57 protein-coding genes, 1 tRNA gene and 1 pseudogene (1 of these 59 only partly in view) are annotated in these 57,671 nt (G+C 40.4%); 31 read left to right on the plus strand and 28 right to left on the minus strand.

All coding sequences use genetic code 11. The features are described 5' to 3' along the window. The 4 genes from CWB72_RS08650 to CWB72_RS08665 form a co-directional block, all read left to right on the plus strand. On the plus strand, window positions 1–217 hold the 3' portion of the coding sequence (locus CWB72_RS08650; protein WP_436409851.1) for an alanine/glycine:cation symporter family protein. Its footprint begins 1,517 nt before the window's first position; 217 of the gene's 1,734 nt are visible here — the last part of the coding sequence; its start codon lies off the left edge, out of view; it ends in the stop codon at window positions 215–217. 94 nt (window positions 218–311) lie between these two features. Further along, complete coding sequence (locus CWB72_RS08655; protein ID WP_130256410.1) at window positions 312–638, plus strand: hypothetical protein; 327 nt, start codon at window positions 312–314, stop codon at window positions 636–638. A gap of 1 nt (window position 639) precedes the next feature. Next, a complete protein-coding gene (locus CWB72_RS08660) occupies window positions 640–921 on the plus strand; it encodes a YeaC family protein (RefSeq protein WP_058030038.1) in 282 nt (93 codons plus the stop codon). Then, window positions 911–3,580: a DUF349 domain-containing protein gene (locus CWB72_RS08665; protein WP_138630637.1), complete on the plus strand. Its 2,670-nt coding sequence runs from the start codon at window positions 911–913 to the stop codon at window positions 3,578–3,580. The genes CWB72_RS08660 and CWB72_RS08665 overlap by 11 nt, the downstream gene beginning before the upstream one ends. A gap of 102 nt (window positions 3,581–3,682) precedes the next feature. Here the strand turns inward: CWB72_RS08665 and CWB72_RS08670 are convergent, their stop codons facing one another. Beyond that, window positions 3,683–4,579: a TIGR01777 family oxidoreductase gene (locus CWB72_RS08670; protein WP_138630639.1), complete on the minus strand. Its 897-nt coding sequence runs from the start codon at window positions 4,577–4,579 to the stop codon at window positions 3,683–3,685. A 110-nt stretch (window positions 4,580–4,689) separates the two neighbouring features. Here CWB72_RS08670 and CWB72_RS08675 point away from each other — a divergent pair, with 110 nt between their 5' ends. Then, entirely contained in the window at window positions 4,690–5,730 is a 1,041-nt protein-coding gene (locus tag CWB72_RS08675) for an AI-2E family transporter (RefSeq protein ID WP_138630641.1), read from the plus strand. Here the strand turns inward: CWB72_RS08675 and CWB72_RS08680 are convergent. The 5 genes from CWB72_RS08680 to CWB72_RS08700 all read right to left on the minus strand — a co-directional run bounded on the left by CWB72_RS08680 (window position 5,727) and on the right by CWB72_RS08700 (window position 8,756). After that, window positions 5,727–6,134 (minus strand): hypothetical protein, encoded by a 408-nt coding sequence (locus tag CWB72_RS08680; protein WP_138630643.1) that lies wholly within the window; start codon window positions 6,132–6,134, stop codon window positions 5,727–5,729. The genes CWB72_RS08675 and CWB72_RS08680 overlap by 4 nt on opposite strands. Further along, window positions 6,127–7,458 carry an ATP-binding protein gene (locus CWB72_RS08685; RefSeq protein ID WP_138630645.1) on the minus strand — a complete coding sequence of 444 codons (1,332 nt, stop codon included), beginning with the start codon at window positions 7,456–7,458 and terminating at the stop codon, window positions 6,127–6,129. The genes CWB72_RS08680 and CWB72_RS08685 overlap by 8 nt, the downstream gene beginning before the upstream one ends. Further along, window positions 7,452–8,126, minus strand: a complete 675-nt coding sequence (locus CWB72_RS08690; RefSeq protein WP_138630647.1) for a response regulator transcription factor — start codon at window positions 8,124–8,126, stop codon at window positions 7,452–7,454. The genes CWB72_RS08685 and CWB72_RS08690 overlap by 7 nt, the downstream gene beginning before the upstream one ends. A gap of 2 nt (window positions 8,127–8,128) precedes the next feature. Next, window positions 8,129–8,377, minus strand: a complete 249-nt coding sequence (locus CWB72_RS08695) for a PepSY domain-containing protein (protein WP_130256403.1) — start codon at window positions 8,375–8,377, stop codon at window positions 8,129–8,131. 79 nt (window positions 8,378–8,456) lie between these two features. Beyond that, window positions 8,457–8,756 carry a YciI family protein gene (locus CWB72_RS08700; RefSeq protein WP_138568757.1) on the minus strand — a complete coding sequence of 100 codons (300 nt, stop codon included), beginning with the start codon at window positions 8,754–8,756 and terminating at the stop codon, window positions 8,457–8,459. A 177-nt stretch (window positions 8,757–8,933) separates the two neighbouring features. Between CWB72_RS08700 and CWB72_RS08705 the strand changes: the two genes are divergently transcribed. Beyond that, window positions 8,934–10,358, plus strand: coding sequence for a sodium-dependent transporter (locus CWB72_RS08705; protein WP_138630649.1), 1,425 nt, complete (start codon window positions 8,934–8,936; stop codon window positions 10,356–10,358). Between the two features lie 64 nt (window positions 10,359–10,422). Here CWB72_RS08705 and CWB72_RS08710 read toward each other — a convergent pair whose 3' ends face one another. Beyond that, on the minus strand, window positions 10,423–11,073 hold the full coding sequence (locus tag CWB72_RS08710; RefSeq protein WP_130256400.1) for a CPBP family intramembrane glutamic endopeptidase: 651 nt from the start codon (window positions 11,071–11,073) through the stop codon (window positions 10,423–10,425). Window positions 11,074–11,158: 85 nt separating this feature from the next. Continuing rightward, window positions 11,159–11,755: an inner membrane-spanning protein YciB gene (locus CWB72_RS08715; protein WP_138630651.1), complete on the minus strand. Its 597-nt coding sequence runs from the start codon at window positions 11,753–11,755 to the stop codon at window positions 11,159–11,161. 125 nt (window positions 11,756–11,880) lie between these two features. Here CWB72_RS08715 and CWB72_RS08720 point away from each other — a divergent pair, with 125 nt between their 5' ends. Continuing rightward, the gene (locus CWB72_RS08720; protein WP_138484568.1) at window positions 11,881–12,156 is read left to right on the plus strand and encodes an HU family DNA-binding protein; all 276 of its coding nucleotides are present in this window, start codon (window positions 11,881–11,883) and stop codon (window positions 12,154–12,156) included. Window positions 12,157–12,177: 21 nt separating this feature from the next. Here CWB72_RS08720 and trpA read toward each other — a convergent pair whose 3' ends face one another. From trpA to CWB72_RS08750, 6 genes are read right to left on the minus strand one after another with little or no spacing between them, the layout of a single operon-like run. After that, window positions 12,178–12,984 (minus strand): tryptophan synthase subunit alpha, encoded by an 807-nt coding sequence (trpA, locus tag CWB72_RS08725; RefSeq protein WP_138630653.1) that lies wholly within the window; start codon window positions 12,982–12,984, stop codon window positions 12,178–12,180. After that, window positions 12,984–14,168 (minus strand): tryptophan synthase subunit beta, encoded by a 1,185-nt coding sequence (trpB, locus tag CWB72_RS08730; RefSeq protein WP_138630655.1) that lies wholly within the window; start codon window positions 14,166–14,168, stop codon window positions 12,984–12,986. The genes trpA and trpB overlap by 1 nt, the downstream gene beginning before the upstream one ends. A gap of 7 nt (window positions 14,169–14,175) precedes the next feature. After that, window positions 14,176–15,543, minus strand: a complete 1,368-nt coding sequence (gene trpCF, locus CWB72_RS08735; RefSeq protein WP_138630657.1) for a bifunctional indole-3-glycerol-phosphate synthase TrpC/phosphoribosylanthranilate isomerase TrpF — start codon at window positions 15,541–15,543, stop codon at window positions 14,176–14,178. Next, window positions 15,536–16,540 carry an anthranilate phosphoribosyltransferase gene (trpD, locus tag CWB72_RS08740; protein WP_138630659.1) on the minus strand — a complete coding sequence of 335 codons (1,005 nt, stop codon included), beginning with the start codon at window positions 16,538–16,540 and terminating at the stop codon, window positions 15,536–15,538. The genes trpCF and trpD overlap by 8 nt, the downstream gene beginning before the upstream one ends. A gap of 8 nt (window positions 16,541–16,548) precedes the next feature. Continuing rightward, complete coding sequence (locus tag CWB72_RS08745; protein ID WP_130256393.1) at window positions 16,549–17,139, minus strand: aminodeoxychorismate/anthranilate synthase component II; 591 nt, start codon at window positions 17,137–17,139, stop codon at window positions 16,549–16,551. Further along, window positions 17,139–18,710, minus strand: coding sequence for an anthranilate synthase component 1 (locus CWB72_RS08750; RefSeq protein ID WP_138630726.1), 1,572 nt, complete (start codon window positions 18,708–18,710; stop codon window positions 17,139–17,141). Before CWB72_RS08750 ends, CWB72_RS08745 begins: the two co-directional genes overlap by 1 nt. A 441-nt stretch (window positions 18,711–19,151) precedes the next feature. Between CWB72_RS08750 and rnm the strand changes: the two genes are divergently transcribed. Genes rnm through rluB form a run of 5 tightly spaced genes read left to right on the plus strand, consistent with a single transcriptional unit; the run spans window position 19,152 to window position 22,933 of the window. Then, window positions 19,152–20,003, plus strand: coding sequence for an RNase RNM (gene rnm / locus CWB72_RS08755; protein WP_138630661.1), 852 nt, complete (start codon window positions 19,152–19,154; stop codon window positions 20,001–20,003). Next, complete coding sequence (locus CWB72_RS08760) at window positions 20,003–20,623, plus strand: L-threonylcarbamoyladenylate synthase (RefSeq protein ID WP_138630663.1); 621 nt, start codon at window positions 20,003–20,005, stop codon at window positions 20,621–20,623. Before rnm ends, CWB72_RS08760 begins: the two co-directional genes overlap by 1 nt. A gap of 19 nt (window positions 20,624–20,642) precedes the next feature. Then, window positions 20,643–21,431, plus strand: a complete 789-nt coding sequence (locus CWB72_RS08765) for a segregation and condensation protein A (RefSeq protein ID WP_138630665.1) — start codon at window positions 20,643–20,645, stop codon at window positions 21,429–21,431. A 48-nt stretch (window positions 21,432–21,479) separates the two neighbouring features. After that, on the plus strand, window positions 21,480–22,067 hold the full coding sequence (scpB, locus tag CWB72_RS08770) for an SMC-Scp complex subunit ScpB (protein ID WP_138630667.1): 588 nt from the start codon (window positions 21,480–21,482) through the stop codon (window positions 22,065–22,067). Continuing rightward, on the plus strand, window positions 22,067–22,933 hold the full coding sequence (rluB, locus tag CWB72_RS08775) for a 23S rRNA pseudouridine(2605) synthase RluB (RefSeq protein ID WP_058030017.1): 867 nt from the start codon (window positions 22,067–22,069) through the stop codon (window positions 22,931–22,933). The genes scpB and rluB overlap by 1 nt, the downstream gene beginning before the upstream one ends. Window positions 22,934–23,003: 70 nt before the next feature. Here the strand turns inward: rluB and CWB72_RS08780 are convergent, their stop codons facing one another. Next, window positions 23,004–23,741 carry a YciK family oxidoreductase gene (locus CWB72_RS08780; protein ID WP_138630669.1) on the minus strand — a complete coding sequence of 246 codons (738 nt, stop codon included), beginning with the start codon at window positions 23,739–23,741 and terminating at the stop codon, window positions 23,004–23,006. Window positions 23,742–23,937: 196 nt separating this feature from the next. Between CWB72_RS08780 and CWB72_RS08785 the strand changes: the two genes are divergently transcribed. After that, window positions 23,938–26,331, plus strand: a complete 2,394-nt coding sequence (locus CWB72_RS08785) for a VolA/Pla-1 family phospholipase (RefSeq protein WP_138630671.1) — start codon at window positions 23,938–23,940, stop codon at window positions 26,329–26,331. Window positions 26,332–26,421: 90 nt separating this feature from the next. Beyond that, window positions 26,422–27,426 carry a protease SohB gene (sohB, locus tag CWB72_RS08790; protein WP_138630673.1) on the plus strand — a complete coding sequence of 335 codons (1,005 nt, stop codon included), beginning with the start codon at window positions 26,422–26,424 and terminating at the stop codon, window positions 27,424–27,426. A 37-nt stretch (window positions 27,427–27,463) separates the two neighbouring features. Here sohB and CWB72_RS21120 read toward each other — a convergent pair whose 3' ends face one another. From CWB72_RS21120 to CWB72_RS21130, 3 genes are all read right to left on the minus strand, one after another. Beyond that, a complete protein-coding gene (locus tag CWB72_RS21120) occupies window positions 27,464–27,973 on the minus strand; it encodes an AraC family transcriptional regulator (RefSeq protein ID WP_354384660.1) in 510 nt (169 codons plus the stop codon). Between the two features lie 66 nt (window positions 27,974–28,039). Next, window positions 28,040–28,174 carry a hypothetical protein gene (locus CWB72_RS21125; protein WP_354384661.1) on the minus strand — a complete coding sequence of 45 codons (135 nt, stop codon included), beginning with the start codon at window positions 28,172–28,174 and terminating at the stop codon, window positions 28,040–28,042. Continuing rightward, a complete protein-coding gene (locus tag CWB72_RS21130) occupies window positions 28,174–28,350 on the minus strand; it encodes a hypothetical protein (protein ID WP_354384662.1) in 177 nt (58 codons plus the stop codon). Before CWB72_RS21130 ends, CWB72_RS21125 begins: the two co-directional genes overlap by 1 nt. A gap of 156 nt (window positions 28,351–28,506) precedes the next feature. Between CWB72_RS21130 and exaC the strand changes: the two are divergent. Then, window positions 28,507–30,027 (plus strand): annotated as a pseudogene (gene exaC, locus CWB72_RS08800) (acetaldehyde dehydrogenase ExaC). Between the two features lie 66 nt (window positions 30,028–30,093). Here exaC and CWB72_RS08805 read toward each other — a convergent pair. The 3 genes from CWB72_RS08805 to CWB72_RS08815 form a co-directional block, all read right to left on the minus strand. Beyond that, on the minus strand, window positions 30,094–31,008 hold the full coding sequence (locus CWB72_RS08805; RefSeq protein WP_138630675.1) for a M14 family metallopeptidase: 915 nt from the start codon (window positions 31,006–31,008) through the stop codon (window positions 30,094–30,096). Window positions 31,009–31,109: 101 nt separating this feature from the next. Next, complete coding sequence (locus CWB72_RS08810) at window positions 31,110–31,517, minus strand: hypothetical protein (RefSeq protein WP_138630677.1); 408 nt, start codon at window positions 31,515–31,517, stop codon at window positions 31,110–31,112. A gap of 86 nt (window positions 31,518–31,603) precedes the next feature. Continuing rightward, window positions 31,604–32,464, minus strand: a complete 861-nt coding sequence (locus CWB72_RS08815; protein WP_171037250.1) for a hypothetical protein — start codon at window positions 32,462–32,464, stop codon at window positions 31,604–31,606. Window positions 32,465–32,609: 145 nt separating this feature from the next. On the opposite strand from CWB72_RS08815, the gene CWB72_RS08820 reads away from it, so the two are divergent. Then, complete coding sequence (locus CWB72_RS08820; RefSeq protein WP_130256382.1) at window positions 32,610–33,002, plus strand: hypothetical protein; 393 nt, start codon at window positions 32,610–32,612, stop codon at window positions 33,000–33,002. Between the two features lie 4 nt (window positions 33,003–33,006). On the opposite strand, the gene CWB72_RS08825 is transcribed toward CWB72_RS08820, so the two are convergent. Further along, a complete protein-coding gene (locus CWB72_RS08825) occupies window positions 33,007–34,017 on the minus strand; it encodes a GlxA family transcriptional regulator (protein WP_130256381.1) in 1,011 nt (336 codons plus the stop codon). Between the two features lie 113 nt (window positions 34,018–34,130). Between CWB72_RS08825 and CWB72_RS08830 the strand changes: the two genes are divergently transcribed. Continuing rightward, complete coding sequence (locus CWB72_RS08830) at window positions 34,131–36,032, plus strand: beta-ketoacyl synthase (RefSeq protein ID WP_138630679.1); 1,902 nt, start codon at window positions 34,131–34,133, stop codon at window positions 36,030–36,032. A gap of 132 nt (window positions 36,033–36,164) precedes the next feature. Here the strand turns inward: CWB72_RS08830 and CWB72_RS08835 are convergent, their stop codons facing one another. After that, a complete protein-coding gene (locus CWB72_RS08835; RefSeq protein ID WP_138630681.1) occupies window positions 36,165–37,355 on the minus strand; it encodes a class I SAM-dependent methyltransferase in 1,191 nt (396 codons plus the stop codon). Between the two features lie 93 nt (window positions 37,356–37,448). Here CWB72_RS08835 and CWB72_RS08840 point away from each other — a divergent pair, with 93 nt between their 5' ends. The 10 genes from CWB72_RS08840 to CWB72_RS08885 all read left to right on the plus strand — a co-directional run bounded on the left by CWB72_RS08840 (window position 37,449) and on the right by CWB72_RS08885 (window position 46,912). After that, a complete protein-coding gene (locus CWB72_RS08840; RefSeq protein WP_252371517.1) occupies window positions 37,449–38,093 on the plus strand; it encodes an HD domain-containing protein in 645 nt (214 codons plus the stop codon). Between the two features lie 233 nt (window positions 38,094–38,326). Next, window positions 38,327–39,337, plus strand: coding sequence for a LacI family DNA-binding transcriptional regulator (locus CWB72_RS08845; RefSeq protein WP_130256378.1), 1,011 nt, complete (start codon window positions 38,327–38,329; stop codon window positions 39,335–39,337). 237 nt (window positions 39,338–39,574) lie between these two features. After that, window positions 39,575–39,817, plus strand: coding sequence for a YdcH family protein (locus tag CWB72_RS08850; RefSeq protein ID WP_138630683.1), 243 nt, complete (start codon window positions 39,575–39,577; stop codon window positions 39,815–39,817). 315 nt (window positions 39,818–40,132) lie between these two features. Next, a complete protein-coding gene (gene nagK, locus CWB72_RS08855; RefSeq protein WP_138630685.1) occupies window positions 40,133–41,044 on the plus strand; it encodes an N-acetylglucosamine kinase in 912 nt (303 codons plus the stop codon). Next, entirely contained in the window at window positions 41,044–42,168 is a 1,125-nt protein-coding gene (gene nagA / locus CWB72_RS08860; protein ID WP_138630687.1) for an N-acetylglucosamine-6-phosphate deacetylase, read from the plus strand. Before nagK ends, nagA begins: the two co-directional genes overlap by 1 nt. A 65-nt stretch (window positions 42,169–42,233) precedes the next feature. After that, on the plus strand, window positions 42,234–43,361 hold the full coding sequence (nagX, locus tag CWB72_RS08865) for a transmembrane glucosamine N-acetyltransferase NagX (RefSeq protein ID WP_138630689.1): 1,128 nt from the start codon (window positions 42,234–42,236) through the stop codon (window positions 43,359–43,361). 248 nt (window positions 43,362–43,609) lie between these two features. Beyond that, window positions 43,610–44,407, plus strand: a complete 798-nt coding sequence (nagB, locus tag CWB72_RS08870; protein WP_138630691.1) for a glucosamine-6-phosphate deaminase — start codon at window positions 43,610–43,612, stop codon at window positions 44,405–44,407. A gap of 73 nt (window positions 44,408–44,480) precedes the next feature. Then, window positions 44,481–44,693: a hypothetical protein gene (locus tag CWB72_RS08875; protein WP_138630693.1), complete on the plus strand. Its 213-nt coding sequence runs from the start codon at window positions 44,481–44,483 to the stop codon at window positions 44,691–44,693. Window positions 44,694–44,793: 100 nt separating this feature from the next. Beyond that, window positions 44,794–45,714 (plus strand): NAD(+) diphosphatase, encoded by a 921-nt coding sequence (nudC, locus tag CWB72_RS08880; protein WP_171037252.1) that lies wholly within the window; start codon window positions 44,794–44,796, stop codon window positions 45,712–45,714. 28 nt (window positions 45,715–45,742) lie between these two features. Then, window positions 45,743–46,912 carry a cystathionine beta-lyase gene (locus CWB72_RS08885; protein WP_138630695.1) on the plus strand — a complete coding sequence of 390 codons (1,170 nt, stop codon included), beginning with the start codon at window positions 45,743–45,745 and terminating at the stop codon, window positions 46,910–46,912. A gap of 103 nt (window positions 46,913–47,015) precedes the next feature. Here the strand turns inward: CWB72_RS08885 and CWB72_RS08890 are convergent, their stop codons facing one another. Further along, a complete protein-coding gene (locus tag CWB72_RS08890; protein ID WP_138630697.1) occupies window positions 47,016–48,164 on the minus strand; it encodes an RNA polymerase sigma factor in 1,149 nt (382 codons plus the stop codon). Then, complete coding sequence (locus tag CWB72_RS08895; RefSeq protein WP_138630699.1) at window positions 48,161–49,111, minus strand: alpha/beta fold hydrolase; 951 nt, start codon at window positions 49,109–49,111, stop codon at window positions 48,161–48,163. The genes CWB72_RS08890 and CWB72_RS08895 overlap by 4 nt, the downstream gene beginning before the upstream one ends. A gap of 128 nt (window positions 49,112–49,239) precedes the next feature. Here CWB72_RS08895 and ybaK point away from each other — a divergent pair, with 128 nt between their 5' ends. After that, window positions 49,240–49,710: a Cys-tRNA(Pro) deacylase gene (gene ybaK / locus CWB72_RS08900; RefSeq protein ID WP_138630701.1), complete on the plus strand. Its 471-nt coding sequence runs from the start codon at window positions 49,240–49,242 to the stop codon at window positions 49,708–49,710. A 61-nt stretch (window positions 49,711–49,771) separates the two neighbouring features. Here the strand turns inward: ybaK and CWB72_RS08905 are convergent, their stop codons facing one another. Together CWB72_RS08905 and CWB72_RS08910 are read right to left on the minus strand one after the other, a co-directional pair. Next, a complete protein-coding gene (locus CWB72_RS08905; RefSeq protein ID WP_138630703.1) occupies window positions 49,772–50,923 on the minus strand; it encodes a Card1-like endonuclease domain-containing protein in 1,152 nt (383 codons plus the stop codon). Between the two features lie 175 nt (window positions 50,924–51,098). Continuing rightward, window positions 51,099–52,985 (minus strand): phytase, encoded by a 1,887-nt coding sequence (locus CWB72_RS08910; RefSeq protein WP_138630705.1) that lies wholly within the window; start codon window positions 52,983–52,985, stop codon window positions 51,099–51,101. A 370-nt stretch (window positions 52,986–53,355) separates the two neighbouring features. On the opposite strand from CWB72_RS08910, the gene CWB72_RS08915 reads away from it, so the two are divergent. Next, on the plus strand, window positions 53,356–54,087 hold the full coding sequence (locus tag CWB72_RS08915; protein ID WP_138630707.1) for a hypothetical protein: 732 nt from the start codon (window positions 53,356–53,358) through the stop codon (window positions 54,085–54,087). Window positions 54,088–54,155: 68 nt separating this feature from the next. On the opposite strand, the gene CWB72_RS08920 is transcribed toward CWB72_RS08915, so the two are convergent. Then, window positions 54,156–55,130, minus strand: a complete 975-nt coding sequence (locus CWB72_RS08920) for an alpha/beta fold hydrolase (RefSeq protein ID WP_138630709.1) — start codon at window positions 55,128–55,130, stop codon at window positions 54,156–54,158. Between the two features lie 198 nt (window positions 55,131–55,328). Here CWB72_RS08920 and CWB72_RS08925 point away from each other — a divergent pair, with 198 nt between their 5' ends. Both CWB72_RS08925 and CWB72_RS08930 read left to right on the plus strand, forming a co-directional pair. Further along, entirely contained in the window at window positions 55,329–57,359 is a 2,031-nt protein-coding gene (locus CWB72_RS08925) for a winged helix-turn-helix domain-containing protein (RefSeq protein WP_138630711.1), read from the plus strand. Between the two features lie 147 nt (window positions 57,360–57,506). Then, window positions 57,507–57,583, plus strand: a tRNA-Pro gene (locus tag CWB72_RS08930). The last annotated feature ends 88 nt before the right edge of the window (window positions 57,584–57,671 follow it).

Consider the following 57,671-nt stretch of genomic DNA (forward strand, 5'->3'; position numbering starts at 1 on the left):
ATTTGCAGACACGACTTTAGTTTGGAAACTAGCGGCAGTTGCAATCGTTGTGATGACATTGCCTAACTTATTCGGTATTTTCTTACTTCGCAAAGAAATGAAAGAATCTGTTGTTGATTATTGGGATAAATTCAATAAAGAGCACCCTGAAGAAACTAATAAGAATTCTGAGAATGATCAAAATCAAAACTTTAAGCAACAAGTAGAAGAAAAATAATCATCATGTAGTTTCTAATTATAAGACTTTTTGTATAAAAACGAGTAAAATGGCGTCTTCTGAGACGCCTTTTTTGTATCAACAGGAGTCATATATGGCAATAGTTTCTTGTCCAAGTTGTAACGAGTCTATTTCAAGTAAAAACAAGGTTTGTCCACACTGTGACCTTCAGCTCGGAGAAGTCAGCGATGAGCAATTAGCTCGCATTGCTGCACGTAAAAGAGTTAAAAAACAACAGATGTTTATGAACCACTCTTTTCTAGCATTGATCCTTTTCCTCGGTGGTTTCTTATATCTTTATTCACGCCAACCAGCACCTGATTCAATTGAAATGTGGTTAACCAGAGGCGCCATCGCTATAGGTTGTTTTTGGTATTTAGTAAACAGAATTATTTTAGTGTATTTAAAAAAGAAAAAGTGACATGAACATAGACAGCTTAGTAAATAATTTAACACCCGAATTATTTGAGCGTTTGCAGTATGGGGCCTCAACAGGTAAGTGGCCTGATGGCACTCCTCTGACAGAAGCTCAAAAAGAGCAAACAGTACAACTCGTTATGCTTTATCAGGCGAAAGTAGCCAAGACTAATGAACAATTCACCATCAACGCAGAAGGGGAAATGGTTCAGAAGTCCAAAAGAGAACTACAACAAGAATTTAAAAAAGAAAATGAGATAGCTAGGTTCAGTGAAAATGATCTTTAAACACCTATTTACACCAAAATGGAAACACCCAAAAACTGAAGTAAGACTTCAGGCACTTAAAAAGCTAGAGCAAGACAAGGATGCCGATGTTTTAAAGACGATGGCATTAGAAGATAACTCGACTGAAATCAGACAAAAAGCCTTAAATAAATTAAATAGTTTGAGTCTTTGGTGGCAAGCTTATAAACAAGACCAAGCGCTTAAAGACCTAGCAGAACAACATATCAGCAGCGCAGTATTAAACGGTAAAAGTGAACTTGATAGTACTATTCGCCAAGAATATGTAGATCGATACGCATCGAAAAGAGTGCTAGAAAAATTAGCTTTCTCTGAATCAAGCCTAGAAGTTCGCGTAAAATTATTAAAACGCCTTGCTCAGCCTAAACTGATAGAGCAGAGCTTTAAGCAAGACGATGAACAACTGCAGTTGCTGCTTTTACCTTTGGTCGAGCAATACGGGTTACAAAAGCAGTTATTAAAATCAGCGAAAGGTGATGCAAAAGCGGCACTTGAGCAAGCCCTTGAGCAACAAAAACTGGCAAAAGAAAAACCAGCTGAAATACTTGCGCAAGTCAAAATGATCTTGGCAAAGCTCAACGCATTGAGAGATAAGCACGATTACAAAGCAGTAAACAGCCAATTCGGAATTTTAACTGAGCAGTGGGAAGGTCTAGAGCTGTCTTGGTTAGATGAGGAAGCGGTTAAAGAAAATCAACAAAAATACAGGGCAATAGAAACGCGTATTTCTTCACATTTGACTGCTTTGAAAACGGAGTTTGAAGCAGCAGAAAAAGCTGAGCAAGTGAAGCGAGAGAAAGAGGCGTTCCTGACAGAAGTTGAGTCACAATTGAATCTAGCTGAACAAACGTTAGCTAATGCACTAGAACGATTAGATGTCTCAAAACAGACGGAGTTAGAGACTCAGCTTACTCAGGTACGAAGTAAAATAACATCTAGTGCGTACGGTTCTGAGCTTGTTAAGCATTTAGACTCACTTGCAGACTTTGAAAGTCAATTAAAGCAATTACCTGAACTGGTTGTTGCAAACCAAGCTGCCCAAATTGCACTTGACGCACTTGCGAATGTCACGCCATCAACAGAGTTGAGTGAGCTTGATGACACTTTAAATTTGCAAAAATCGGCTTACAACAATGTGAAAAGCATTATTGAACAGTTACCAAACACATTAAAAAAACCAGCAAAAGCAAAGCTCAGTGCGCTAAGCAAGCAATTTAAATCAGCCATGGCTGAACAACTTGATGCGCAACAAAATGAACTTAAACAAGCTAGACGTAAAGCCAAAGATGTCCAACGACTGCTTGAGCAAGGCCGAAGTAAAGTAGCATTTGGCGTGTTTAAAGGATTCAACGAGCACTTCGAGCGTTTAACTGCAGCAAACCAAGCACAGCTTGAACCGCTTCGAGAGCAAATTGCTGCGCAGTTAGATGATATTCGTGATTGGCAAAAGTATGCGTCAGCACCAAAACGTGTAGAGCTTTTAGCTGCGTTAGATGAGCATATTGAAAGCTGTGATTTAGCGCCTAAGCAACGTGCTGAGTTAGTTAAAAAGTTGCGTTCACAATGGCATGAATTAGGCCGAGTTGATACTGACGAAGAGAAGCAACAAGCGAAGCAATTCGATGAAAAACTTGAGCTGCTATTTGCACCTTGTCGTGCATTCTTTGCTGAGCAAGAGCAACAACGTGAAAAAGCAAAACAAGCACGTGAAGCTTTGATTAAACAAATGTCAGAACTCGCCGCAACAGACACATCAGTAGAAGGGTTTAACAGGCGTGAATATGAAAGCCAGTTTAATAAGCTAAATAAACAGTGGCGTGCAGCAGGCAGTGTTGACAGTGACGTATATAAATCACTGAATAATGCATTCAAAACCCAAGCCAAACTGATTGGTGATGCGATCCGTTCACAACATGAACACAATGCTCAGTTAAAGCAAGGTCTAGTTGATAAAGCGGCTGAGCAAATTGTTGCTGAGGATTTAGCACAAGCGTGCGACGTATTGAAATCGTTACAAAAGCAGTGGCAAACAATCGGTTTTGCAGGTAACAAGAAAGAAAACCAGTTATGGCAAGCTTTCAGAGAGCATAACGATGCCGTATTTGCCAAGCGCAGTGCGGAATTTGAATCTCAAAAAGCAGAAAAAGATGCATTAAACTCTGAGCAGCAGCAAAAATTTGATGAGATTAAGTCACAGTTGCCTGAAAACGGCAGCGAGGCTGAAATCAAAAAGTTGATTTCTCTATTATCCGAAATTGACTTTCTGCCAACAGTCAAAAAGCAAGCTCAAAAGTTCATTTCTGAATTACAACAGAGGTTAGTTGAGCTTGAGCAGCTTGCCAATACTGCTAGATTCGATGCATTAAAAGTGGCACTTGAAAATGGTGCTTCGGTCCCTGCTGAGTTTATTAGTAAGATCGATGTGAATTTGTCTAGTGAGCAGTTGATTTTACGACTTGAAATCTTATCTGAAAAAATGAACGATGAGAGCTCAAGCCCAGAGCGTATGACAGAACAAGTTGCTATGTTAGATGATAAATTGCAAGGTCAAAACGTAGATTTTGATTATTATTTATCTGCATACTTATCAAACACGCCTAATACTGAATTACAGTCAGAAAGATTGCTTAAACTTCTTTAGCACTAAGTAATTTCTATAAAAAAAAACCACGCAACAGCGTGGTTTTTCGTTTTTATATACTTTCAAAATCATCTCTAGAAAAAACGAGGTCACAGATTGAGGTCAATTCAAAACCTCATTCAGAGCAGTATCAAGTGTTTTAAACTTGAATTTAAAACCTTGCTGTTCGAGCTTTTCAGGGATGACATTTTGGCCATAAATTAATAAGTCGGACATTTCACCAAAGAGCAGTTTCAAAACAAATTCTGGCATAGGAAACAAAGCTGGGCGTTTTAAGTTTTTTGCGAGTATTTGAGTAAAATTAGTATTACTAACAGGCTCAGGGGCTGTCAGGTTAAACGCACCATGGGCATTCGGCTCATTAAGTAAGAATACGATGGCGTTGGTCATGTCATCGATATGGATCCAAGACATCATTTGTTTGCCTGATGCCATTTTGCCACCCAATCCTAACTTAAAAGGGGGGAGCATTTTATCCAAAGCACCACCTTGTTTACTCAACACAATACCTGTTCTCAGTAGGCAGACTCTCACAACAGGTGATTGTGCCTGTAGTGCGAGTTCTTCCCATTGTTTACAGAGTTGATGGCTAAATTCAGGGTAGGTTGAAGAGTATGACTCTGCGACAACATTCTCTGCAGGTTGACGACCATAAAATCCAATAGCACTTCCAGAAATAAACACTTTAGGCGGATCGTCACTGGCATTTATTTTAGTGACGATCTGCTCGGTGATACCTAAACGGCTTTGAAAAATTCTTTGCTTTTGTTGAGCGCTCCATCGTTTGTCTGCAATGGGCTCTCCAGCAAGATTAATAACTGCATCTAAATCATCAAAGTTTGAATCTTCAAGGTCATCTATAAAATTGATTGAATTTGGTAATGTGCATTTAGCTTTGTTTATGTTTCTAGTTAAAGCTATTAGTTCGTGCTTGTCAGCGAGCATTTTACAAAGTGCGGAGCCAATTAACCCCGTTGCACCTGTTATCAGTATTTTCATCCTACAACCTTAGCGCTTATATATAGTTTTGATACGTTAAAAATCATTGATGGATCAATTAAGTATTGTTGAAGTAGAATAAATGTAAACTTGTTTTCGAAGGAATTTATGTGTCGTCTCTTCAAGGTTTAAGTAAAAGCTTGGTGATTATCGCATCACTGTTTATCATTTTGGCCGGCCTTAAACTGGCCACGGATATCATTGTACCATTTATATTGGCTGCATTTATCGCAATCATATGTAATCCGTTATTACGATTCTTTGCCCGTTACAAAGTGCCTAAAGGCATTGCGATCTTACTCATCATGTTAATGATAGTTGCTGTTGGCTCTAGTTTAGCTGGCCTCGTAGGTCAATCTCTGAATGATTTCTCGCAACAATTGCCACAATACAGAGAAGAACTTCAAGGTCGATTTGTTTGGTTGGTTGATACTGCCGCACAATATAATATTTTAATCGACAAACAACAGCTGATTGCTTTGTTTGATCCCGGTAAAATGATCGATATGGCCACCAATATGCTGACTGGCTTTGGTGCGGCTATGGCCAATATCTTTTTAATTATCTTAACTGTGGTGTTTATGTTATTCGAAGCGCCGATGATCAATAAGAAAGTACATTTGGCGTTAGACGATCCTGAAATGCGACAAAAACAAATTGACAAGTTTCTTGAATCTATTAATTCTTATTTGGCTATTAAAACACTAGTTTCTTTAGCAACAGGCTTTTGTGCAGCCTTGTTACTTTGGGTATTAGATGTCGATTACTTCGTATTATGGGGCGTAGTGGCGTTTTTATTAAACTATATCCCTAATATCGGCTCTATTATTGCTGCAGTGCCTGCAGTTTTAATTGCACTTATTACCCAAGGCCCTCTAGTGAGTGGTTTTGTAGCACTCGGTTATGTCGCAATAAACACCATTATGGGCAATGTTATAGAGCCAAAATATATGGGGAAGGGATTAGGATTATCTACTTTAGTCGTATTCCTGTCTTTAATCTTCTGGGGCTGGTTGTTTGGTACAGTTGGTATGTTGCTATCAGTACCATTAACTATGGTGGTGAAAATTGCCTTAGAAAATAGTGAAGAAGGGCAGTGGTTGGCTACTATGCTCGGCAGTGGTGAAGAAACAGAATCAAAGCTCAGTTAATATCTGAGCTTTAAGTCTTCAATGTGACGTTGGTATAAACGAATTTTACATTCTTTGTATGCGATAGCTGCTTTAGTTGAGTTAGGCATTTTGTGTAAGTAGCGCCAGCGGCAGGAATCTTCTATATAGTTATCTTTATGCTTCAAGCTTCTGCGAATAATGGGTAGAAGCTGAGTGTTACCTGTATCCTCTTCTAACTCTTCCATATCCATGACAATTTTATTGATCCAAATAGTACGCTCTCGTTCTAATGTTTCAATATTTGTATCGAGGCACTTAATAAAATACCGAGCTTCTGCAGGTGAGTTACTTGTTATTGGCGCACACTCTCGTAATTCATAAGCGCTAGCACTCAGTGAAGCAATAGGAAAAAGTATGCAAAGCGGTTTTATCAAATTAATCATATTTAAACTCTATGATAAATTGTGCTCCACCTATCAGAGCAGAATCTATATTAATAGTTCCTTGGTAATCATTAATGAGGTCGGCGACAATTGCGAGTCCAACACCATGTCCACTTTCATAAGTATCAAGGCGAGCTCCACGCTGTAATAATTTTTTGCGATCACTAGGCTCAATTCCTGGACCGTCATCATTAATTTCAAAAATAAGCCTTTTATTGATATAAGTAACTTTTACTTGAACTGAAGCTTGGCAAGCTTTGCAGGCGTTATCAATTAAGTTACCTAAAATTTCCATTAAATCGGTTTTATCTCCCAGAAAGTTAAGCGACTCATCACAATCTGACTCAAATTCAATCGCCTTTTGATGATATACCTTTTTCATTGCATTTAAAATTGATTCGAGTACTGGCGCCACAGCTGTTTTCTTTTTCCAAGTATCAGTGCCACCAGTCGCAGCTCGTTTAAGCTGGTGTTCAATCATGCTATTAATTCTGTCTAATTGTTCTTGGGCATCATTATCATCAGCCATGGGGCTTGATTTTAAAATGGCAAGAGGCGTTTTGAGAGCATGCGCAAGATCGCTCAATGAAGCCCTATAGCGTTCTTTTTGCCGGCGTTGAGACTCTAGTAATAAGTTTAAGTCTTGGGTAATTGCTTGTAACTCAACAGGGTAACCAAAACTTAACCGTTCTTTCTTGCCAGACTCAATTGCTTTTATTTCTTTATCTAGGCGTTGTAATGGCCTCATATTCCAGATAAAGCCTAAACTCATTAAAAGCGTCATGATAGCTCCTAGAATGAGCATCCAAGTTATTAGTGTATCGGTAAACTCTGAAAGTACATTGGTAAGCGCTTTGTCATCACGTAGTAAAATAAATACAGCCTGTTGAGATTGCTCTGCATTGCCTAGTATGACAGTCAAGCTTAGTTGCCAGTAAGCATCGCCTTGATAAAAAACTTGTTTAAATTCTGAAGCGCCAGTCTCAGAGTCAATTGTATTTGGATTAAACTCGAGTGAAACAGCTGACTCTGAATACCAAACAAGGTCGTTATTTTGATAAATGAGTGCAAATGTATCAGAATCAATGCGGTTAAGTTCGGGTGCTAAAATAGTATTGGGCATTTGTACTGTTTCATCAATAAACTCTACCTCAGAGATTAATGAATAGAGATGCGCTTCTAAGTTATTTTCAGTGGCATCAACAAGCGAAGAATAATAAGCACTACTTACTGAAAAGAATAGCACTGGAAGGGCAATAATAAGCACAAAGACAAGGACGAAGCCTTGTCTTATTTTAAGCGGAACTTGGGTTGCGTTTACCACTGATTTCTGAACCTATAACCTCTACCCCTAAGGGTTTCAACAGGGTTTAAATTACCTTCAGGGTCAAGTTTCTTACGTAATCTTAAAACAAAGACCTCAATAACGTTTGAATCTAGGTCAAAGTCTTGATCATAAATATGCTCGGTTAGTTCAGACTTTGAAATGACTTTTTGTGGGTTTACCATTAAGTATTCAAGCACTTTGTATTCATAAGCAGTTAGGCTAAGCTCTTTATCATTAACCCATACTTGCTGAGAGCGAGTGTGAATTTTGACAGGGCCAATATTTATTTCTGGGTTGGCTTGTCCTGCACTTCTGCGAATTAGCGCGTTACAGCGGGCGACGAGTTCTTCTTGATGAAATGGCTTAGTGAGGTAGTCATCAGCACCAGCATCTAAACCTTCTACTTTATCTTGCCAACGTTCTCTAGCGGTTAGTATCAAGATAGGTATGGTCACGCCAGCTTTACGCGCACGTTTTATCAGCTCAATACCATCTAATTTAGGTAAACCTAAATCGACCACTGCAAGGTCTAATGGGTATTCTTGTAAATGGAATAAACCTGATTCGCCATCATGACATAGGTCGATGCTATATTTTTCTTTTTCTAGAGCAAAACGTAAGTTTTCGGCTAATTGAATGTCATCTTCAATCACTAAAATTCGCATAATTAATCCTTCTTCACTTTGCCTGTTTGTTTATCTACTTTGAGGTCAACAATGCGTCCGTCCTTTTGCAAGATCCTTACGACAAAATAGGTGTTTTCTTCTGATACTTTTAACGTTTTTCCTGCATATTCTGCAAGGGCCAGCGTAATAGCTTGTTTTTTGTCGATATTGGTTTTGTTACTGGCAATGACTGTCGCTGATACCAGTGACAAACTTAAACCAACAATTAAACCAATTAATGTTAGACGCATTTTGAGCTCCAGTTACAGGGCTGCTTAACAATTGTGTTCAGAATATTAGTTAACGAATTAACCAAAGCTGAACTTGCTGTTAAGGCAAAACCTTTTTATACGGTTTAACAACACTGTGAGCATATACGCCAGCAGCAATATATGGATCTGCATCAGCCCACTGCTGAGCAGCTTCAAGAGAATCAAACTCAGCAATGACAAGAGAGCCGGTAAAGCCAGCTGAACCTGGATCTTCACTATCAATCGCAGGAAGTGGGCCTGCTGCAAATAAACGGTTTTGTTCTTTTAAAGCCACGAGTCTTTCTAAATGCGCAGGGCGAGTCGCTAAACGTTTTTCTAAAGAGTTCTCTACATCAGTAGAGTAGATCATATACAACATAAAATTCACTTTTATCAGGTCTGTATGAAATTGCATGCAATGGTAAGCTTTCTATACGCCCTTTGTAAATGGCAATACTATGAGACACAGTGTTTAACGTTAAAAACTTGATAACAGTATCCTATGACGGTAGAGTCGGGCGGAAGTAAAAAACAATAACAACAGGATGACGTTTTAATGAGTGCGAACAGAGAGCATTTTAGTTCAAAACTAGGCTTTATTTTAGCTGCTGCAGGCTCTGCTGTAGGTATAGGTAACTTAGTTGGTTTCCCCGTCTCTGCAACAAAAAATGGTGGTGGAGCCTTTCTTTTAGTTTATGCATTATTTGTGGCTTTTATCTGTTTGCCTGTGATGATGGCTGAAATGGCTATGGGCCGAAAAGCTCAGAAAGACCCATACGGTGCATATAAGTCTCTATCTGGTAATGACAAAAAGTGGTCTTTTGCGGGTGGCCTTGCAGTACTAACCCCTTTTATGATTGCCGTTTTTTATATGGTGATTACAGTTTGGATATTTGGTTATCTTGCGCAAACTGCATTAGGTAACTTGGATATGCTGGCTAACCCAGACCATTTTGGTCAGTTCATTAATCAAAACACGGTTTTTGCTTACATGGTTGTAGTTGCAATCATTGTGAACTTAATTCTAGTGGGTGGTGTTAAAGAAGGCATTGAAAAAGCAGCAAAGTTTCTAATGCCCGCACTGTTTGTACTACTAATTGGTCTTGTGGCGTATGTACTTACGCTAGATAACGCCATGGCTGGTGTTGAGTATTACATTGTTCCAGACTTTTCAAAGATGGATGCCAGTGTTCTAAATGGCGCCTTGTCTCAAGCATTTTTCTCATTATCTTTAGGTATGGGTATCTTAATGACTTATGCGTCTTATATCTCTAAAAAAGACGACATTGTAGGTGGCGCAAAAATGGTCGCCATTACTGACTCGCTAGTGGCATTTATTGCTGGCCTTATGGTTCTGCCTGCTATCTTCAGTTTTAATCCAGCGACGAATCCAGAAGAGCTATCAGATTCATCGGTTTCAATGATTTTCGTGTATCTGCCTAAAATTCTTTTAGCACTGCAAACTGATATTGGTTATACCGGTGCCTCAATTGTGGCATTTGTCTTCTTTTTATTGGTATTTTTTGCAGCAATTACCTCTCTAGTATCTATTGTTGAAGTACCAACAGCAGCATTGATTGAAGAAAAAGGCGTAAGTCGTAAGGTCGCATTATTAATTTTAGCAGGTGCCACAGGTCTACTGACAGTGCTGTGTACGATGTCATTTGGTATGGTTGATTGGCTGACTAAATTTGTTAGCTATGGTGGTGCTGATAAAAGTATGTTCGATATCGTATACGATGTTTTTTACGACACAATTTTACCGCTGAATGGTTTAATGGTTTGTTTATTTGTTACTTATCGCTGGAAGAAAGCCAAACTATCTGAAGAATTGTCCCAAGGTTGTGACAGTTATTCAGGTAGTTTTATGGAAAAATATGTGAATTTCTCACTGTCGACTTTTATACCTGTGATCTTGCTACTTATCTTTGTAAATACTGTCGCCACTAAGTTTTTTGCAGTAAGCCTATTTGGCTTTTAACTCGTATAAAATTAAAATTAAAATTAAAACTAAAAATGGCCGATTATTCGGCCTTTTTTAGTTTCTAGCTGGTGGTTATTCGTATCCCAGAATCTAAATAGCTGCCAACCCCTATGGTAAACATCCATAAACCCCACAAACTATGCTCTAGTACACACACCATCAATGAGCGACTGTGCGCATAGGTGTAAGAAAATAACAACCCGCCGGCGAATGAAAGCGCAATTGCAACCCAGTTATCGTAAACACAATGGGCGAGGGCAAAACTGAGTGCACTTAAAAAGATGCGCACGTTTTTACTTGGCAGAATATGCTTGTAACGATGGAAGAAATAGCTTCTAAAAATGAGTTCCTGAGGCAACACGGATAGCAGTGGATAAGCAATTAATAAGATTAACCATTGGGTAGTTTCATTCTTTGGCATAGCAAACCAAAGCGTTTGATTGGCCAAGCCGAATAACATGGCACTGAACAATGCGCCAATGAAGAAGCCAGTAAAAAGTCGATGTTTGACTTGTGAAAATTGGCCCAAAGAAGTTAAGCGAAAGCGCTTAAAATGTGGATCAGTAAGCAGCAGAAAGGTGCATACAATCATTAAAATCAGTAAAGCAGGGAATAACCAACTGGACAAATAATCTTTAAATAAATAAGTAAACAGCGGTAAGCAGAAAAATACGCCACAGAGCTCAAACCAACGATATTGCGAAGCAGTCAAAGGCAAACCCGATTCTTAAATATAATTAAAAAAGTATAGTTTGCCCCTAGACTAAAAAAGCGACAGTTTTATTAAATTTGCGGGGTTATTTTTTGTTTTCTTGTTCTTGAAACCCATCGGGTAAGTATTCAAAAATCCGAAAAACAGTGAGCAATACGGCAATAAATGTGACGATTGCGAGACCGAAGACTTTGAAATTAACCCAAAAGTCGAGCGAGAAGTTATAGGCGACATAAAGGTTTAAGATTGCAATACTGATTAAGAATACAAACCAAAGCGTATTGAGCTTTTCATATACTGATTTTGGTACATCCACCTTTAACTCTTTTTCACCTTGTTTCTCGGCTGCGGTCTTTAACATGCTGAGTAGTGCCGTTTTCACGAGGTTTTTATTAAATATAAATCGAGAAATGACCAAGGCAGCCGCTAATAGGCCATATATAGCCGTCGTTTTCCACATAATGTACTGTTCATCTTGGAATATGATTGTCATACCGCCAAGGAATAAAGCAATCACACAGAAGACCCAAGTTTTGGTAGAGATTTTACCCTTAGTGAAATATTGATATGCAATTTGCAGTAATGATATACCGACCAATACAGCAGTCGCCCAGAATATATCGACCATTTTGTAGACTAAGAAAAATAGGATAAGGGGTAAGTATTCAAATAATGCGGTCATAGGTACCTCTCTTAAATTACTTCCTACAACAAAGTATTAACAATATTCTGGTAAGACTGCAAGTTGACATTCACAAAAAATATTTTTAGGCTCTGCCACCCTCTAGCAGTAATAAACCAGTATATATGAACAAGTCAGAATTAGTATCGGCCATGGCGGCACACAGCGAGTTAACGAAAAAGGATTCTCAGGCAGCTTTGAATAGTATTTTGGCGGTCATAAAGAAACGCTTATCTGAGGGCGATCAGGTGCCTATCTCTGGTTTTGGTACGTTTGCATTGAGTTATCATCCAGCAAAAATGGGCAGAAATCCGCAAACGGGTGAAGAGATCATGATTGAAGGGGCAAACAAGGTACAATTTAAAGTTGCTAAGGCGCTGAAAGACGCCTTAGCAAACTAAGCTTCAAGTAGGACTGAGTAACTATTTTTGAGTTGCAGCTTTCATCGTCGCAACAAAGCTTTGTAACGAGTCTAGCATTGCGCTTGGCTCGTTCAGGTTTTGCTCGATAATTTTAACTACAGCAGAGCCTGAGATTGCACCTGCAGCACCCGAGTTCAGTGCCGCTTTTACATCGTCAGGCGTTGAAATACCAAAGCCTAACAGTGCAGGCGCTGCATGATATTCTTTTAATTTAGAAATCATAGAGTCAGCTGGCATTTGCGCTTTTGTTTCTGTGCCGGTTACTCCAGCACGTGAAAGCAAGTAGGTGTAACCGCGGCCGTAGCTTGCACAAGTTCGAACTGTATCATCATCAGCGTTTGGTGTTGCTATGAAGATAGGCTCAATGTCTGCAGCTTTTGCAGCGTTTCTAAACATTTTAGATTCATGAAGCGGTACATCAGCCACTAAAATTGAATCTACGCCAACTTCTTTTGCTTCACGATAAAAAGTATCGATACCACGCGCAAAAATAAGGTTTGAATACAGCAATAGACCAATCGGAATATCTTGATTGTATTCGCGAACTTGTTTAATGATATCAAAGCAGTCTTGGGTATTAATATTTTGCTCTAGGGCGCGAATGTTCGCAGCTTGAATCACTGGGCCGTCTGCAATTGGATCTGAAAATGGAATACCTAGCTCTAACGCGTCGGCACCACCGTCAATCAAGCTTTTAATGATCTCGAAGCTCAGCTCTTTGTTTGGATCGCCAATAGTTACGAACGGGACAAACGCCCCCTGATTGTTTTCTGCAAGGGCAGCAAAAGATTGTGCATAACGGCTCATTATAGCGCTCCTTGTTCTGCTAGTACTTGGTGAACGTGTGCTAAGTCTTTATCACCGCGACCACTTAAGTTCACAACTAAAATTGTCTCTTCAGTTTGCTCTTCAGCATATTTTAATGCGTATGCAAGGGCATGACTTGATTCAAGCGCAGGAATAATGCCTTCATGCTTAGCCAGTGCTTGGAAACCATCAAGTGCTTCTTTATCAGAAATACCTACATATTGTGCGCGTCCCGTTTCATGTAAAAATGCATGCTGAGGGCCAACGGCTGGGTAATCAAGGCCAGCAGAAACAGAGTAAGACTCTTCAATTTGACCATCATGGTTTTGCATAATATACGTATAGGCACCATGCAAAATACCTTTAGTCCCCTTACAAAGTGCAGCACCATGCTCTTCAGTATCAAGTCCTTTACCCGCAGGCTCAACACCAATTAGCTTCACACTCTCATCACCAATAAAATCACTGAACATACCAATAGCATTTGAACCACCACCGACACAGGCAATGACAGCATCAGGTAAACGGCCTTCAGTGTCTAACACTTGCTGTTTAGCTTCTTCACCAATCATTTTCTGGAATTCACGTACGATAGTCGGAAATGGATGCGGGCCAGCAGCCGTACCTAAAAGGTAGTGGGCTGTTTTATAGTTTGCAGACCAGTCACGCATGGCTTCATTTACAGCATCCTTTAAAGTACCAGAGCCTGCAGTTACAGGGATCACTTCGGCACCCATTAAACGCATTCTGAATACATTTGGCTGTTGACGCTCAACGTCTTTTGCACCCATGTAAACACGGCATTTCAAGCCAAGTAGGGCACAGGCAAGCGCTGTTGCCACACCATGCTGACCTGCACCAGTTTCGGCTATTACTTCTTTTTTACCCATGCGCTTAGTAAGCAATGCTTGGCCAAGTACTTGGTTTGTTTTATGTGCACCACCGTGGAGTAAATCTTCACGTTTTAAATACAGTTTTACTTTTGGATTTGTAACTAAATTACGTGTAAGCGTTAGTGGCGTTGGACGGCCCGCGTATTCGTTTAATAGTTTTGTAAACTCAGCCTGAAATTCAGGATCTTTTTGTGATTTATTAAATTCACCTTCAAGCTGCTTTAGTGCAGGGACGAGTAGTTCGGGTACAAACATGCCACCGAAATCGCCAAAATATGCTGCGTTATTCATTTCCACCTCAATAACCTCTTATGTTTTTAAAAGCATCAGCAATTTTTTGCGAACACTTTTTACCAGGGCTAAGTTCAACCCCTGAATTCAAATCTAGTCCTTGTGCGCCTGTATAAGCTGCATCAAGTACATTTTCTGCGTTTAAACCGCCAGCTAACATAAAGCTGTTTGCGCTCTTTTCAGCAAGTAATGACCAATCAAAAACCTCGCCTGTGCCACCAAATCCTGCAGAGGTTTTAGTATCGTACAAATGCTTATCTACTCCTGAGATTGGTTCAGGTAGTACATCAGTCACACCTTGTGCTTTCCATATTTGGCAAGTTACAGGTAACTTTGCACGCAGCGCTTCAATATAAGTTTTATCTTCATTGCCGTGTAACTGCACGGCTGCAAGTTTTAATGTTTGCGCAATTTCACTGACTTGTTCTAGGTCTTCGTTTACGAATACACCAACATACTTTAAAGGTGCACTATCAATGACGGCTTTAGCACAGTCAATGTCAACGTAGCGGGGCGATTTAGGGGCGAAGATCAAGCCGCCGTAAATAGCCCCTGCGTTAAAAGCCGCTTGGGCGTCCTGAGAGCGTGTTAAACCACAAACTTTATTTTCACCCAGAATAAGACGACGGCAAGCAACTTCTAAGTCTTGCTCAGCCATAATAGAGCTGCCCACTAAGAAACCATTGCAAAGAGGTGCTATACGCTTTACATCTTGATGGGTGTAAATACCTGATTCAGAAATCACAACTTTGCCATCAGGAATTAGCTCTCTGAGCTTCTCGGTTGTCGCTAAATCCGTGCTCAAGTCACGTAAGTTGCGGTTATTAATACCGATAATTTCAGCATTCAGATCAAGTGCGCGGTGTACTTCTTCTTCATTACTAACCTCGGTTAAAATTGACATATTCAGTGACTTTGCCACATTGGCAAGGTGTACATATTGCGCATCATCAAGTACTGATAGCATAAGCAAAATGGCGTTACCACCATGTAAGCGCGCCAGATAAACCTGATACTCGTCGATGAAGAAATCTTTACATATGAGCGGTTGGTCAACTTTTTTGCTGACATACGTCAGGTAATCAAAACTACCCTGAAAATATTTCTCATCGGTTAACACACTGATGCATGTGGCATATTTGCCATACACGCCTGTGATTTCATCAAGATTAAAGTTCTCTCTAATCAGGCCCTTTGATGGCGATGCTTTTTTACACTCTAAAATAAACTGTGTACCGGATGCTGCCAGTGCCGCCTGAAAATCTCTGTCACTTGGCACAACGTCATTAATAAAAGAGTCCAGTGGCTTTTGTTGCTTTCTTAGAGCGATCTCTTGTTGCTTATCTGAAACGATTTTTTCTAATACGTTAGCCATTGCTTACCTCGACGATCTCTTTTAGTTTGTCTGCTGCTTTGCCAGATTTTAAAATTGTTAATACTTGCTGTGTGGCGGCTTTAAAATCAGCAGCCAAATTATGCATGACCAGTAATGCAGCGACGTTTACCGCAATGGCGGCATTGTGTGCATCTGGTGCTGTGCCATTTAAAATCTCAATACTGGCTTTGGCATTGTATTCTGGCGTATCCCCAGCGATTTGGTCTAATGAATAATGTTCAACGCCAAAGTCGTCAACGTTTAAGGTGTATTCTTTAATGTCACCATCAACCAGTTCAGCCACATGGGTTGTGCCATGTAGGGCAATTTCATCTGTACCTTCACCGTGTACTATCATTGCACGCTCAGTACCGAGAGTCTTTAAAGTCTCAGCCATCGGACGGCATAAACTTTTATCATACACACCCAGTAGCTGTACTTGTGGGGCAGCAGGGTTAGTCAGTGGGCCTAAAATATTAAAAATTGTACGAGTTTTTAACGTGGTACGCACTGGCATGGCATGTTTCACACCTAAATGATAAAGCGGTGCGAATAAGAAGGTGAAGCCGGTTTCTTTTAAGCATACACTTGCTTGCTCAGGCGTCATTTCAATATTAATGCCCAGAGTTCTGAGTAAATCCGCAGAGCCTGATTTACTCGATACACTGCGATTGCCGTGTTTCACCAAATTGATACCACATGCCGCAGCCACAATTGCTGCTGTGGTGCTGACATTGATGGTATTTGAACCATCGCCACCTGTGCCACAGCTATCTGCACAAACAAGGTTATGTGCGTTGAACTTTGTGGCATGATCACGCATGGCTTTTGCTGCGCCAGCAATCTCTTGTGCCGTTTCTTTTTTAATTTTTAATGCTATCAGTGCGGCGGTGAGTTCAATTTCAGACACTTCACCCTGCATAACTAAATCGAAGAAGCTATTTGCTTGCTCAAATGTTAAGTCTTGTTGTTCAAGTAATAGATTTAAACTGTCCATGTTGGATCCTATTGTGTTAAGTGGTCGATACTTTGTTTTAATAACTGAGCACCGTCTGGGGTAAGAATAGACTCAGGGTGAAATTGATAGCCGATCACCTTATCTTCAGGATGATAAATAGCCATCGGAATAGTGTCGTATTTGGCAATCACTTTTAAGCTCTCAGGAACATGAGTCGCCATTAAAGAGTGGTAACGCGCAACCGGGAAGCGTTTGCCAATACCTGCAAATACAGGGTGGTCTTCTGCTTCAATAATAGAAGACTTACCATGAACTGTTTCTCCTGCGTGGCCGACAGTACCGCCATAGCTCTGTGTTAAGGCTTGTTGGCCTAAACAAATTCCCAGCATAGGGAATTGGCCTTTTGCGAGTTCAATAAGCCCTAGTAAGCAGCCAGCTTGAGCTGGGTTACCTGGTCCTGGCGATAACACTAAGATGACTGGTGAAGTTTCTTGCTGCATCTTGGTGAAGATCTTTTCAGCAGAAATATTGTTACGGTAAACCACTAAATCTAAGCCTAGTAGTGTTAGTTCATCAACAAGGTTGTAGCTGAATGAATCAAAGTTATCTAAAAAGTATACTTTTGTATTATTAGACATTAGCAGGCTCCTTGATACGTAGATTGCACGGCTTTTATGACGGCTTGTGCTTTAGCACGTGTTTCATCTGCTTCTGATTGTGGATCTGAGTCATATACAACACCGGCACCTGCTTGTACGAATGCAGTACCATTTTTTACAAATGCAGAGCGGATAACGATACAAGAGTCCATCGCGCCATCGCCTGTTAAGTAGCCAACTGCGCCACCATAGCTACCACGACGTTGTTTTTCAGTATGTCTGACTAACTCTGCAGCTTTTACTTTAGGTGCACCTACTAGTGTGCCCATATTCATACAAGCTTGATAGGCATGCAGTGCGTCTAGATCTGGTTTTAATTGACCTACAACGCGTGATACTAGGTGCATGACCTGAGAGTAGCGGTCTACTTTTAAAAGCTCTTTTGCGTGGCGTGTGCCTGCAACACTAATTCGCGCTACGTCATTACGTGCTAAATCAACCAGCATTAGGTGCTCTGCACGCTCTTTTTGATCGTTGCGAAGCTCAAGTTCAATGCGGCTGTCTAGATCTGGATTTATACTGCCATCTGCAAACTTACCGCGAGGGCGTGTGCCTGCAATAGGATAAACTTCGACTTGATTACTGTTCACACAATATTTCAAGGCTGATTCAGGCGAGGCACCAAACAAAACAAAAGACTCATCTCGCATATAAAACATATACGGACTTGGATTTTGCTTTTTAAGTTGTTGATAAGCTGCTAGCGGCTCAGCACAAGGTAAAGAGAACGTACGAGAAGGCACAACTTGGAAAATATCACCATCGATGATGTGTTGCCTTAAAGCTTTGACTTGCTGACAGTAAGTTTCATCGTCAATATTTACTGTTACTTCAGACTGGCCTTCATTTGGCACTGCTAAATAGGGCGTTAAATTATCACAACGCGTATTAAGCTCTTCTAGCTGTTTACCTACTTCAAAACAGTTGGCATGAACTTCTGGGCCGTTAAAAACATTACCAATTAACTCGGTTGTTTGTGCTTGGTGATCGATTAATACCAGGGTTTCTGCTAAATAAAACACGTAGTCGGGGCAGTCATTATCACCGTATGGGACGTCAGGCAGTGTTTCAAAGTTGGCCACCATGTCATAAGCAAATACACCACCTAAGAATAATGCAAAAGGGGTATCTGAGTTACGTTTTATTTTATTTATGCAAGTACGTAGGGCACTGAATGCATTATCTGCTTTAAGTTTACTGTATTCATCGAGCTCAGCTTCGAACGGTGCGTATTCAAGTGTTAATACATCGCCTTTAACAACCGATGTACAGTTTTCAACTTGTTCGGCTAAGTAACTTAACACTTGCTGACCGTTGTTAGACAGTGCTTTGGCAATCACGGTTTTGCCTCTGCACTCAATGCGAAGTGCTGCATCGACTAAAATAATGCTTTTAACATTATCTTTAGAGTCAATTTCTGCTGACTCTAGTAATAGTGAGTTTGTCTTATCAAGTGCTGCATATAAAGACAGTGGGCTGCTGATGTAATCGCGCCGTTGTCTTATACTCGTCACTTCCCCTGGTGTTGTCGTAATATGACTAAAAATCAAAACCTCATTCCCCATAATAAAAAACCCCCGCCAGTGTTAACCTGCGGGGGTTGTGTAACAGATACAACAATGCCGTCCCGCTAGTTCAGGCGCCACCACCAAGAATGTGTGTTGATATTGTTGTTAATCATGTTTGTATTCCAAAAAATTTAGATATAAAAAAACCCGCATTTGTGTGCGGGTTTTGAAATCGTATAGATACGACGAAGCGCCCGCAATGTTACGAGTGCCACCACCAGATTTTGTTTTTAGTTAATGTTTTCATATCAGGTATACGTCGAATCAATTTATGCACATAGTAAACCTTATCGGAACGGGTGAGTCAAGCTAAAAAGTTGCAAAAACATTAAAAATATAAAGTATACAAAATTTAATGGGGCGTATTAGTGATATAATCCGACCCGTTGACACGAACACGAATAATAATGAAGAGAAATAAACTTGATAAAATATGATTTACACAGTCATAGCACCTTTTCTGATGGTCGTTTAAGCGTAGACGCATTACTTGAGCGAGCAACAGAAAAGGGCGTTGATGTTTTAGCACTCACCGATCACGATACCATTGCGGGTGTTGAACCTGCAAAGCAATTTATAGCTGACCGAGATTTAAATTTAGAGCTAGTGGCAGGGGTTGAGATTTCGACAAAATGGGAGAGTTTTGAAATCCATATTGTCGGTCTATCTATAGATATTGAAAATACTCATCTTCTTAATTTATTGACTGAGCAGCAAAACAAACGTGAAGCTCGTGCTCAAGAGATTGGTCGACGCTTAGCGAAAAAAGGCTATGAAGATATTTATGAACAGGCCAAAGCATTGGCAAAAGATGCTGAAATCACCCGAGCGCACTTTGCGCAAGCTTTGGTCAAACGTGGTGTGGCTAAGAATATCCAAGGTGTGTTTAAAAAGTTTTTAGCCAGAGGCAAAACGGGCTATGTACCAAGTAATTGGTGTGATATGGCAACTGCTATTACAGCAATTCAGGCTGCAGGTGGCGTTTCCGTGCTAGCACATCCTGGTCGATATCAAATGTCTAATAAGTGGCTTCGTAAATTACTTAATGAATTTAAACTTGCTGGTGGACAGGCGATGGAAGTCGCTTTACCGCAACAAGCACCAAGCGAAAGACAGTTTTTAGGGCAATTAAGCCAAGAGTTTGATCTACTCGCGAGTCAAGGTTCAGATTTTCATTATCCTATGCCTTGGTCAGATCTCGGAAAAAACCTATACTTACCAAAAGATTGCCAAGCTGTTTGGCAGTTTTGGCAAGACGCACAGGAGTGTAACTAATGAGCCAATTTTTTCATATTCACCCAGATAACCCGCAGGCACGCTTAATTAAACAAGCGGTCGAAATTATTCAAAAGGGTGGGGTGATAGTCTACCCGACCGACTCAGGCTATGCACTCGGCTGTAGTATTGGTAACAAACAAGCGAAAGAGCGAATTGAGCGTATTCGCGGTATTGAAAAACACCACAACTTTACACTTGTCTGTCGAGATTTATCAGAACTGGCTACCTATGCCCGTGTAGATAATCAAATTTTTCGCTTAATAAAAAACAATACGCCAGGGCCTTATACCTTTATTTTTAAAGGCACAAAAGAAGTACCTAAGCGTTTATTAAACGAGAAGAAAAAGACCATTGGTATGCGTGTAACCGATAACCCAATTGCCGCCGCGTTACTGGAAGAGCTCAATGAGCCACTTATGTCATGTTCCTTGATTTTACCTGGTGAGCAATTTACCGAGTCAGATCCCGATGACATTCGCATGAGCCTAGAAAAGCAGGTAGATCTAATTATTCATGGTGGTTATTTGATCGAACAAGCGACTACAGTAATTGACTTCTCTGACGATGATATTGTGATCCTTCGCGAAGGATGCGGTGATGTTACGCCGTTTCAGTAGCCTTCGAAGTAGTCATTAAATGAGTAATTCCCCGCCACTGGCCTTTCTTCATGGCGAAGCCGTTTTAGAAAAGCCAGAAGACTTATACATACCGCCCGATGCCCTTAAAGTGATATTAGAAAGCTTTGAGGGTCCGCTCGATCTGCTTTTATATCTCATTAAACGCCATAAACTCGATATTCTGCAACTGCCTATCCATAGTATTACCAAACAATATGTGAGCTATGTTGAGCTGATGAAAGACTTACAGCTTGAATTGGCAGGGGAATACTTAGTGATGGCAGCGTTATTGGCACAAATTAAATCGCGCATGCTCTTGCCGACCCATGAAGAGCTTGAAGAAGAAGCCGATCCGCGTGCTGAATTAGTCAAGCGTTTGCAAGAATATGAACAGTTTAAAGCTGCGGCAGAAACATTAAAAGAGCAGCCTCATGTCGGAAAAGACTTCTTCATAGCAAATGCAGAGTATATCGATACTGCACTTGATGAAGAGAAATTACCCGATTTAAGTTTAAAAGACTTAGTGCTTGCATTTGGTAATGTGATGGCTCGGGTAAAAACGCTTGCTCACCATCAAATATCAAGTGAAGTTTTGTCTACTCGTGAGCGTATGTCGAGAATTCTAAGGCACCTTTCAGAAAATAACGGTCCGTGTGCTTTCGTCACTTTGTTTGATTTTACTGAAGGGCGCCAAGGCGTGGTGGTGACATTTATAGCAATGCTTGAACTGATCAAAGAGCAATTAGTCACTTTTACCCAAATTACCCCGCAGTCAGAGATTTATTTATCTTTAAAACTACAAGAGTAACCGAACCTCTGTCATAATATTGCCTTGTGTTTGCAATTGTAGATTAATATGGCTTTTAAGCGTCTTAGTGATGAACAACTCGTTGAGTTAGTCGAAGCAGCGATTTTTGTTTCTGAGAAGCCATTAAGTAAGCGTCGTCTACAAGAAACCGTTCTGCAAGATTTCAATATTTCTGCTAAAAGATTAACCCAAGCCATAGACTCACTGGTTGAGCATTATTCAACAAGAGGTGTTCAGTTGGTTGAAGTGGCGTCTGGTTATCGCTTTCAAGCAGGGCCTTCTTTGGCAGAGCCATTAAGCAAATTATGGCCTGAAAAAGCGGTGAAATACTCTCGTGCGACCATAGAAACCCTTGCCTTGATAGCCTATCGTCAACCTATTACCCGAGGTGAGATAGAGCAGGTAAGAGGGGTTGCTGTAAGCAGCAATATCATGAAAAGTTTATTAGAGCGTGAATGGATAACGGTTGTTGGGCAAAAAGACGTGCCTGGTAAACCTGCGTTGTATGCAACCACCAAACAATTTTTAGATTATTTTTCTTTATCTGGTTTAGAACACCTGCCTAATTTACCTGAGCAACAAGATGTAAAACTAGAGCAGATATTGAGTGATCCTTCTGTGAGAGAACCATCCTAATGAGTGAAAAGTTACAAAAAGTATTGGCCCGTGCTGGTGTGGGTTCACGCCGTGAAATGGAAAAATACATTGACTCTAATCGTGTCAGCGTTAACGGTAAAGTGGCACGTTTAGGTGATCGTGTTGAAGAAAATGCGGTTATTCGTGTTGACGGTCATGTTGTTAAAATTGAGCAACAAGAAGAACGTGTTTGTCGTGTTTTAATGTATCACAAGCCTGAAGGCGAGTTGTGTACACGTAAAGATCCGGAAGGTCGCCGAACGGTTTTCGATAGACTACCTCGTTTAGAAGGCGATCGTTGGATTGCGATTGGTCGTTTAGATATCAATACTTCAGGTTTATTGCTATTTACCAATGATGGCGAGTTAGCGAATCGTTTAATGCACCCTAAATATGAAGTAGAGCGTGAGTATTCTGCACGTGTATTCGGTGAGGTAACAAACCAAACATTGAGTACCTTAACGAAAGGGGTTGAATTAGAGGATGGCCCAGCTAAATTCTTAAAAATTAAGCCTATGGGCGGTGAGGGCATTAACAAGTGGTTCAACGTTACGCTAACTGAAGGTCGCAACCGTGAAGTACGTCGTTTATGGCAATCTCAAGAAGTAGAAGTATCTCGCCTAATTCGTATCCGTTACGGTAAATTAGAGCTTAACAAACGTCTACCTCAAGGTGGCTGGGAAGAGCTTAAGTTAGAAGACGTAAATTATTTACGTAAATCTGTAAAAATGCGCCCTGAAACGCAAACTAAGCTGTCTGTGATGCCAGAAAAGCGCAAAGACAAGCGTGCTAAGATCAATCAGATCAGAAAGGCTGTGAAAAAGCACAACCAACGTGCACAAAAGCCAAAACCAAAGAGAAAGTAACTCTCTAATTGGACTCATACTAAAAAGGCACTCGATTGAGTGCCATTTTTAATGGTGTCAGAACGATAAGTTACTGTGCGTTAATTGATTCACCGTTAAGGTCTTTAGAATCATCTGCCATTAGGTATAGATATGTCGCCATTAACTCTTCTGCAGTCTTAAGCTTTTCTTTATCTTCACCAGGGAAAGCTGAAGCTCGCATACTTGTACGTGTCGCACCAGGGTTAATACAGTTGATACGAATGTTAGTCTTACCCACTTCTTTAGACCAAGTTTGCATCATGCCTTCAGTTGCAAATTTTGAGATTGCATAAGGACCCCAGAATTCACGACCCTCACGGCCTACACCTGATGAAGTGAAAATCACAGAAGCGCACGGTGATTTACGAAGTAATGGGAACATATATTTTGTGATCATAGCTTGTGCAGTCACGTTTACTTTCATGATGTTTTCAAACGTAGATACACAGAAATGCTCTAGTGGACCGAGTGAGCCTAAGATTGACGCATTGTTTAGAAGGCCATCTAATTTACCAAATTGTTGTTCAATGGTTGCTGCAAGGTCGCGGTAGTTTTGTTTTGTCGCACCGCGCATATCCATAGGAACGATAGCCGGTTGTGGATAGCCTGCATTCACGATTTCATCGTATACGCATTCAAGCTTTTTAGTTGTTTTACCAAGTAGGATTACAGTTGCACCGTGTTTTGCATATGTTAATGCCGCAACACGGCCAATTCCATCGCCAGCACCTGTGATTAAAATGGTTTTATTTTCTAGTGCATTGTCTGCTGCTTGATAATTATGCATTGTAGATCTCTATTTGAACGTTTTGCACATTTTATCACAGCATTAGGGTAAGTTATCTAAATTATTGTAAATTTGGGTGGCGAAACTTTACATATTGAGTTAAGTTTAACTGGTCTAATGTCTCATTAAAAACAGAATTACATTATATTAACGCGTTTATTGCATAAGAATAATAAAATTTGTCGGAGCCCATTCAATGAAAAAAATGCTTCTCTCACTCGCAATTTCTACGGCTTTAGTCGGCTGTGGCGGCGGTGAAACTCTACAAGATGTAAAACAAGATTCTACTCCAGTACTCCCTTCAGCGTCAGTAAAATTTGATCCTGCTGGCGGTGTAATTTCAATACCGAACGACATTCTTTTAAGCGGAACACAAGACGGTACTATTAATCTTCCTGGTGAACTTGACGCAGCAGGTCAACCTGCTTTATCTGCGCCAGAATACGCAAACCCAAGTAATACACTTGGTGCTTTAGACGGTTGGTCAACTAACATGCCATATGTGATTGATCTTGATGTACCCAGTGATGTAAGTATAAATGGTGATTCTGTAGCCACGCCTGATGCTGTTCGTATTTTTGAAGTGGTGATGGGTGCGAGTATCACAGATCCTGATTGTGCAAGTGATAAAGTACCTGCAGGTATAGCTTGCAAGTATGTGGGCGAGCTTACTTTTGGGGTTGATTATGTGGCTAAGCTGACTGATTCTGGTCAAGGCATTATGGTTGTGCCACTTAAACCGCTCAAGCCAGGGGCTTCTTACATTACTGCGTTAACTAATAATATAGTTATGGCTGATGGACGTCCTCTGCAACCATCATCGTCATATAGCTTATTAAGATCAGAGTCAGCGCTTGTCACAGATTCGCAATTAAGTCTTCAGGCTGTAATACGCCAATACGAAAATGTGATTTCTGGTCAGGTTGCAAAAGAAAATGTTATCTATACTGCCGCAATGACGATTCAGTCTGTGGGTGCAGTAATGAATAACATTAAGTTAGGTTTAGCGCAAAGCTTACAAACTCAGACCAACCCTAAGGTTGTAGTACCAGAGCAACCAATGATAACTGTATCTGATGCGCTTGCAACAGTTATCCCAGATGCTGAAACTCGTGCACCTTTCCAGGCTGTTCAATACATGCAAGGTAGCATTATGTTACCTATGTACTCAAAGAAACCTGAAGGCACAGCAATTGAAGATTTAGCGGGCAACTATTGGAAAGCTCGCTGTGATAGTGCCGCAACACTTGCTGGTGCAGTTGCAGCTGGTGTTGATTTATCTGGTTTAACACCTGGTGCAAACGACGCGTATTGTAATGCAGCGTCTGGTGGTGTACTTCGTGACTTTGGTTTAGATCAAAGCCGCTTCTTAACTAAATTTAATAGCATTCCTTCAACTGAGTGGATTGCAAACGTACCTGTACAAATCACTAAGCCGCGTGCAGAACTATTAGGTATTGAAATGCCAGCTACAGGTTGGCCTGTAGTTATTTTACAGCACGGCATTACCGCTAATAAAGAAAGCCTTTTAGGTCTAACATTAGCATTGAGTAACGCCGGATTTGCTACGGTAGCAATTGATCATCCAATGCACGGTGCTCGTGGCCTTGATATCGATTTAGACGGTAAAGATGATTTCAATGCTACAAGCGGTCAGGGCTCAGTACTTTCTTACATGAATTTGACCTCTCTACTGGTTGCTCGCGATAACCTAAGGCAGTCTTCAGCTGACCTTTTAGCACTTAGACTTGGCCTGAACTTCATTGACCCAACACTTGGCATTAACCCTACAGATGTAAGCTTCTTTGGTCACTCTTTAGGTTCTATTGTAGCGCCTAACTTTATCGCACATACAAATAAGCCTATCGGTGATGAAACAGTTGATAACTTATTTAAAGTAAATACAGTTGGTCTAGCAAGCGGTGGTGCTGGTATTGCTAACTTCTTAACTGAATCAGGCTCATTTGGTTCGTTTGTGAAAGGCTCAGTGTTAGCTGCAGCGGGTAATTTATCGTCTAAGGCTTTCTTGGAGTTCGTAGCAAGTGAAGCAACAGCAGCTTGTCCTGCTGAGGCTAAGATCCCATGTTCTTATGCACTTTATGAAAAGCAACTTGTTGACACAAGCAACACAGCTGCACTCGCCAGTATTCAGTCTATTATTAGCCAGTTTGTAACGGTTGCTCAAACAGCGTTAGACAGTGCAGACCCTGTAAACTACGCCGCTGCCGTTCAGGCACTTGGTACACCAACTTACCTAAGCGTAGTAACAGGTGGTGAAGATGGAAACCAACCTGATGCAGTTATTCCGCCAACAACGGCACTGCCTTTATCTGGTACCATGCCTATGGCTCAGTTATTCGGTATGACGCCAGTGACTGAAACACAAATGGGTGAGCCTAAGAATTATGTTGTTAAGTTCTCTCAAGGTCATCACTCATCGATTGCAACCACTTCATTTAATGAAGCTGTAGGTGGCACAGCACAAGGTCATGCAATGACAACTGTTGAAATGCAAACTCAGTTAGCAACTTTCTTAGCGACAAAAGGTATGATGTTACCAATAAGCAATGACGCAGTTATTGCTAATTAATCTCAAGTACGAGAAGATGAAAAAGCCGCTTTAAGCGGCTTTTTTTATTTATAAAAACTTTTGAATCGTAAAAACAGTGAGGAGACTATATTGACGTTTTTATTTGAATACGGCTTATTTTTAGCCAAAGCAATCACAATCGTGCTTGCAATTGGAGGCGTCATAATTTTGATTGTTGGCGCAAGCCAAAAGCCAAAATCCGCTACTGGTGAAGTTGAATTAAAAGATTTATCTAAAAAGTTAAAACGTAATAAAAAAGACTTCATCGAACAAACCTTAGACAAAAAAGCACTTAAGGCTTACTTCAAAGCGCAGAAGAAAAATAAAGAAGAGCAGCTTGAAGCAAAAGCATTTGTAATTAACTTTGACGGCAGTTCAGATGCCCATGAGGTGAATAGTTTACGTGAAGAAATTACAGCTGTTCTTCAAATCGCTGACAAAAGTAAGGATTCAGTGATTGTAAATATCGACAGTGGTGGCGGAGTTGTTCATGGTTATGGGTTAGGAGCCTCTCAATTAAAACGTATTACTAATGCAGAACTTCCCCTGACAGTTTGTGTAGATAAAATAGCTGCCAGTGGTGGATATATGATGGCCTGTGTTGCTGATAAAATTGTTGCTGCACCATTTTCTATCATAGGCTCAATTGGGGTCATTGCACAGATACCGAACTTCAATAAGTTACTAAAAAAGAATGATATCGACTTTGAAATGATCACATCAGGTGAATTTAAACGTACTTTGACGCTATTTGGGGAAAATACCGATAAAGGTCGTGAGAAATTTCAACAAGATGTTGAGTCGACGCATGGCTTGTTTAAAGAGTTTGTGCAAACTCATAGAGCAGATATTGAGCTTGAAAAAGTGGCTACCGGTGAGTATTGGTTTGCAATGGATGCGCAGAAACTAGGCTTAGTCGATGAGCTGAACACCAGTGATGACTATGTTTTATCTTTATTAGAAAGCCATCAAATCTACACGGTTAAATATACTAGTAAAAAAACGCTACCTGAAAAATTTGGCCTTGGTGTAAGTCAAGCTGTAGCAAGTGCGACTAATAACCTTTGGACTAAGCTACAAGACATTAAGTGGTAAATATACCTGTCAATAGCTCAAACAAACGTTAATACGTTTAATTTTTTTGATATGCCTTTGGAGAAATGCCAAAGGCATTTTTGAATGTGCGACTAAATTGACTGGTATGATTAAAGCCTAAATCAAAACCTATTTGGGTATTGCTTTTTCCTTTTTTTAGCAGCGCTTTTGCCTTTGCTAAGCGCTTTGTGAGCAACCATTGTTGAGGCGTCATGTTTAAACATGACTTAAAATAGTTAAAAAACTTGCTACGACTCATACAAGCAATTTTGCACAAAATATCGATATCTAAAGGCTCACTCAAATTATGTTCTATATATTGAACCACTTCTGTAATTGGCTCTTGATGATTATAAGAGTGTGCACATTGTAAAATAAGTTCTCGGGTTTGCTGAGTGAGTAACCGTGTTACAAGTTCGTTCAGCGCCAAATCGATTAGAAACCCGCGTTGATCTCCATTTTCAGTGAATAAATGTACCATGAGGTCTAGTAACGCCTGAGTTTGCCAATTGTGTTCTACATGTACGAGTTCATTTTGATAACTCACTTCATGCTTACTTTGGTTTTCTATGTTCAACCTATGTGCAATATCAGCAAGCTTTTCGTTACTAATTTAGATAGCTAAACAAGTTGTTGGTGTGGTTTTAGATGCATCAGGAAAATCAATATGGACGGTTTGCTCAGGTACCAGCACAAAACTCTCATTAGGTAAAAAGTCATGATGATAATCGCAAGTGTCTACATGCATTATTTTTTACCTTGCAGCATACCGCAAAATAGTACATTGCTTGATGAAAGGGGCACGTTATAAGCACTTTCATAAGTGTCATAAATACTCAATTGCGCGTCATCTGAATCAAAGCTGAGCTTATTCTCTAACAATTTATCAACCTGTTGGTGCCTAGCTTGCAAATCAAAGCGCATATCTGTTTCTTATGAATATCAAGACGGAGAGTTATGCAAAAAATACCTAGAGTTAATTTTTTAAGCCTCCTTTCACTTAATGTCAATTAAATGGGCTCAAGAATAAACATATAACTGAAGTATGAACCGGACAACAAGTTGATAGAAGAGGACACTATGATTTATTCAAAACCGAATACCCAGGGCGCAGTCGTTAATTTTAAAGACAAGTATGACAATTACATCGGTGGTGAATGGGTTGCACCATTAGATGGTGAATATTTTGAAAACAGAAGCCCAGTGAACGGTAAAGTGTTTTGCCAAGTGGCACGCTCTAAAGCAGCAGATATTGAGTTGGCACTCGACAAAGCACATGAAGCAAAAGAGGCGTGGGGCACAACCAGTGTCACTGAGCGCAGTAATGTTTTACTGAAAATTGCTCAGATCATTGAAGATAACAAAGAGTATTTGGCCGTTGCTGAAACTTGGGATAACGGTAAAGCATTACGTGAAACCCTTGCCGCTGATATTCCGCTAGCAGCAGATCATTTTAGATATTTTGCTGGCTGTATTCGTGCGCAAGAGGGCAGTATTGGCGAGATTGACGAGCACACGGTGACCTACCATTTCCATGAGCCGCTAGGTGTAGTTGGGCTAATTATACCTTGGAACTTCCCGCTATTAATGGCCGCTTGGAAATTAGCCCCAGCTCTGGCTGCGGGTAACTGTGTGGTACTAAAACCTGCAGAGCAAACCCCAACCTCGATCATGTTATTAGTTGAACTGAACGGTGATTTACTACCTGCGGGTGCTTTAAACGTGGTGAACGCTTTTGGTAAAGAAGCAGGTGAAGCTTTAGCAACCAGCGCACGAATTGCTAAGATTGCTTTTACGGGTTCTACTCCGGTTGGTTCGCACATTTTGAAATGTGCCGCAGATAATATTATTCCATCGACTGTAGAGCTTGGCGGTAAATCACCGAATATCTTTTTCAGTGATGTATTAGAAAAAAGACGATGATTATCTCAGCAAGTGTATTGAAGGCGCGGTATTGGCTTATTTTAACCAAGGTGAAGGGTGTACATGTCCTTCTCGCTTATTTGTTCAAGAAGACATATATGACGAGTTTATTGAGCGTGTGAAAGCGCGTACTGCACAGATTAAACGTGGTAACCCGCTCGACACAGAAACCATGGTGGGCGCGCAAGCCTCTCAGCAACAGTTCGACAAAATCTTAAGTTATATCGAAATAGGCAAACAAGAAGGGGCAGAAGTACTGCTTGGTGGTGAAGTCGAGCAGTTATCTGAAGAGTTCAATTCAGGCTATTACATTCAACCTACCTTGCTAAAAGGTAATAATTCTTTGCGTGTGTTCCAAGAAGAGATTTTTGGTCCAGTTATTTCACTGTGTACGTTCAAAGACGAAGCCGAAGCCTTAGAATTGGCAAATAGCTCTGAATTTGGCTTAGGTGCAGGGGGGGGACTCGAAACATAAATCGTGCCTATCACTTTGGCCGCAAGATTGAAGCTGGTCGTGTATGGACAAACTGCTATCACATGTATCCGGCGCATGCCGCATTTGGTGGCTATAAAAAGTCGGGTGTAGGAAGAGAGACGCACAAAAAAGCGTTAGATCATTATCAGAAGACTAAAAACCTATTAGTCAGCTATAGTGAGAGCCCACTCGGATTTTTCTAAAGATATCACAATGCAAAGGAACAAGTAGCGCAGTAATAAATAGCGCTACTTTTTTGTTCTGGTTTATTAGTCTTCGATTGATTTAATGTAGTTTAAAGCTCCAACGACAGAAGCGACTTGGCCTTTTACACAAATCTCATCGTTAGCAGATGGGCTATCAGGGTAAACTTCGGTTGTTGTCACGTATTCAGCGTTTGTCATGCCCATACAAAGGCCTAGTTTAGTGCCGTCATAGTTAATAACACCAAACTGTTCAATCGCAACGCCAATCAGCCTACCACCTTCATCAGCAGGGGCGATGTGAGTGACTTTTTCTACTTCTTTGATAATTGCAGATTGGAAAGAGTATTGCGGCTTTTGAGTATGTCCTACTAAGTAAAAGCCATCTGGAATATTCCAATTATCATGGCTCACGCCGTCTCGTGCTGCGAGTGCAGGACGAAATTCAGAGTTATCAGTGTCAGTAGTTTCATGTAAATCAACATGACACAGTAAATCATCAAACTGAGCGATATAAGCCATAGCTTGTTTTGATTCAGCCGCTGGGCTGTCAGCGTAAAATGAACGGTTTGGATCAATTGCGTCTGGGTTCCAACGGTTGATTGTTTCATAACCCCAAGGGCTAATACATGGAAGCACCACTATATTGAAGTCAGCTTGGTAATGGTTGCCTTGTGATTTAATAAAGTCAATCGCACCATGTACACCACTGGTTTCATAACCATGTACACCGCCGGTCACTAAAACAGTAGGCTTATTGTTAGAAAAGTCACGGGACTTCACCGCATACAATTTATATTCATTTTCACCATAGTTAAGCTCGCCATACTGCTCAACATCATACTCATCAGCGAGTGAAAGTATTTTAGTTTCTACTTCTTGTTGGTAACTACGCTTAATTACTTGTGCTGCAAGCCACTGTTTTTTTTCTACTGCTTGCCATGGTGTGCCCGGCGTGCCAATTGGGTATGCGGTTGTCATAATCGTCCTCGGTGAAAGTTTTTTGCCATCCTAGTGATAAAGCCGGGGTCAGTAAAGTAATTAAATCTAATTGCACACCATCTGAACACTATTACAGCTGTTTATTTTGCAAAGTAGCCAAGTTGCGCAAGTCGACTTTTTTGCTGTGACGTTAATTTGCAACTGAATAGAAAAATATTCTTATCTTCAAGTTTTACATGAGTGACTTTACAGCAAATAATAGTGTGAACTTTAACCTGTTGTATTTGCTCAATCGGTATATATCTCTGAGCACCTAAAAAGTTACAGTAGCTCAATCCATTCATACACCAAGATGATGTTCTTTTACCCATTAAGGTTTGTATCAATGTAACGCATACAAATAAAGTTAGAGCAAATATAAGAATTATTTCTAGCGCCTCTAACCACGCAGTAAAGTTAAATGCCGTGCTAATTGAAAGTAGCAATGCAATGATGCTTACGACAAGAATATAAAAACCAAAGTTGATTGAAGATTTAATTTCGTACATTTCTTAACTCCTACGTACCTTTTTTATAGGCGAGAAATTAATGTAAGAAAATGAATAAAATATGGAGTTAATACTTAAAGCTTAAATTAATCCAATTTTGCTTTTATTTCTTGCCAGTCTTCAACAAGTGGGTTGAGAAAACCACATTCCTTATAAGCACGCTCAATGTATCCTGATTGCCTGAGTTGCTTTAACCCCTTCTGTAGTGCTTTAAATGTTTTGTTACCGAGTGGATGTTTTTTTGATACAACAAAGTGTCTGCTGTCTTGAAGCGCGACTTTAACGCCATCTATCGCACGAATCTTGTAGTTTTTTCCAGTGTACTCGAAAGGCAGGGCTGGTTTAAAAGGGGCTAGCATGGCATCGACCCAGCCACTGCTCACCATTTTAGCCATAACTAACCAATCGGCTTCAATGATTAAATTTTTGGGTTTCAGCGCGGTGAGCGTTTTTACATCAGTGTGCCAAGCTTCGCTGGTCACAAAGCTAAGGTCTGAAATGCCATTTTTAAGTTTTGGCGTTAGCTCAGTTATTTTATTAGGTGCGACATATATACCTGCGTAAAACTCTCCATTACGGATCACCGGCTCTGATATGAACACATCGTTTGCGTATTGGGATGCTTCATTTAGCCATATTGAGTCAAAACTGATCAGGAGTAGCCCGTGCTGGATAAGACGAATATTTCTCGCATCATAATCACCTAGCACAAAATCATACTCCAGATTGAGACCTCCGAGTTTTATCGCTTTTTGCACAAGAATAAATTCCACAACATCTCTACGGCAGCTTGGGTGCTTGAAATGCTCGATAGACTCGATACTCTCTTCACCGAGAACTTGTTGCGCGTAATTATAAATATCGGTTTCAATCGAAATCGGAATTTTCGCCTTGCTACTTAAAGCGACAAAACAGCATAAAAACAAACATACCCATTTCATAAGCATGATTCAGTGGTCCGTATTTGAGTTAAGTATCGTATAAGATGAGATAAATTAAAGTGACAAGCACAAACTAGTTCACTATCTTGTTAAACTAGTGTTATCAATAATATCAACGTCGTGTTTATCGTGCACATTAAAAGGGGATTTTATGAAATTCGAACAATTACTTAGTCATCTTGATGCTGGTATCTGTGTTGACCAACTGCAAACTGAGTCGGTCGTTGATTTAGCAGTTTTGCTTATGTCGATTGATGGTGATGTATGTGAAAAAGAGCTTTCTGTTTTAAATACCTGGATAGAAAAGCTATGCTGGAATAGCGAAGTTGAAGCCGGCCTTTATATTTCGAATATGATTACACATTGCAGAGACATTATTGCCAAAGGACAAACAGAACATTTTATCCACCATCGAATGAAACACATTGTAGATGAACCAGTTAAGGAGTTGGCTTTTCGATTAACAACCCAGCTTGCACAAGCTGATGGTGTTGTCACCGAGTCGGAGTCAAATGCATTAAAAGTCATTGAAGCTGAGCTCTAACTATTTAATGATTTTGTGAAAACAGTTTTTTTCGCACGACCTTTCGATACTCACTCGGTGTCTGATTAAGCCTTTGCTTAAATACCCGAGTGAGTAAGCCTTGAGAATTAAACCCTACAGATATCGCCACATCTTGAATAGACAAATTGCTAGAAGCTAAAAGCTCTTTGGCATTTTCTAAGCGTATAGTTTGCAAGTAATGCGCGGCTGTTTGGTCTGTTGCCGCTTTAAAACGTCGATTAAACGTACGGTAACTTAAATCAAATTGCTCCGCCACATCTGAAAGGGCAATTTCAGTGTGATAATTGTTTTTTAACCAAAATTGAATCGATGCGATTAATTCATCAGGATGTGTATCCGCATCGCCTTCCAAAAAGCGCTGTTCTTCGTAAGGCTTTCTGATTTCATGAGAAAAGTTTTGCTGAACATGTTGCGCCGCGGCAACGCCATATAATTGTGAAATTAAATGCACAATGACATCTGCCAGCGCATTTAAACTAGCCACCGTATAAATACGCTCTGACTGGGTAATAAAGAAATCCGGTTTTAAATCGACTGACGGGTAATTGAGTTTAAATTGTTTCGCGTAATGCCAGTGTGTTGTCGCAGGGTGGTGTTCGAGTAAACCTGATTCCGCTAAAAAACAGACGCCAGTACCAACACCTATAATAGTCGAACCTTGCTGCCATGCTTCATTTAAACTTCTATAAAGTCGTTCGTTTTTTCTTAGAACAGGCCTTGGGTTACGCCAGATGCTCGGCACGATTATGTATTCTTGCTCTGATAAATAGCTAAAGGTTTCGTCGGGCTGAATTTGCAACCCTAGTTCATTATTAATTGGCGAGGTATCCTTTGCCAGCCAAGTTACGCGTAACGGCTTAAAGTCATTCCCTAAGTGTCTTTTTGCAAAAGCTTCACCTGCTCTGAGCATTTCTGCAGGCAGTGAGACACTGGTGAAGAGCATACTTTGATAAATACAGAAGCCAATTTTTATCGGGTTTTCTGGTCTGACCATAATGATTTGGCGAAAAATAAATGATATTTGGCTATTTTTGCAAAATGTAATCTAAAGTTCAAACTAGAATCGAACATATCTAAGTTGTGTGAAAATTTTAAGAACGATTATTTATGACTGCATTACCAATTATTGTCGGTATGGGTGGCATTAACGCTGCGGGCCGTACATCTTTTCATCAGGGCTATCGCCGTATTGTTATAGATAAGCTAGATCAACAAGCACGCCAAGAAACTTTCTTAGGCCTTGCAACACTAATGAATTTAGTGCGTTTCGAAGACGGTCGACTAGTAACACACACAGGCGATGAAATTTCAGCTGAACAAGTCGAAGCGCAATTTGGTGAACAAATTAAAGCGGGCACTTTGATCCGTAAAATAGAAAAAGAACATTTTGATTGTGATGCAACACACTGGCAGCAAAAGCTAACTATTAATGCGAATGATGATGCGGGACTAAAGTTCACTTGTCGTAAGCGTGACTTACCAAACCCAGTGCCAGCCTCATGGCAAGTTGAAGAACTAGATGCAAAAACAGTCAATGTGGTTGTGCCTGACTCTTTAGAAGTAAAACACGATAGCTATCGTGATAATCCAATCAAAGCAGCGGGTCAATTACCAACCGGCTTTGATCCGGCATCGCTTTATAACAGTCGTTACCAACCTCGTGGTTTACAGGCTACTATTTTTGCTGCAACCGATGCAATTCGTTCAACGGGTCTTGATTGGGATACTGTCATGAACAGTGTTGAACCAGATAAAATTGGTACTTATTCAGCATCAGTCGCTGGCCAAATGCAGCAAGAAGGCTTTGGTGGTTTGATCCGCTCTCGTCAACAAGGTGATCGCGTTAGTACAAAGCAACTGGCATTGGGTTTAAATACCATGTCGACTGACTTCATTAATGCTTACGTAACGGGTAGCGTTGGTACAACGTTCACAACCTCTGGTGCGTGTGCAACCTTCTTATATAACTTACGCGCTGCAGTGAATGATATTCAAGCTGGCCGTACGCGAGTTGCGATTGTAGCGAGCGTGGAATGTGCGTTGACGCCAGAAGTCATTGAAGGTTTTGGTAACATGAGCGCATTGGCAAACGAAGAAGGCCTTCGTAAACTCGATAATACAGAAAACGTTGATTATCGTCGTACAAGCCGCCCATTTGGTGAGAACTGTGGTTTCACAATCGGTGAAGGCGCTCAGGTTGCAATCTTAATGGACGATGCCTTAGCCCTAGAGCTTGGCGCAGAAGTAATGGGCTCGGTAGTAGATGTGTTTGTTAATGCTGATGGTATTAAAAAGTCTATTACGGCACCTGGCCCTGGTAACTACATTACTATGGCTAAGTCTGTTGCGTTAGCTGAACAAATTGCGGGTGCTGACGCGATTAAAGAGCGTAGCTTTATTTTAGCGCACGGCTCAAGTACACCGCAAAACCGTGTAACTGAATCACTGATTTATCACAAAGTAGCAGAAGCGTTTTCAATCAATGGTTGGAAAGTGGTTGCACCAAAGGCATACGTAGGGCATACCATTGCGCCAGCAAGTGGCGACCAACTCGCGCTAGCGTTGGGTGTATTCAGTCACAACATTATGCCTGGTATTACAACGATTGATAAAGTGGCAGACGACGTACATGCGGAACATTTAGATATTCGCAATGAGCATTATAAATGTGCGCCTATGGATGTCGCGTTTATCAACTCAAAAGGCTTCGGTGGTAACAACGCAACAGCAACGGTATTTTCGCCAAACTTTACCAATAAACTCTTATCGAAACGCTATTCTGAAGCGCAGTTAAATTCCTACCAAGCAAAGTTAGAACAAACAAAGCTTGCTCAAGCAGACTACCAGCAAGCCGCTGACAATGGCCAATATGAACTTATTTATCGCTTTGGCAACGGTATGATTGATGAAAATGAGCTTGTATTGAGTCAAGATAGCTTAAGTTTACCTGGCTTTGATAAAGCAGTATTACTAAGCACAAATAACCAATATGGTGACTTAAGCGAATAAGCTTAAGAAGAAAAGAATGTTAAGCAAACTTGGCGCTCTGGGATGAGCGCCTTTTTTATGCAAAACATAAAAAGGCCATATATGTGGCCTTAGGAACGAATTTATCCAATTTTGCTCTAAACTCTATCTACATTAATAAACCTTACAAATAAGGCCTTTAAGGTAAAAACCTTCAGGGTAGTTACCCGCGATGGGGTGATCGGCTGCTTGGTTCAAGCGCTCCATAATCAGCAGCTCTTTACCCGCATCAAGGGCTGCGTCAGCAACAACCTTTTGGAACAGGTTTTGCTCCATTAAGCCAGAACAAGAGAAGGTAAGTAATGTGCCGCCAGGCTTTAGAATTTGCATTGCGATCATATTAATATCTTTATAACCACGACATGCGCCCGTTAGTTGTGCTTTGCTCTCAGCAAACTTAGGAGGGTCCATCACGATAGTATCGAATTGACGGCCTTCCTCACGATATTGGCGCAGCAACTTAAATACATCTTGTTTAACGAACTCAGCACGTGATAAATCAAGATTATTGTGTTCTACATTTCGCTTTGCAGTATCAAGGGCTGGTTGTGATACATCTACGTTAATGACGTTTTTACAGCCACCACGTAATGCATATAAACCGAATGTACCTGTATAACAAAAACAATTTAAAACGTCTTTGTCTTGAGAAAAACGCTCTAGTGCTGCACGGCTGTCACGTTGATCCAGATAAAAACCAGTTTTGTGACCATTTAAAATATCAACTTCAAGCTTTAAGCCATTTTCTTTTATGACAACAGGCTCAGTCGGCGCGTCGCCCCAAAGTGCACCAGTAGTTTTTTCAAGGCCTTCTTTTTTACGTACATCTACGTCAGAGCGCTCGTAAATATGGCAATCAGGGAAAAGCTCACGAAGTGCTTGTACGATATCGCCTTTGTGACGCTCTGCACCTGCACTCAATAACTGACAAACAATATAATTGTCGAATTTATCAATGGTGATACCTGGTAAGCCGTCAGACTCTGCTGCGCTTAAACGAAAACCCGTTAAACCACCTTCCTCGATGACTTGACTGCGTGCATCAAAAGCACGTGTTAATCGACGTAAGAAAAAATCCTTGTCAATGCTTTCAGATTCATCAAAGCTCCATATACGTGCTCTAATTTGAGAATCAGGACTATATGCAGCAGTGGCAAGAAATTTACCTTCGTTAGAGTAAATTTTAACGGTATCACCCAGAGCAGGCTTACCTTTTACTTTTTTGATGGCTTTGGAGAATATCCAAGGGTGTTTACGTTTTAATGATTTTTCTCTACCAGGCTGCAAGTACACTGCACAAGACATGAATTTTTCCTAACTTAATTGTATGCTGGGCATTTTAGTTAAGCGTTTACAAACATACAATGTTGATGAGTGAATTATCCGGAGAGTAGGGCATTGAATAGCGATAAAATAGCGTCTTTAGAACAAAATTGTCGTGAATTTGTACAAGCATTACCCATAGCCGATGCAGGACATGACCTAGCTCATGTGCAAAGGGTGGTTACAGCTGCCAAGCTATTAGCTGAAAAAGAGCAGGCAGATTTGCAAGTGGTGGTTGCTGCAGCATGGCTACATGATTGTGTAGCAGTCGCAAAAAATAGCCCATTGAGGAGCCAGGCTTCAAAAATGGCAGCAGACAAAGCCATCGAATATCTATCAGGTATCGATTTTGTGAGTGAAAAGTTGTCTGCTGTACATCACGCCATAGTTGCGCACAGCTACAGCGCGAATGTGGAAGCAGAAACACTTGAAGCTAAAATTGTCCAAGATGCAGATAGGCTAGATAGCTTGGGAGCAATTGGCATTGCACGCTGTTTTACCGTTGGCGGTGCGATGCATCGCAGCGTCTACAATGTTGACGATCCATTCTGTGAAAATCGAGATCCAGATGATTATTCATATACAGTTGACCATTTTTATAACAAACTTTTTAAATTACCTGAAGTTATGCACACGTATGCAGGAAGGCAAGAAGCTGAGACTAGAGTATTGTTTATGAAGGAATTTATGAAGGAGCTAGGTCGAGAAGTAGGCAGTTAAAAATAGTCAATTGAAAAATTTTATTGCGCATGTCTGACACCGGTGTCATAATGTCGGCGTTTTATCATTTTGTTGTCAAAACGTGTTGGCTGCCCATGAATGTGGGCAGCATTTTTTAAAGATAAATGATAACCCATTAATCAAAGAATTCTAGATTGATATTTCTTTCGTTCAGGATGAATTGCAGTAGAGGTTGAAGTGTTTACTCCCTCGAATGTAGAGCGGGAAACCAGATGAAGAAAGTAACAATAAATAGTGTTGCAGAATACGCCGGTGTTTCGAAAAAAACCGTTTCACGCGTATTGAACAATGAGCCTAATGTAAGCCCAGCGACACGCGAAAAAGTATTAAAAGTTTTTAAAGAACTCGATTATACACCGAATCCTATTGCCAGAGGCCTTGCTCGCAATCGCAGCTTTATCATCGGCTGTTTGTACGATAACCCTAGTAAAAGTTATATCACGCGTGTACAAAGTGGTGCTTTAGAAGCATGTCATAAACATAACTATAACTTGCTTATACACCCTTGCGAATTACGCGGTGAAGCGTTAATTGAAAACATCGAACACCTATTAACAACGTCTCGCCTAGATGGCCTAGTACTCACACCACCATTTTCTGATTCTCAAGAATTAATTGAATTTCTAAAAAAGAAAAGCATTAACTATGCGCGTGTTGCCTCAGCGATTGAGGATGAAACTTCAATTTCTGTTAGAAGTAACGATGAACAAGGTGCATTCGAAATCACAGAGCATCTAATTGCTCTCGGTCATAGCCGAATTGCATTCATTAAAGGTCACCCAGATCATAGTGCCACAGAGCAACGTTTTTCAGGATATAAGAAAGCGTTAGCAGAGCATAATATTGCATATGATGCTGAGCTGGTGGCAGAGGGTAACTTTAGTTATCACTCAGGTGCTGATAGCGCAAAAGAGATTTTAGATATACAACCTAGGCCGAGCGCAGTGTTTGCATCGAATGATTACATGGCAGCTGCTGTGTTAAAATTGGCGACACAATCAAAGTTAAATGTACCAGAAGATATCTCGATAGCGGGGTTTGATAATGCACCGATTGCCCGTCATATTTGGCCAGGATTAACTACAATCGCACAACCAGTGGAAGAGATGACACGACAAGCTGTGGAGCAATTAATACTTCAGATAAGCGATCCTGAAGTAGAAAAAACTCAGATAACTCTAGAAGCTAAGCTTATTGTACGAGAATCGACAGCAAATATATAAAACCCTATTCAATTTCTTTACTTGCCCAAGCCTAGCGGTTCGCTGTTAGGCTTTTTTCTTGTTTCAAACTTACAAATCTCATTAAAAAATCTATCTTAAACCACTCACCAATACGTTTTATAAATGTCTATTAAAGCTTGTGCTAGATCAACATATACCATAGCCGTAGGCGTAGTATGAAAGTGAGCCAAGCATCAGGTTTGTTTGGAAAAATGACAACTTTAACAGGAATTCACCATGAGTATTGACCGCCATAGCTTAGCGAAAGAGTTACCAGAATTTAAAGAAAAAATTCATGAGCTAAAAATGCATGACCGACATTTTGCTCGACTATTCGATGATTATCATGACCTAGATCATGAAATGATCCGTATTGAAGAGAGAGTTGAAAACACCTCAGATGAATATCTTGAGTCACTCAAAAAGCAACGATTGCATTTAAAAGACCAACTTTATTCATTATTGAAAAGTGCATCTTAAAAAGCGTAATATTTTAAGGGGTCATATATCGCCCCTTAAAATTATTTCTATAGAGTTTGTAAATAACCTAAAATCCTTACACAATCCCCACTCAAATCTATGAGTTTTAAAGGCTCAAGCTTCATTAGACTTTCGTTTCGGTGACAAACTAAAAGTTTTGTGCAATATTAGAAATTATCAATTTCGAACATTTTTCTGAAAAATTTAATGACAACGCTGTCATTTTGTGTGTAACATTAAATCAACATGAAAAATGCTCTGCCAAATAATACTTAAAACTATTTGAGCACTACGTTACAGATCAGGGGTCGCTAAATGATGGCTAAACAGGTTGAACAAGACCAGTTATTTATTGGAATAGATGGTGGTGGTACAAAATGTCGTGCAACTATCTACTCTGCTACACAAGGGGTGTTAGGTACTGGGTTAGGCGGTCCTGCCAATCCATTACATGGTCTTGAGCGCACACTAGAGTCAATCATGGTATCAACTCAGCTAGCCTTACAAGACGCGGGACTTCGTGTTGAACAGGTGCATGACATTGTAGCTGGCCTTGGTTTAGCGGGTGTGAATATTCCAGGTCTTTACGACAAAATCATGCAATGGGACCATCCATTTAAAGAAATGTATCTTACAACCGACTTGCACACTGCGTGTATTGGTGCACATGACGGTGATGACGGCGCAGTGATTATTACGGGCACAGGCTCATGCGGTTTCGCTATTGTAAACGGTGAAACAGTCAATTACGGCGGTCATGGTTTTGCTCAAGGTGATATGGGCAGTGGTGCATGGATGGGTCTTGAGGCTGTTAAAGCTGTTCTTGTAGATCTTGATGGTCTCGGGCCAAAAACCGTGTTATCAGACACGTTAAAGCAACATTTTCATGTCACAGATGCAATGGGAGTCGCCGAGCAAATGGCAGGTCAACCTTCAAGCGGTTATGCAAAGCTAGCAAGACATGTATTTTCAGCTGCAGAGCATAACGATGAAGTTGCATTACAAATTGTTAAACAAGGTGCTGAATATATTAGCAACCTTGCGAAAAGGTTATTAGAAATTAACCCACCGCGCTTATCTATGATCGGTGGTTTAGCTGAGCCGTTAAATAAATGGTTAGATGCTGATATTGCTAAACTTGTTCAGCAACCAAAACAGCCGCCAGAAATTGGTGCTATTTATTTTGCGATGGAAAGCACTCAGCATGAAATAAGAAAGGTGAACTAATGAGCCAGTATATTTACAAAGCTAAAAAGCTTTTTGATGGTGAACATTTTCATCATGATGGTGTTTTCTCAGTAGATGACGGCAAAGTTAGTTATAACGTTTCGGCTGAAAACGCTGAAGTAATCAATCTTGATGGGCTAGTCGTGCCAGGCTATATCGACGTTCAAGTGAACGGCGGTGGTGGGGCGTTTTATAATGCTGAACAAACGACAGCCTGCCTTGAGAAAATGGTGTCGGCGCATGCACAATTTGGTTCGACTGCGCTCATGCCAACTCTGATCACAGATAAAATTGAAGTGATGCAAGCGGCATCAGATGCGATGGCAGCTGCCATTGAAAGCAATCAAGCTGGTGTAGTGGGGATCCATTTTGAAGGTCCACACTTGTCTCACCCTAAAAAAGGCACGCACAGCGAGCAGTTTATTAGACCAATCACTGAACAAGAATTCGAGATTTATGCGCGTAAAGACTTGGGCATAAAAATGGTCACTCTAGCGCCAGAGACAGTGCCTTTAGCTGATATTGAACGCTTAATTAGCTTAGGAGTTAAAGTAAGCATCGGCCACTCAAATGCAGATTTTGAAACAGCGAACACTGCGTTAAAAGCTGGTGCTGATGGCTTTACCCACTTATTCAATGCGATGTCTGCGTTTACTTCACGTGAACCGGGTGTTGTTGGGGCAGCGCTATGGGACGATAATAGCTGGTGCGGTTTAATTGTCGATGGTCACCATGTTCATAACACGTCTGCTAAATTAGCGATCCGCTCTAAACAGCGTGGCAAAATCATGCTAGTGACAGATGCGATGCCTCCTGTGGGTACAGACGATACTGAGTTTGCGTTCTTTGATGGCCGTAAAGTTATTCGTACTGGCGATCGTTTAAATTCAACAACCGGCGAACTTGCTGGTAGTGTGTTAGATATGGCAAGCGCAGTACGAAATACGGTTGATTGGTTAGATGTAAGTCTACCAGAAGCGCTTCGTATGGCATCTTTATATCCAGCACAATATTTAGGCTTAAACAGTAAAGGGCATTTGCGTGAAGGGGCAGATGCAGACTTTGTTCATCTAGATGAGAATTTATATGCACAGGCAACGTATATCGCTGGTGCTCAGATTTAACTTTCCCTGAGGAAAAAACCCCGCTGCAGTATAGCGGGGCTTTTTTATTTGTACTGGAACAAAATATGACAGCAAAAACACAAAAAAAACGATTAGCATCTTTAGATGCACTCCGAGGCATGGACATGTTTTGGATTCTAGGCGGACAGGGTATTTTTGCTGCCTTATTTGTTTTAACTGGCTGGCAGGGGTGGAAAGCGTTTGAAGCACACACAGTCCATAGCCCATGGCATGGCTTTACTTTTTACGATTTAATATTCCCGCTATTTATCTTTTTATCTGGTGTTGCTATGGGTCTGGCACCTAAGCGTATCGATCACCTTCCTTTTAACGAAAGGCGCCCATTATACAACAAAGCAATCAAACGACTGTTTTTACTTATGGCGTTTGGTGTTTTGTATAACCATGGCTGGGGTACAGGTGCACCATTTGCATTTGAAGAAGTACGTTATGCCAGTGTGCTAGGGCGAATTGCTATTGCTTGGTTCTTCTGTGCTTTATTAGTTTGGCATTTTAGCTTACGTGTTTTAGCTTATTCAGGCGTTGGTATTCTAATTTTCTACTGGGTACTACTTTGCTTTATACCTGTGCCGGGTGGTGTCGCAGGTGACTTATCTGCGGCAGGTAGTTGGAATGCATGGTTCGATAAACACCTTTTACCTGGCATTTCATATCAAAATCGTGTAGTTGACCCTGAGGGTATTTTGTCGAGTTTACCTGCGATTGTGAATGCAATTGCAGGTGTATTTGCAGGTCAACTGATTGCTAAAGCTAATGAGCGCGGTGAATGGAAAACCTGTGGCATTTTATTCGGTGCAGGTATTGTAAGTTTAGTGCTTGGTTGGACATGGGACTTACACTTCCCAGTTAATAAAGAGCTCTGGACCAGTTCATTTGTATTGGTAACAGTAGGGTGGAGTGCGATTTTACTTGCTGTTTTCTACGCAGTAGTAGACATTTTAAATGGTCAAAAGCTGGCTTACCCGTTTGTAATTATTGGTGCGAACTCAATCATTATCTACCTAGCGTCATCTTTAGTCGATTGGGAATACATTAGCCGAAGTGTGTTCGGTGGTGTGGTGAACGCAGCCCCAAGTGAATGGCAGCCCATATTGGCGGTCACTGCGTTGATGGCGGTGCAAATGCTAGTGCTGCACTGGATGTACCGTCGTAAGATCTTTGTCAGCGTTTAATTTCAAACCTTGATTATTTACTTATGCAAAAGGCTCATATTAATGAGCCTTTTTGTTATAAAAAACCCAAAGTTTTTTTTCACTTTTACTTTACAAACGCTCAATTAATGATAATAATGACAGCGTTGTCATAATGGTACAGCCTAATAAGATTATCCCGATTAGGTTTTGATCTGGCGCTTATTTTGATTGCACGCTAAGTAAGCCCAGATCCCATTTTTTCTTTTCTTCTACAACGAGCCAAAACCATGCAAATAGTAATCTTAAACGACGCCAATGAAGTTGCAGCTTATGGCGCAGATATCTTTACAAAACAACTACAAAAGAAAGCAGAGTCTGTGTTAGGTTTAGCGACCGGTTCAACACCAGTAGCGCTTTACCAAGAACTAATTCGTCGTAACGAAGCAGGTGAAATTAGCTTTAAAGATGCGACAACATTCAACTTAGACGAATACTTAGGTCTAGATGGTTCACACCCACAAAGCTACCGTTATTTTATGAACGAGCAGTTGTTCAACCATGTAGACATCGACAAAGATAAAACCCATGTACCACCTGGTGATGCGAAAAACCCAATCACTGCATGTCAAGAATATGAAGGTCACATTGTTGCGGCAGGCGGTATTGATGTTCAACTATTGGGCATTGGTCGTAACGGTCACATTGGTTTCAACGAGCCGTCTTCAGGCTTAACTTCACGTACACGTGTTAAAACATTAACCAAAGCAACCATTGATGATAATGCGCGTTTCTTCAAAGAAGACGAATACCAACCGCATTTATCTATAACTATGGGTATCGGTACTATTCTTGATGCCAAAAAAGTGGTGTTACTGGCAACGGGTGAAAACAAAGCTGAAGCGGTTCATGCAATGATTGAAGGCCCGTTAACGGCAGCTTGCCCAGCATCTGCACTACAAATGCACCGTGATGCGGTTATCGTGATTGATAAGGCTGCAGCAAGCAAGTTAAAAGACATTGAGTTTTATCAGCACATCGAAGCTGAAAACCAAAAGCTTCAGGCCTACTTAGCCTCTTTGTCCTAAGGACCTGTTGATCTTTCAAGTTCGTTTTTACAGCAGTTTGATTGGTATTTATACACGGCAGAGCCTGCGTAGCATGGTTTTTCCATGTAAGTCAGGCGATAACACAGTAGAAATGCCAATCAAGCGCTGCCAAATTGGCTCTTCTGAGCAAACTTTTCTCATTGTTACTCAATTTTTACTTAGCCCACTAGGTATAAAACTGAGTGCCGCGATAAAAGCCCGCTCAGAAAGAGTAAAACTCGAACAGCAAAGAGTAACAGGCCCTTTACGCAACTACATGTTATAAAAGCCCGTTAGGGCTTTTTTTTTGCAAATTTTACGGCTTATTTATTTAGCTTAGAGTGTCTGTGTGTTAGCTTAGGCTCAAATCACGCAAAGGAGTGAATATGCTTCATTACACGCAGATGAGTTTAGACAGAGCGTCGCAGCAACGCAAAGACAGCAACTGGCTAAACACGCAAAAAACGACCAACAGCCGATGGCTTTTAATCCACCAAGATAAAAACTTATTTAGCGCTGATTTACAAAAGCTTCAGTTATTACTTTGGTCGTCAGTAGCACACTTAAATACCGATGATGCCGTGTATATTGGTCATCAAGACGAAATACATTACTTTGTGTTAGATGTGTCGAAGATATGCTCAGATGAAGTGAATGATTTATCAGCGGGTGGTACATTTGAAGATATGCGTAAAGTCGGGCCAAAACTAAATGGTTTTGAAGCATCTATCGGTGTACTTGCAAGGGGTATGTGCTATTGGCATAAAACCCATGTTTTTTGTGGCCGTTGTGGCACAGCAAATAAGCCTTATGAAGGCGGTCATGCTCGTCGTTGCCAAAATGATGAGTGTCGTCATATTACCTTCCCGCGAACTGATCCGGCGGTGATCATGTTAGTGACTCATACTTTTGACGATGGTATTGAGCGTTGTTTAATGGGTCGTCAAGAAAGCTGGCCAGAAGGCGTGTATTCAACGCTTGCAGGTTTTGTCGACCCGGGGGAATCACTGGAGCAAGCGGTACTGCGTGAAGTAGAAGAAGAGTCGGGTATTATCGCAGATGATGCGCAATATATTGCATCACAGCCATGGCCTTTTCCGTCGTCATTAATGCTGGGCTTTATAGCTAAAGCGAAAACCACAGAGATCTCAGTGGAACAAGATGAACTACAAGATGCTAAGTGGTTCTCAAGAGCAGAATTAAATACATTCGCAGAGTGGGGCGATGATACGCCTGGGCTTAAACTTACCCGAAGAGACTCTATTTCACGTTATTTAGTTGAATATTGGCGTGCACTCGGCGAATAGAATAAGTTAAAAATACCAAGGTTTAACAATGAAACAGAACACAAAGATTGTCAGTGCTGGCAGAAAAAAACAATATACTCAAGGGGTAGTAAACCCTGTTGTGCAACGTGCTTCAACAGTCGTATTTGATACCGTTGAAGAAATGCAAACTGCCATCAAAGAGCGTGCTGATCGCACCTTATTTTATGGTCGTCGTGGTACAAACACCCACTATGCGCTTCAAGATGCCATTACCGAGCTTGAAAATGGTGCTGGGTGTGCACTTTATCCATCTGGCGCCGCGGCCATCAGTCAATCATTATTGTCTTTTTTAAAGTCAGGCGACCACTTATTAATGGTTGATAATGCATATGAGCCGACACGTGATCTATGCGACAAGATTTTAGTTGGCCTTGGGATCACGACTACGTATTATGACCCAACAATTGGTGCTGGCATCGAAGCCCTTATTCAAGAAAACACCAAAGTGATTTTCTTGGAATCTCCGGGTTCAATCACCATGGAAATTCAAGATGTGCCTGCACTTGTTGAGGTTGCGAAAAAGCATAACATCATCACAATGCTAGACAATACCTATGGAAATGGCTGGCATTTTAGACCGCTTGATTTTGGCGTTGATGTCAGTATTCAAGCGGCAACCAAGTACATTGTTGGTCACTCAGATGTGATGATGGGCGTTGCGGTTGCAAACGAAACGCATTGGCCAACATTGCGTGAGCATTCTTACTTATTAGGTCAATGTACGTCTGCTGATGATGCTTACCTAGCATTACGTGGCCTTCGTACTATGCCTGTGCGTTTGGCCCAGCACGAAAAAGCGGCTATACAAGTCGCAGAGTGGTTGTCTGAACATGAACTTGTTGATCATGTACGCCACCCAGCATTTGAAACTTGCCCGGGGCATGAATTCTTCAAGCGCGATTTTGATGGCAGTAATGGTTTATTCTCGTTCGTTATGAAAGAGGGCAATCTAAAATCAATCAATGCATTTTTAGATGCGCTGCACCATTTCAAAATGGGCTTCTCATGGGGAGGCTACGAAAGTCTAGTTACTGCCAATAAAACCATGGCAAAGCTGCGCTCAACAACAGGGTGGGAGTATGGTCCTATTATTCGTCTGCACATAGGCCTAGAAGATGTTGAAGACTTAATCGCAGATTTAGAGCAAGCGCTTAGGGTGTATAAAGAGAATTTGTAAGGTTCGATTAGTAAATTGAAACAGATGTATGAAAACGCGACTTAATGTCGCGTTTTTGTGTTTTGTTTAGATCGCGCAACTTTTATTTTCGAACAGAATAAACTCATAAGACCAATCTGCCCGAGCCTATTAATCCCATCACTAAACCAAAGCCGCCGCTGGCAAACCCAAGCACCAGACCAATTCGGCCAAAAAGCTTTTGCCATTTAGGGCGACATAAAAATGGCTTATCTGCCACTTCACTTTCAGTCATGTGTTGCTGGTCTATGTTAATGATATTTTGAGCTTGGAAAATCTGTACGCCAAGTGTCAATGCAAATGCTGAATAAGCGAGCGTTGGCATGATCCACCCCGAGCTAAATGAGTAACTCATAACGAATAGCACCCCAAATACAAACGTGGTGATTAACATTCTGGTTCTCATAACTTTAAGTATTGCTTTTGTCTGCTCAGTCTTTGCATACTTAATTGGCAATTTCATGCTGTAAAACACCACGAGCATAGCTGCGAATGCGCCGATAAAAGCACCACCAAGCACAGCAAAAAGTTTAAATATTGGTGAGCTATACGTTGTATTGCTGACCAGTGTTGCCGCAGCAACGGGTGCACTTGGGGCGACCAAGCCTAAAGCAACAGCTGGGGTAATCGTCGAAATTGCCAATGTACCAAAGCGATTTAAATATTGAGACTTAAGCTTCTTTCGGCTTCTTGATAACTGCTGACGTACTTTTTCCTCAGAGATATCTAATAATGCAGCGACTTGCTTGTTCGATTGTTCTTCTCGATAGTATAAGATTAAAATCTCACGGCTCTCTTCTGGTAAAGCTGAAACAAGTTGATTCATCAGCATTACTTGTTCATCTTTTAATAAATCACTATCAGGACAATCATGGTGAGCAAGTAACTGCTCAAGTGATTGCTCGAGTGACTCATCATTGTCAGATACTAAATTCGACTTTTCTCGCAATACGTTTAAAGCTTTATAACGAGCAGTTTGGCGAAGCCAAGGTAAAAAGCTGTGATCGTTTTTTAACTTATCGAGGTTTTGCCATGCATTGATAAATACTTGTTGCGCTACATCTTCACTCGCATGCACGTCCTTCGTGATAGCGAGCGCAATGCTGCAAATGAGTTGTCGACATGCTTTGTGAAGTGCTTCAAAGGCATTTACATCACCTTTTCGTGCATGCGACACATATAAAGCAATACTGGCACTGTCTTTTATGTCTAGTTTATACGCTAATGTATTCATGATTTATCCTTAATGAATGCCGTAATTTGGTTATTTAGCCATTTAGGATCATCATACATAATAAAGTGGCGAGAAGTTGTATTCATTTTGACTACAGCGTTAGGTAAATTTGCCACTTGCCCTTTATAAAGTTGTTCAACGCCTTGTTTACGCGAGTTATCGTTAAATCCACCAGATGCACCCAGAATAAGTAAGTCCGCTTTTATTTTAGCCAGTGATGGTCTTAAATCATTGCTCATTAAATAGTGCATAGCTTTGCCAACAGTAACCGGATCAGAGCGTTCAGCCATATCAATGATGTGTTTTTGATGCATAGCCTGAGTCGCATGAATATATATACCGCGCTTAGTTTGCTCAGCTAGTTGTGTTTGAGTCATTGATTTGTGCATTAAAAGTATACGTTCAGCTTGGTTGCTAAGTGAAGCAGGTGTCGTTTGATTTGTGCCGGTAAATATCGGACCAAAATAGGGCAGGCCATCTACTGAAACGACCTTACTAACAAGCTCTGGCTTTTCTAGTGCAATCGACATAGCTAAAAAGCCTCCCAAACTATGGCCAATAAGAATCGATTTATTGGTTACAGCACCAGAGCCCTCTGATTGACGGCTCCGCTCAGCAATAAAATCAATTAGCTCGTTTTGTAACGTGGTCATTGAAAAGTGTGTGGGTTTTTGATTATCGGCAAACCCAGTGACGGAGACTACATGTACGCGGTGTTTATCTTTAATCGCGTCTAGGGTGCTTTGCCAAACTTCGCCGTTAGACATAAGACCCGGAATAAGAATTATGTCTGCGTTACCCGCTCGGCTATTTCCGACTGTTTTAACAGTAAAGTGATTATGCGCCCATACTTGTGCGCTATTTAATGCTGCCGCAATCGCGATGAACAAAACAATCAATAGGCTTAATTTTATAGGTTTATTTGGTTTGATGTGTGACTTAATCATATTAGCTCCTGTTGGTTATATAACTAAGTCACCTGAGAAATCTAAAGTGTGACAACTTTTATTAAATTTATTTGTTATCCAAAGTAACAGCAATTACATTAGAATAGTTAAGTAAAAGGATTAAAGTCATGACTCCTGCGATTTTACTCGCCAAAAAAGCCAAAATTACATTTAACGTACACGAGTATAAGCACGACCCAAAAGCGCAATCTTATGGCTTGGAGGCGGCTGAAAAGCTAGGTTTAAACCCATCCCAAGTATTTAAAACCTTAGTAGTTGAAACTGACAGCAAACAACTTGTGGTCGCGGTTTTACCCGTAAACCAACAACTGAACTTAAAGTCGTTAGCAAAAGCTGTGGGTGCAAAGAAAGCTGCCATGGCACCACAGCAATTAGTCGAGCGTTCAACTGGGTATATTTTAGGTGGCGTTAGCCCATTGGCGCAAAAGAAACGCCTTGCCACCGTGATAGATAGCTCAGCCAAAACTTTTGAAACCATTTTTGTGAGTGCAGGGCGCAGAGGCCTCGAAATTGAATTGGCGGCAGCTACTCTATGTGAATTAACGCAAGGGCAGTTTGCAGATATTCAAAGTGTGTGACTGATTTTTAGCAATGTAAGAGATAAATTACCCATCAACTAAGATGGGCAACCTTTTCAAATTAGGCTTGCTCTAGCCAGCTTTTTAGTTGTTCTCTTAGCTGGGCTAATTGGTTTTCACTGAAGAGTTCAATCTCTAGTTCTTTTGCGCGAAGCTGTTCGTGTGTCCTTATTCCTTTGTAACTGATCAGCGCTGCGCGTGCTTGAATACCACCGAGTAAATCGGTCAATGAATCTAATTTATAAATAACTTGATTCCCTTCGCCTTTATCGAACTTTTTAGTTTTACATTCGATTAGATGAAGTTTGTTGTTCGCCATGATGACGATATCAAGTTCATTCACTACGGTACCTTGACCAATCTTTCGCGTAATTTCTACGCCTTGTGCAATGTCTTGAATGTGTGGCACTTCTTTTTTTAAACTTAAAAGTAAGCCATAAACATATTCTTCTAGCCAGCCACCATTGGCAAAAAAACGCGCTTCTTCATTTATAAAAACTAACCTATCATTCTTGCGACAAACAAGTTCAGCATCTTCTAAATCGTCAATCAGAGTTTGTAAATCAGCACAATTTAATTGAGATCTATTCAAAAGAGCAGATGTTAAGTGTGCATTATCACTGCTGGCAGCTAAGTAATTTAAATTGCCAAGCGCCTGACCTAGATTGTCTTGGCTAGCAGCCCATTTAGCACCAAGCTTACGATAACGAATATCAACATTGCCTGTGTTTGCAATATTATTTATTTGGCTGTCGATAAGAGCAAAGAAATCACGAATTTTAAGTTTATCGGCTAGCTGTGTATTTTTACGCTCTGAAGGAACCAGCCAATGTAATTCATCACTGTTAGGCTCTACCATAAAACACTCAAATTCATAGGCTCTCACAACTTCATACATGGCTAAAACATGTTGGCGATCGCCACAACTGGCATTAAATGCATATAGAGTTTTATGATTGTGAGTGACTAACGAATCTATCTCTTGATGAAAATACGAGACCAACTCCTCTGTATTTCGAGTTTGTGGCATCACTTTAAAGTTCAAGCTGATCCCGCGCGGATTTAAAACAGCTCTAATGGCGTCAAGTTTTGCTAACTCTGTTTGTTCAACAAATACGATCACTTCATTGGAAGGAATGTGTGTATCGAGCAAAGGAGTAACAAGGTTGATAAGTTTGTTATCTAAAAAACAAATATGAATATGATTTTGCACGGTGTTCCTTATAGTGCATTTATTATTGTTATCGATACGTTACCGTAAAATTTGGGCGAGGGGAAATACCAATTAGTTTTGAAAAAGTACGCAAAAAGGTATGAAAAATTGCAAATGAGTTTAGAGTGAGTCAAAGAAGGAAGCGTGTCCCTTCTTTGATTTAGAAATTTAAAAGCTACTTTTCGACTCTATTTAAAATCCAATCCCTCAACAAACTGCCATCTACCAGCTTAAAGTTTTGTGTGCTTTTAGACATTACATTATGACCATCTTGAACAACCAATAAACCATTAGGGAGGGCTTCACCAAGATAGCTGCTTGTTACTGCCAAACCATCGGTTTCTGAAGCACCATCGATCATGCTTGCCCAGTTTACGCCGACTTTAAAAACACCCAAAAATTCATTGTTATTGTCTACGGAGTATACCGCATAGCGGTTATTACCTTGGCTAGATACAACAAGGTATTGTTTGCCGTTTAAGCGATATAAGCTCATGCCTTCAATATCGGCTTCGACTTGCTCGTTTAAACCGGAGATCAACTTGTCAGGCTGGTTGCCTTTAAGGTCTTTTAACCATACACCCATTGACTCTTCGCCATAAAACAAGCGTTGATTCGCATCATCGCTTACACAGCCTTCAGGTTGACTAGGCACTGTCCATTCTAGAGTTTTCTGGCCTGTTACCTTCTGATTTTTAAATGTAATATCGTATTTTTGAAAGCGACCATCGGTGTCATTTATCCAGACGAACAGCTCATCATCGTATTGGCCCAAACATAAACCATATGGATCAGCCAAGTCTGTTTTAATATCTGCAAGCAAAGTAGGGAGCCCGGATTTTTGATCGATTTTAAATAGGCTGATGCTTTTATTGGTTCGGTTACTGGCTGCTGCAATATCAACAACTTCACTATTGAATTTAACGCCGTAACGAATATCGACATTGTTTACTCGACCAACAGGTAAAGTTTTTAAAAGGTTGCCATTAAGATCATATACGTTGAGACCAGATTTTTTATCAGTACCATAAACCAGGCTGTTTGAAGGCGTTGTACTGTTAATCCAAATCTCAGGATCATCCGCGGCGTCACCATGAGATGCAACAGGTGTCGTTTGTGCAAAGGGGATCAGATTGGCAATCGGTTGCTCATTCTTCTTTTTCAAGGGTAACTTATGTTTGCCTAAATTGATTTTGATATTCTTTGACGTTTCATCATCGAAGACATGAGCAATTAAGTTTTTGTCAGACCTGTGAAGCTGAACTGTTTTAGGCGCTATGTTTTTAGGCAGCTCAAAAGGCTTGAACGCGTGATTATTTTGCTCAAGTAGCCAAAGCTGGTTTGTACTCGGTGAAACCACAGATACATCACCCGAAGCGGTTGTATCTAAGTACTCTACTGCGAGCCCCTCAGGAAGCTGTAAAAGCTCTCGAATAATTTCAAGCTCAGGGTTAGTCGAGTACTGCCAAACGCCAATATTTTCTTCAGCAATATAGAGTGACTCGGTGAGGTCATTCACTGCACATGACTTCATATTAAGGCCAGCTGCAAAATGTCGAATTTCACTTAACTGCCAATCAGCCTCGTTTGCGGTATTTAACGCCACTTGACTAACGATGCCGTTTACATCAACTGTGAATAACTCAATATGCTCAGATGAAGAACCCAAACACAGTGCATCAAATGCCGTTTTATCAGATGAAAGCTCATACGCTTTTTCAATACGATTGCGTTTAAAATCAACTTTAATGAGCTCGATATTGCCGCTATTTTTGTTTAGGGTCGATAACACCCCAACAGACTGAGAATTTGGTAGCCACCTAAAATCTAAATGTTCAGACTTAGAGTTAATTGTCGATAAAGATCGCCCTTGCTCATCGAGTAAAGCAATACCTAGTGCTTCACTTACAGCAAGTTGTTTATGGTCAGTCTGTGCGACATCAATAGGCGAAATAAACTCAGATCCGGTTAGCCATTGCTTATCAGTCTGCGAAGCATTGGCAACGCCACTACAAAGTAATCCACCAATCAGCCAAGATAGTTTTAAAGATGTGTTTGTCATGTTGAGCTCTTAAAGCTGTTACTAAATCATTGCGGCAGACAGTAACGATGAAAAATGACATAAATGTTTCAGCTGACTTACGGGCAAGCCTTGGAAGAAGTAATTACATCTTTTAGATACACAAAAATAGCCTTTTTGAGCTAATTTGACCTCTTCGAGCCGGTTATAACGCTTTCAAACGAAATAGAATTGAGTGTAAATTAAATAAAAACGACGACATGTGTGTTTTAATGTGAGCTAAAAAGACCCTTAAATAAAATTGGCTTGAATTAAAGCGAAGTGATGAGCTTTTAAAAATAGTTACACTAATAAACTGAGTAGTTTGTGGCGCATGATGTCGCATAAAAAATAAAAACGATGGGAAACTAATATGGAAAAAGCATTAAATTTCATTAAAAAATCTAATCATGTATTGTTCTTTCTAGCCATAGTCGTGTTTATTGGTGGCTTTACTTTTGAAATGGCCTCAAAACTTTTCAAAAAGAAATATGAGCCACCTAAAATAGAACTTGTTGATAGCGCTCAATCTAAAGATGAGCTTAAACGGCCTGTTTATACCGTTGAATATTTAACACGGCTAAAAGACGTTTATATATTTGAATTAACATCTGATGTGATAGATACAAACGAGTTTCACGAAACCGAAGTGGTAGAAATGTTTAACTCAGCCTCAATTTCGCACGATTTGTATGTTAATGGCTATTTATCGCACAATGCAGTTAATTTAATGTTTGTAAGAGAAGACGGCACTCAAACCATGCTTCTAAAAAGAGACGGGTTAATCGTCGAGTTTTCTAAGGTTACGCCAGAGCCAGTCGAAGGCGCTTATCATCTAGATAAGAATCTTTATTTGATCATTGATGAAGATACCAATCAAAATGGATACCTAGATCAAAAAGACGCTGCAAAATTATTTTCTTCAAATTATGATGGACAAAACTTGGTACTGATACTTAACAACGTTGGCTCATTTAATTTGATTGCCAACAACAAATTGATTATTTCTCAAAAAGGGGATTCTCCCAAGTTCTTCACATTTGATCTGAACTCAGGCAATTTGGTGAGCTTGAATACCACAGTAAGCAAGACTGCATTTAAATAAGAAAAAAGTAGCTTAGATGAATACGCATACCCAAAAAGTATGCGTATTTAAACTAAGATTTAGAATTGTTAGTTGTTTAAAAAGTGACTCAGCACTTGCTCGAATTTTTTAGTTTCTTCTACCCATGGCCAATGACCACTTTGCTCAAACATGCTGTAGGTTGCGATGCCTTTTGGTAGCATGTCGTACAATCGATACACCAGTTCAGGTGTAGATGCATTATCATAGCGTCCAGCTGTGATAAGGGTAGGGATCGCAAAGTCTTTTATTTGTTCCTCAATATTGATGCCGAGTAAAGTGCCTCGTATTTCTCCGTAGTCTAAGTCAATAATGTCGTCAAAAACCTGAAGGTTAAAATAGTCACGCTCATCATTTGTTTGGTATTTTCTATTTTTACTTTTATTTGCAACATCAAACCATTGATACCAATCCATGTAACGACCATAAGCAATCTGGGCAAATTTATCATCAGTACTTTTTATACCTTGTGCTTTGAGTGACTCTAGTTGACGCCACTTTTCAGGGTATCGCGTGCGAATAATATGAAAGTATTGATTAGCATTCATTTGTTGGCTTTTAGTATCGTAAGAGGCATTTAGCATCACTAATTTTTTGACATGCTGGCTATGTTGAAGTGCATATTGCATAGCTGGAATACCACCATAAGAATGTGCCATTAAAGTTATTTTTTTAACTCCCAAATACTGTCTGACTGACTCAATGTCGTCTACTGTCATTTGTGGGGTAAATTTCCCCTCTATTTTACGTGTTGATCTACCCCGACCAATGTCATCAAAAAACACCAATTGATAACCCTGCTTTTTTAAAAAATCAAACCAACCTACAAATACAGTGTGACCACCACCTGGTCCACCATTAATAATCACAACAGGGTGGCCTTGGCCTTCAGTGCGAATATAAATTTTGCCTTGGGGTACGTTTATATAATCTTCGGTAATGTCTTTATTTTTTGCTGATACTTCAAAGAGCATCATCGAAATAAACACGCTTAACACAATAAAATTTGTCAGATATTTTTTCAAAATAATAGGTCCTATAGATTTTTGTTATTGAGCGCCATTACTTTAATAATTAGTAGCTTAGAAGTTGTGGTGAAGTTGTGAAATATACACTTTTGAACGCTGCTCAATGTGGTGAAGTCATGAAAATTCACGTATATTTCTGAACGCAAGTGTTTTCTATTATGGGCAAAGCCCTGCTTTTAATTAGGTTGTACAAACATGCGATATGCTTTTGGCGAATATGTTCTAGATACAAAACAACAGTTGTTATTTGCCAACGAGCAACGCGTAGAGTTAGAGCCTAAGCAATACTCAACGTTACTTTTGCTGTGTCAGCATCAAAATGAAATAGTGACTCGAGAGCAGCTTTTAGAAACTAGCTGGAGTGGGGTGATAGTCAGTGAGAACACCATAAACAAACATATCGCAGTGCTCAGAAAGTTATTAGGTGACAATGCAAAATCACCCAAATACATAGAGACAGTTGCAAAAAAAGGCTACCGTTTTATTGCTAACCTTGAGATCTTTGATGAAGCGCCCTCTAAGGTAAACATCGAGCACAATAACAACACCGTTTCATTCAAACCGAATCTCCTTTTGCTTGGCTTGGTCGTTACGGTCCTTATTTTAGTATCGATTTACTTATTCTTATGGCTGAATCCTAGTTCAATAGCTGCGCAAGACATAAAAACACTCACTCGTATGCAAGGCGATAAATGGAGCATAAGCTTTTTTAAGAACGATCAAACAACGGTATTTATTAACCAAAAGCAGCAGAATTCAGAATTATTTCTTCAAGATTTAAACACTCAACAAACTCATTTAATTCAACACCAGTTCGACTTTTTATCTTTTGTTGTCGGTGCTATTTCAAAACCGCAACTCTATATAGTGGGTAAACAAGGAGGCAAAAATTGGCTGGTCAAAGGCAATATTGTCAACAACACTTTTATTGTTGAGCAGCAACTCGATATTTCAGAGCTTGCAATTTATGATATCGCATTTTCAAGCCATCTCGCACAACTCTATTTAATTGCGCAAACAACCTCGATAAAAGACCGAGGATTATATCGGGTAGATCAAAACTTAACTGACATAGTCCCGCTGTATTTGCCTAAAAATGACAATGTATTATTAACCAGAGTTGATAGTGGCATAAACAAAGAAGCGATATTACTTTTGGGTCAGCGCCCTAATGCGCGTTCAATTGTTTATGCGTTTACGCCAAAAAACAAAGAACTCAATAAAGTACATGAGTTTGACGCATATGTGAGAGACGCCATTTGGCATAATGAATTTATTTTACATACCGACACGCCACCTGCTCAGCGCATATTGAAGCGCTCGATAGAGCAGAACTCTAGTCCTACAATAGTAGCGACATCGAGCGAATACCTATGCTGTGAAATGATATTTTCGAAGTCATTGAATCAAATTATCTATCGAACAAATACCACAAACTACCAAATTGAGTGGGTAGGGGAGCCTGATTTTGTAGTAGATAACTCCACAGTTTACGACATGACTCCGTCGTTGATGCACCAAAAAGAGGGGATTGCATTTGTGTCTAAACGTTCTGGCAAAAGCCAAATTTATACGCAACAAAAGCTCTCACCACCAAAACAGATAAGTAACTTTACGCGCTACCATATTGTTCATGCACTATCGGTTAGCCCAAACGATAATCGATTAGCAGCCATAGTTGATAACCAAGTTTTATTGTTTGCAACCAATGCTCAAAGCTTACCAATCACTAAAGTATTTAATAACATTGACTGGTTAGAAAGCGTGACATGGCTAGACGATAAACACCTAATAGTGCGCCATAAAACTAAGTCGGCCACTTGGTTAGAAATATATGACACAGAACTCAATAGCATTAAAAAATTACCATCACAGTGGCTACAGTTATTCCGTTCAGAGTATGGTGAAGCGAGATGGTTTGCGCTGCACACATCACATGGGCTGGTGGAATTAGAACCGCTAATGTTTAATCCTGATGTTGAGCTGAAAATAGCCAAAGAGTTAAATGGGTCAATTCAAGATACTGGAAAAATTATCAATGCAGGCCCATATTTCTATCAGCAAATAAATAAAAAACAAATTCAACAACTTGATAGCCAGGGCCAGCATTTAAGACTTCATGATTTTCAACGTATTTATGGCTTTGATGCCCACAACACAAAACTGATAGTCAGTGAACTAAAATATCGCTCTAGCGACTGGCATGCAAAGTCGATTGCTCAATAAAGTGATGATTTGAATAACACTAAAAAGTGATTTAAAAACAAACGCTGTGGTGAGAGGTATTAAACTAGCAACAAAGAACATAAAATGTTCAAACAATCCAACAGGTTGTTGCCTTTTAAGATTAATCTTGTATAGTTGCTACCAAGTCGGCATATAGCGCAGCCTGGTAGCGCACTGTCATGGGGTGTCAGGGGTCGCAGGTTCAAATCCTGCTATGCCGACCAGCTTTTCCTATACCCTTCAATAGTTTATTCACTTTTCATTCTATTAAATTCATTTGGACCTTTGTTGAACCTTATACAGTAGTTTTAA

This window comes from Pseudoalteromonas phenolica (genome assembly GCF_005886345.1).
GTDB classification, from domain to species: Bacteria; Pseudomonadota; Gammaproteobacteria; order Enterobacterales; family Alteromonadaceae; genus Pseudoalteromonas; species Pseudoalteromonas phenolica_A.

Excerpts from the sequence above, each read along its gene's own strand:
- CWB72_RS08655 (WP_130256410.1), top strand. The coding sequence starts at position 312 with ATGGCAATAGTTTCTTGTCCAAGTTGTAACGAGTCTATTTCAAGTAAA.
- CWB72_RS08660 (WP_058030038.1), top strand. The coding sequence starts at position 640 with ATGAACATAGACAGCTTAGTAAATAATTTAACACCCGAATTATTTGAG.
- CWB72_RS08665 (WP_138630637.1), top strand. The coding sequence starts at position 911 with ATGATCTTTAAACACCTATTTACACCAAAATGGAAACACCCAAAAACT.
- CWB72_RS08670 (WP_138630639.1), bottom strand. The coding sequence starts at position 4,579 with ATGAAAATACTGATAACAGGTGCAACGGGGTTAATTGGCTCCGCACTT.
- CWB72_RS08680 (WP_138630643.1), bottom strand. The coding sequence starts at position 6,134 with ATGATTAATTTGATAAAACCGCTTTGCATACTTTTTCCTATTGCTTCA.
- CWB72_RS08690 (WP_138630647.1), bottom strand. The coding sequence starts at position 8,126 with ATGCGAATTTTAGTGATTGAAGATGACATTCAATTAGCCGAAAACTTA.
- CWB72_RS08695 (WP_130256403.1), bottom strand. The coding sequence starts at position 8,377 with ATGCGTCTAACATTAATTGGTTTAATTGTTGGTTTAAGTTTGTCACTG.
- CWB72_RS08700 (WP_138568757.1), bottom strand. The coding sequence starts at position 8,756 with ATGTTGTATATGATCTACTCTACTGATGTAGAGAACTCTTTAGAAAAA.
- CWB72_RS08705 (WP_138630649.1), top strand. The coding sequence starts at position 8,934 with ATGAGTGCGAACAGAGAGCATTTTAGTTCAAAACTAGGCTTTATTTTA.
- CWB72_RS08715 (WP_138630651.1), bottom strand. The coding sequence starts at position 11,755 with ATGACCGCATTATTTGAATACTTACCCCTTATCCTATTTTTCTTAGTC.
- CWB72_RS08720 (WP_138484568.1), top strand. The coding sequence starts at position 11,881 with ATGAACAAGTCAGAATTAGTATCGGCCATGGCGGCACACAGCGAGTTA.
- trpA (WP_138630653.1), bottom strand. The coding sequence starts at position 12,984 with ATGAGCCGTTATGCACAATCTTTTGCTGCCCTTGCAGAAAACAATCAG.
- trpB (WP_138630655.1), bottom strand. The coding sequence starts at position 14,168 with ATGAATAACGCAGCATATTTTGGCGATTTCGGTGGCATGTTTGTACCC.
- trpCF (WP_138630657.1), bottom strand. The coding sequence starts at position 15,543 with ATGGCTAACGTATTAGAAAAAATCGTTTCAGATAAGCAACAAGAGATC.
- trpD (WP_138630659.1), bottom strand. The coding sequence starts at position 16,540 with ATGGACAGTTTAAATCTATTACTTGAACAACAAGACTTAACATTTGAG.
- CWB72_RS08745 (WP_130256393.1), bottom strand. The coding sequence starts at position 17,139 with ATGTCTAATAATACAAAAGTATACTTTTTAGATAACTTTGATTCATTC.
- CWB72_RS08760 (WP_138630663.1), top strand. The coding sequence starts at position 20,003 with ATGAGCCAATTTTTTCATATTCACCCAGATAACCCGCAGGCACGCTTA.
- CWB72_RS08765 (WP_138630665.1), top strand. The coding sequence starts at position 20,643 with ATGAGTAATTCCCCGCCACTGGCCTTTCTTCATGGCGAAGCCGTTTTA.
- scpB (WP_138630667.1), top strand. The coding sequence starts at position 21,480 with ATGGCTTTTAAGCGTCTTAGTGATGAACAACTCGTTGAGTTAGTCGAA.
- rluB (WP_058030017.1), top strand. The coding sequence starts at position 22,067 with ATGAGTGAAAAGTTACAAAAAGTATTGGCCCGTGCTGGTGTGGGTTCA.
- CWB72_RS08780 (WP_138630669.1), bottom strand. The coding sequence starts at position 23,741 with ATGCATAATTATCAAGCAGCAGACAATGCACTAGAAAATAAAACCATT.
- CWB72_RS08785 (WP_138630671.1), top strand. The coding sequence starts at position 23,938 with ATGAAAAAAATGCTTCTCTCACTCGCAATTTCTACGGCTTTAGTCGGC.
- CWB72_RS21125 (WP_354384661.1), bottom strand. The coding sequence starts at position 28,174 with ATGCATGTAGACACTTGCGATTATCATCATGACTTTTTACCTAATGAG.
- CWB72_RS21130 (WP_354384662.1), bottom strand. The coding sequence starts at position 28,350 with ATGCGCTTTGATTTGCAAGCTAGGCACCAACAGGTTGATAAATTGTTA.
- CWB72_RS08805 (WP_138630675.1), bottom strand. The coding sequence starts at position 31,008 with ATGACAACCGCATACCCAATTGGCACGCCGGGCACACCATGGCAAGCA.
- CWB72_RS08810 (WP_138630677.1), bottom strand. The coding sequence starts at position 31,517 with ATGTACGAAATTAAATCTTCAATCAACTTTGGTTTTTATATTCTTGTC.
- CWB72_RS08815 (WP_171037250.1), bottom strand. The coding sequence starts at position 32,464 with ATGCTTATGAAATGGGTATGTTTGTTTTTATGCTGTTTTGTCGCTTTA.
- CWB72_RS08820 (WP_130256382.1), top strand. The coding sequence starts at position 32,610 with ATGAAATTCGAACAATTACTTAGTCATCTTGATGCTGGTATCTGTGTT.
- CWB72_RS08825 (WP_130256381.1), bottom strand. The coding sequence starts at position 34,017 with ATGGTCAGACCAGAAAACCCGATAAAAATTGGCTTCTGTATTTATCAA.
- CWB72_RS08830 (WP_138630679.1), top strand. The coding sequence starts at position 34,131 with ATGACTGCATTACCAATTATTGTCGGTATGGGTGGCATTAACGCTGCG.
- CWB72_RS08835 (WP_138630681.1), bottom strand. The coding sequence starts at position 37,355 with ATGTCTTGTGCAGTGTACTTGCAGCCTGGTAGAGAAAAATCATTAAAA.
- CWB72_RS08845 (WP_130256378.1), top strand. The coding sequence starts at position 38,327 with ATGAAGAAAGTAACAATAAATAGTGTTGCAGAATACGCCGGTGTTTCG.
- CWB72_RS08850 (WP_138630683.1), top strand. The coding sequence starts at position 39,575 with ATGAGTATTGACCGCCATAGCTTAGCGAAAGAGTTACCAGAATTTAAA.
- nagK (WP_138630685.1), top strand. The coding sequence starts at position 40,133 with ATGATGGCTAAACAGGTTGAACAAGACCAGTTATTTATTGGAATAGAT.
- nagA (WP_138630687.1), top strand. The coding sequence starts at position 41,044 with ATGAGCCAGTATATTTACAAAGCTAAAAAGCTTTTTGATGGTGAACAT.
- nagX (WP_138630689.1), top strand. The coding sequence starts at position 42,234 with ATGACAGCAAAAACACAAAAAAAACGATTAGCATCTTTAGATGCACTC.
- nagB (WP_138630691.1), top strand. The coding sequence starts at position 43,610 with ATGCAAATAGTAATCTTAAACGACGCCAATGAAGTTGCAGCTTATGGC.
- CWB72_RS08875 (WP_138630693.1), top strand. The coding sequence starts at position 44,481 with ATGGTTTTTCCATGTAAGTCAGGCGATAACACAGTAGAAATGCCAATC.
- nudC (WP_171037252.1), top strand. The coding sequence starts at position 44,794 with ATGCTTCATTACACGCAGATGAGTTTAGACAGAGCGTCGCAGCAACGC.
- CWB72_RS08885 (WP_138630695.1), top strand. The coding sequence starts at position 45,743 with ATGAAACAGAACACAAAGATTGTCAGTGCTGGCAGAAAAAAACAATAT.
- CWB72_RS08890 (WP_138630697.1), bottom strand. The coding sequence starts at position 48,164 with ATGAATACATTAGCGTATAAACTAGACATAAAAGACAGTGCCAGTATT.
- CWB72_RS08895 (WP_138630699.1), bottom strand. The coding sequence starts at position 49,111 with ATGATTAAGTCACACATCAAACCAAATAAACCTATAAAATTAAGCCTA.
- ybaK (WP_138630701.1), top strand. The coding sequence starts at position 49,240 with ATGACTCCTGCGATTTTACTCGCCAAAAAAGCCAAAATTACATTTAAC.
- CWB72_RS08910 (WP_138630705.1), bottom strand. The coding sequence starts at position 52,985 with ATGACAAACACATCTTTAAAACTATCTTGGCTGATTGGTGGATTACTT.
- CWB72_RS08915 (WP_138630707.1), top strand. The coding sequence starts at position 53,356 with ATGGAAAAAGCATTAAATTTCATTAAAAAATCTAATCATGTATTGTTC.
- CWB72_RS08925 (WP_138630711.1), top strand. The coding sequence starts at position 55,329 with ATGCGATATGCTTTTGGCGAATATGTTCTAGATACAAAACAACAGTTG.